The organism is Caldimonas taiwanensis NBRC 104434, from assembly GCF_001592165.1.
Taxonomy (GTDB): Bacteria; Pseudomonadota; Gammaproteobacteria; order Burkholderiales; family Burkholderiaceae_C; genus Caldimonas; species Caldimonas manganoxidans.
On record NZ_BCWK01000010.1, the window covers coordinates 1 to 54,880 of the forward strand.

52 protein-coding genes and 1 tRNA gene (1 of these 53 cut by a window edge) are annotated in these 54,880 nt (G+C 66.2%); 31 read left to right on the plus strand and 22 right to left on the minus strand.

The features are described 5' to 3' along the window. Positions 1-240 precede the first annotated feature (240 nt). The 10 genes from CTA01S_RS09950 to CTA01S_RS09990 all read left to right on the plus strand — a co-directional run bounded on the left by CTA01S_RS09950 (position 241) and on the right by CTA01S_RS09990 (position 11,376). The gene (locus tag CTA01S_RS09950; protein WP_062195106.1) at positions 241-1,515 is read left to right on the plus strand and encodes a DUF3422 family protein; all 1,275 of its coding nucleotides are present in this window, start codon (positions 241-243) and stop codon (positions 1,513-1,515) included. 64 nt (positions 1,516-1,579) lie between these two features. Continuing rightward, positions 1,580-3,196: a gamma-glutamyltransferase family protein gene (locus CTA01S_RS09955; protein ID WP_062195110.1), complete on the plus strand. Its 1,617-nt coding sequence runs from the start codon at positions 1,580-1,582 to the stop codon at positions 3,194-3,196. A gap of 35 nt (positions 3,197-3,231) precedes the next feature. After that, positions 3,232-4,101, plus strand: a complete 870-nt coding sequence (locus CTA01S_RS09960; RefSeq protein ID WP_019561870.1) for a DMT family transporter — start codon at positions 3,232-3,234, stop codon at positions 4,099-4,101. Positions 4,102-4,106: 5 nt separating this feature from the next. Continuing rightward, the gene (locus CTA01S_RS09965; protein ID WP_062195365.1) at positions 4,107-4,889 is read left to right on the plus strand and encodes an SDR family oxidoreductase; all 783 of its coding nucleotides are present in this window, start codon (positions 4,107-4,109) and stop codon (positions 4,887-4,889) included. Positions 4,890-5,124: 235 nt separating this feature from the next. Continuing rightward, entirely contained in the window at positions 5,125-5,328 is a 204-nt protein-coding gene (locus CTA01S_RS16450; RefSeq protein ID WP_019561872.1) for a hypothetical protein, read from the plus strand. A gap of 78 nt (positions 5,329-5,406) precedes the next feature. Further along, the gene (locus CTA01S_RS09970) at positions 5,407-8,373 is read left to right on the plus strand and encodes a formate dehydrogenase subunit alpha (RefSeq protein WP_062195113.1); all 2,967 of its coding nucleotides are present in this window, start codon (positions 5,407-5,409) and stop codon (positions 8,371-8,373) included. Between the two features lie 27 nt (positions 8,374-8,400). Further along, on the plus strand, positions 8,401-9,033 hold the full coding sequence (gene fdh3B, locus CTA01S_RS09975; RefSeq protein WP_026330339.1) for a formate dehydrogenase FDH3 subunit beta: 633 nt from the start codon (positions 8,401-8,403) through the stop codon (positions 9,031-9,033). Continuing rightward, positions 9,030-9,263, plus strand: a complete 234-nt coding sequence (locus CTA01S_RS09980; RefSeq protein ID WP_019561875.1) for a hypothetical protein — start codon at positions 9,030-9,032, stop codon at positions 9,261-9,263. Before fdh3B ends, CTA01S_RS09980 begins: the two co-directional genes overlap by 4 nt. 31 nt (positions 9,264-9,294) lie before the next feature. Beyond that, positions 9,295-10,422: a formate dehydrogenase subunit gamma gene (locus CTA01S_RS09985; RefSeq protein WP_062195116.1), complete on the plus strand. Its 1,128-nt coding sequence runs from the start codon at positions 9,295-9,297 to the stop codon at positions 10,420-10,422. 63 nt (positions 10,423-10,485) lie between these two features. Beyond that, positions 10,486-11,376, plus strand: coding sequence for a formate dehydrogenase accessory sulfurtransferase FdhD (locus CTA01S_RS09990; RefSeq protein ID WP_019561877.1), 891 nt, complete (start codon positions 10,486-10,488; stop codon positions 11,374-11,376). 14 nt (positions 11,377-11,390) lie between these two features. Here CTA01S_RS09990 and CTA01S_RS09995 read toward each other — a convergent pair whose 3' ends face one another. The 4 genes from CTA01S_RS09995 to CTA01S_RS10010 form a co-directional block, all read right to left on the minus strand. After that, complete coding sequence (locus CTA01S_RS09995) at positions 11,391-11,918, minus strand: Mpo1 family 2-hydroxy fatty acid dioxygenase (protein WP_062195118.1); 528 nt, start codon at positions 11,916-11,918, stop codon at positions 11,391-11,393. Between the two features lie 154 nt (positions 11,919-12,072). Beyond that, the gene (locus CTA01S_RS10000) at positions 12,073-13,038 is read right to left on the minus strand and encodes a Bug family tripartite tricarboxylate transporter substrate binding protein (RefSeq protein ID WP_019561879.1); all 966 of its coding nucleotides are present in this window, start codon (positions 13,036-13,038) and stop codon (positions 12,073-12,075) included. A 37-nt stretch (positions 13,039-13,075) separates the two neighbouring features. Beyond that, the gene (locus CTA01S_RS10005) at positions 13,076-13,450 is read right to left on the minus strand and encodes an AtuA-related protein (RefSeq protein WP_026330341.1); all 375 of its coding nucleotides are present in this window, start codon (positions 13,448-13,450) and stop codon (positions 13,076-13,078) included. Next, the gene (locus tag CTA01S_RS10010; RefSeq protein ID WP_026330342.1) at positions 13,447-14,817 is read right to left on the minus strand and encodes an acyclic terpene utilization AtuA family protein; all 1,371 of its coding nucleotides are present in this window, start codon (positions 14,815-14,817) and stop codon (positions 13,447-13,449) included. The genes CTA01S_RS10005 and CTA01S_RS10010 overlap by 4 nt, the downstream gene beginning before the upstream one ends. A 63-nt stretch (positions 14,818-14,880) precedes the next feature. On the opposite strand from CTA01S_RS10010, the gene CTA01S_RS10015 reads away from it, so the two are divergent. The 4 genes from CTA01S_RS10015 to CTA01S_RS16730 all read left to right on the plus strand — a co-directional run bounded on the left by CTA01S_RS10015 (position 14,881) and on the right by CTA01S_RS16730 (position 17,364). Continuing rightward, positions 14,881-15,780, plus strand: coding sequence for a LysR family transcriptional regulator (locus tag CTA01S_RS10015; protein WP_198150854.1), 900 nt, complete (start codon positions 14,881-14,883; stop codon positions 15,778-15,780). Positions 15,781-15,815: 35 nt separating this feature from the next. After that, entirely contained in the window at positions 15,816-16,385 is a 570-nt protein-coding gene (gene dcd, locus CTA01S_RS10020) for a dCTP deaminase (protein WP_019561883.1), read from the plus strand. Positions 16,386-16,498: 113 nt separating this feature from the next. Next, entirely contained in the window at positions 16,499-16,867 is a 369-nt protein-coding gene (locus CTA01S_RS10025) for a hypothetical protein (protein WP_019561884.1), read from the plus strand. A gap of 128 nt (positions 16,868-16,995) precedes the next feature. After that, positions 16,996-17,364 carry a DUF1801 domain-containing protein gene (locus CTA01S_RS16730; protein ID WP_062195121.1) on the plus strand — a complete coding sequence of 123 codons (369 nt, stop codon included), beginning with the start codon at positions 16,996-16,998 and terminating at the stop codon, positions 17,362-17,364. Positions 17,365-17,410: 46 nt separating this feature from the next. Here CTA01S_RS16730 and CTA01S_RS10035 read toward each other — a convergent pair whose 3' ends face one another. From CTA01S_RS10035 to CTA01S_RS16460, 7 genes are all read right to left on the minus strand, one after another. Continuing rightward, entirely contained in the window at positions 17,411-18,571 is a 1,161-nt protein-coding gene (locus CTA01S_RS10035) for an alpha-hydroxy acid oxidase (RefSeq protein ID WP_062195123.1), read from the minus strand. 65 nt (positions 18,572-18,636) lie between these two features. Continuing rightward, a complete protein-coding gene (locus tag CTA01S_RS10040) occupies positions 18,637-19,581 on the minus strand; it encodes a LysR family transcriptional regulator (RefSeq protein WP_062195126.1) in 945 nt (314 codons plus the stop codon). A gap of 31 nt (positions 19,582-19,612) precedes the next feature. Then, a complete protein-coding gene (locus CTA01S_RS10045) occupies positions 19,613-20,260 on the minus strand; it encodes a cupredoxin domain-containing protein (protein ID WP_062195130.1) in 648 nt (215 codons plus the stop codon). Continuing rightward, positions 20,257-20,712 carry a group I truncated hemoglobin gene (locus CTA01S_RS10050; RefSeq protein WP_062195134.1) on the minus strand — a complete coding sequence of 152 codons (456 nt, stop codon included), beginning with the start codon at positions 20,710-20,712 and terminating at the stop codon, positions 20,257-20,259. Before CTA01S_RS10050 ends, CTA01S_RS10045 begins: the two co-directional genes overlap by 4 nt. Before the next feature lie 30 nt (positions 20,713-20,742). Beyond that, a complete protein-coding gene (locus CTA01S_RS10055; RefSeq protein ID WP_062195137.1) occupies positions 20,743-21,642 on the minus strand; it encodes a DUF3034 family protein in 900 nt (299 codons plus the stop codon). Between the two features lie 96 nt (positions 21,643-21,738). Beyond that, the gene (gene dinB, locus CTA01S_RS10060) at positions 21,739-22,956 is read right to left on the minus strand and encodes a DNA polymerase IV (RefSeq protein ID WP_062195140.1); all 1,218 of its coding nucleotides are present in this window, start codon (positions 22,954-22,956) and stop codon (positions 21,739-21,741) included. Positions 22,957-23,363: 407 nt separating this feature from the next. Further along, on the minus strand, positions 23,364-23,768 hold the full coding sequence (locus CTA01S_RS16460) for a DUF3703 domain-containing protein (protein WP_084362390.1): 405 nt from the start codon (positions 23,766-23,768) through the stop codon (positions 23,364-23,366). Positions 23,769-24,068: 300 nt separating this feature from the next. Between CTA01S_RS16460 and ahpC the strand changes: the two genes are divergently transcribed. Together ahpC and ahpF are read left to right on the plus strand one after the other, a co-directional pair. Further along, positions 24,069-24,632 (plus strand): alkyl hydroperoxide reductase subunit C, encoded by a 564-nt coding sequence (gene ahpC / locus CTA01S_RS10070; protein ID WP_062195146.1) that lies wholly within the window; start codon positions 24,069-24,071, stop codon positions 24,630-24,632. 205 nt (positions 24,633-24,837) lie between these two features. Beyond that, on the plus strand, positions 24,838-26,412 hold the full coding sequence (ahpF, locus tag CTA01S_RS10075; RefSeq protein ID WP_062195150.1) for an alkyl hydroperoxide reductase subunit F: 1,575 nt from the start codon (positions 24,838-24,840) through the stop codon (positions 26,410-26,412). Positions 26,413-26,435: 23 nt separating this feature from the next. Here ahpF and CTA01S_RS10080 read toward each other — a convergent pair whose 3' ends face one another. Continuing rightward, complete coding sequence (locus CTA01S_RS10080; RefSeq protein ID WP_062195153.1) at positions 26,436-27,122, minus strand: hypothetical protein; 687 nt, start codon at positions 27,120-27,122, stop codon at positions 26,436-26,438. Positions 27,123-27,436: 314 nt separating this feature from the next. On the opposite strand from CTA01S_RS10080, the gene speE reads away from it, so the two are divergent. Beyond that, entirely contained in the window at positions 27,437-28,690 is a 1,254-nt protein-coding gene (gene speE, locus CTA01S_RS10085) for a polyamine aminopropyltransferase (RefSeq protein ID WP_026330384.1), read from the plus strand. 36 nt (positions 28,691-28,726) lie between these two features. On the opposite strand, the gene CTA01S_RS10090 is transcribed toward speE, so the two are convergent. The 4 genes from CTA01S_RS10090 to mtnP form a co-directional block, all read right to left on the minus strand. Beyond that, positions 28,727-29,926 carry a DUF5666 domain-containing protein gene (locus CTA01S_RS10090; RefSeq protein WP_062195156.1) on the minus strand — a complete coding sequence of 400 codons (1,200 nt, stop codon included), beginning with the start codon at positions 29,924-29,926 and terminating at the stop codon, positions 28,727-28,729. Further along, a complete protein-coding gene (locus tag CTA01S_RS10095) occupies positions 29,923-30,822 on the minus strand; it encodes a DUF6502 family protein (protein WP_062195159.1) in 900 nt (299 codons plus the stop codon). Before CTA01S_RS10095 ends, CTA01S_RS10090 begins: the two co-directional genes overlap by 4 nt. Positions 30,823-30,929: 107 nt before the next feature. After that, entirely contained in the window at positions 30,930-32,114 is a 1,185-nt protein-coding gene (locus CTA01S_RS10100; RefSeq protein ID WP_157451343.1) for a DUF5666 domain-containing protein, read from the minus strand. Between the two features lie 445 nt (positions 32,115-32,559). After that, entirely contained in the window at positions 32,560-33,426 is an 867-nt protein-coding gene (gene mtnP / locus CTA01S_RS10105) for an S-methyl-5'-thioadenosine phosphorylase (protein WP_062195167.1), read from the minus strand. Positions 33,427-33,661: 235 nt separating this feature from the next. On the opposite strand from mtnP, the gene CTA01S_RS10110 reads away from it, so the two are divergent. From CTA01S_RS10110 to CTA01S_RS10140, 7 genes are all read left to right on the plus strand, one after another. Then, positions 33,662-34,288 carry an RNA polymerase factor sigma-70 gene (locus CTA01S_RS10110; RefSeq protein ID WP_062195171.1) on the plus strand — a complete coding sequence of 209 codons (627 nt, stop codon included), beginning with the start codon at positions 33,662-33,664 and terminating at the stop codon, positions 34,286-34,288. Next, positions 34,276-34,509, plus strand: coding sequence for a zf-HC2 domain-containing protein (locus tag CTA01S_RS10115; protein ID WP_019562141.1), 234 nt, complete (start codon positions 34,276-34,278; stop codon positions 34,507-34,509). The genes CTA01S_RS10110 and CTA01S_RS10115 overlap by 13 nt, the downstream gene beginning before the upstream one ends. A gap of 245 nt (positions 34,510-34,754) precedes the next feature. Next, a complete protein-coding gene (gene arsS, locus CTA01S_RS10120; protein WP_232301041.1) occupies positions 34,755-35,759 on the plus strand; it encodes an arsenosugar biosynthesis radical SAM (seleno)protein ArsS in 1,005 nt (334 codons plus the stop codon). Further along, the gene (locus CTA01S_RS10125) at positions 35,759-37,921 is read left to right on the plus strand and encodes a dihydrolipoyl dehydrogenase family protein (protein WP_062195174.1); all 2,163 of its coding nucleotides are present in this window, start codon (positions 35,759-35,761) and stop codon (positions 37,919-37,921) included. The genes arsS and CTA01S_RS10125 overlap by 1 nt, the downstream gene beginning before the upstream one ends. Then, a complete protein-coding gene (locus CTA01S_RS10130; RefSeq protein ID WP_019562138.1) occupies positions 37,918-38,592 on the plus strand; it encodes a TIGR04283 family arsenosugar biosynthesis glycosyltransferase in 675 nt (224 codons plus the stop codon). Before CTA01S_RS10125 ends, CTA01S_RS10130 begins: the two co-directional genes overlap by 4 nt. Next, complete coding sequence (locus CTA01S_RS10135) at positions 38,589-39,215, plus strand: TIGR04282 family arsenosugar biosynthesis glycosyltransferase (RefSeq protein ID WP_062195178.1); 627 nt, start codon at positions 38,589-38,591, stop codon at positions 39,213-39,215. Before CTA01S_RS10130 ends, CTA01S_RS10135 begins: the two co-directional genes overlap by 4 nt. Before the next feature lie 144 nt (positions 39,216-39,359). Then, positions 39,360-40,397, plus strand: coding sequence for a methyltransferase domain-containing protein (locus CTA01S_RS10140; protein WP_062195181.1), 1,038 nt, complete (start codon positions 39,360-39,362; stop codon positions 40,395-40,397). A gap of 299 nt (positions 40,398-40,696) precedes the next feature. On the opposite strand, the gene CTA01S_RS10145 is transcribed toward CTA01S_RS10140, so the two are convergent. Both CTA01S_RS10145 and CTA01S_RS10150 read right to left on the minus strand, forming a co-directional pair. Continuing rightward, positions 40,697-40,772 (minus strand) — tRNA-Ala (locus tag CTA01S_RS10145). A gap of 23 nt (positions 40,773-40,795) precedes the next feature. Next, a complete protein-coding gene (locus CTA01S_RS10150; protein ID WP_019559509.1) occupies positions 40,796-41,665 on the minus strand; it encodes an NAD(P)-dependent oxidoreductase in 870 nt (289 codons plus the stop codon). A gap of 86 nt (positions 41,666-41,751) precedes the next feature. Between CTA01S_RS10150 and CTA01S_RS10155 the strand changes: the two genes are divergently transcribed. Further along, positions 41,752-42,606: an alpha/beta hydrolase gene (locus CTA01S_RS10155; protein ID WP_062195184.1), complete on the plus strand. Its 855-nt coding sequence runs from the start codon at positions 41,752-41,754 to the stop codon at positions 42,604-42,606. Here the strand turns inward: CTA01S_RS10155 and CTA01S_RS10160 are convergent. Further along, a complete protein-coding gene (locus CTA01S_RS10160) occupies positions 42,570-43,385 on the minus strand; it encodes a pseudouridine synthase (RefSeq protein ID WP_062195187.1) in 816 nt (271 codons plus the stop codon). The two genes, CTA01S_RS10155 and CTA01S_RS10160, sit on opposite strands and share 37 nt — an antisense overlap. Positions 43,386-43,579: 194 nt before the next feature. On the opposite strand from CTA01S_RS10160, the gene yaaA reads away from it, so the two are divergent. The 3 genes from yaaA to CTA01S_RS10175 all read left to right on the plus strand — a co-directional run bounded on the left by yaaA (position 43,580) and on the right by CTA01S_RS10175 (position 46,338). Then, positions 43,580-44,356, plus strand: a complete 777-nt coding sequence (gene yaaA, locus CTA01S_RS10165) for a peroxide stress protein YaaA (RefSeq protein WP_019559512.1) — start codon at positions 43,580-43,582, stop codon at positions 44,354-44,356. Between the two features lie 78 nt (positions 44,357-44,434). After that, positions 44,435-45,307: a 2OG-Fe(II) oxygenase gene (locus CTA01S_RS10170; protein WP_062195192.1), complete on the plus strand. Its 873-nt coding sequence runs from the start codon at positions 44,435-44,437 to the stop codon at positions 45,305-45,307. Further along, positions 45,304-46,338 carry a CaiB/BaiF CoA transferase family protein gene (locus CTA01S_RS10175; protein ID WP_062195197.1) on the plus strand — a complete coding sequence of 345 codons (1,035 nt, stop codon included), beginning with the start codon at positions 45,304-45,306 and terminating at the stop codon, positions 46,336-46,338. Before CTA01S_RS10170 ends, CTA01S_RS10175 begins: the two co-directional genes overlap by 4 nt. Here CTA01S_RS10175 and CTA01S_RS10180 read toward each other — a convergent pair. Continuing rightward, positions 46,332-47,882, minus strand: a complete 1,551-nt coding sequence (locus CTA01S_RS10180) for a DEAD/DEAH box helicase (protein WP_062195200.1) — start codon at positions 47,880-47,882, stop codon at positions 46,332-46,334. The two genes, CTA01S_RS10175 and CTA01S_RS10180, sit on opposite strands and share 7 nt — an antisense overlap. Before the next feature lie 368 nt (positions 47,883-48,250). On the opposite strand from CTA01S_RS10180, the gene CTA01S_RS10185 reads away from it, so the two are divergent. Continuing rightward, on the plus strand, positions 48,251-48,862 hold the full coding sequence (locus CTA01S_RS10185) for a LysE family translocator (RefSeq protein WP_062195203.1): 612 nt from the start codon (positions 48,251-48,253) through the stop codon (positions 48,860-48,862). A 28-nt stretch (positions 48,863-48,890) separates the two neighbouring features. Here the strand turns inward: CTA01S_RS10185 and CTA01S_RS10190 are convergent, their stop codons facing one another. Next, the gene (locus tag CTA01S_RS10190) at positions 48,891-50,258 is read right to left on the minus strand and encodes an MBL fold metallo-hydrolase RNA specificity domain-containing protein (RefSeq protein ID WP_019559517.1); all 1,368 of its coding nucleotides are present in this window, start codon (positions 50,256-50,258) and stop codon (positions 48,891-48,893) included. A gap of 79 nt (positions 50,259-50,337) precedes the next feature. Then, positions 50,338-51,792 (minus strand): DEAD/DEAH box helicase, encoded by a 1,455-nt coding sequence (locus CTA01S_RS10195; RefSeq protein ID WP_062195208.1) that lies wholly within the window; start codon positions 51,790-51,792, stop codon positions 50,338-50,340. Positions 51,793-52,113: 321 nt separating this feature from the next. Here CTA01S_RS10195 and ettA point away from each other — a divergent pair, with 321 nt between their 5' ends. Both ettA and CTA01S_RS10205 read left to right on the plus strand, forming a co-directional pair. Next, complete coding sequence (gene ettA, locus CTA01S_RS10200) at positions 52,114-53,781, plus strand: energy-dependent translational throttle protein EttA (protein WP_062195211.1); 1,668 nt, start codon at positions 52,114-52,116, stop codon at positions 53,779-53,781. 216 nt (positions 53,782-53,997) lie between these two features. Continuing rightward, on the plus strand, positions 53,998-54,880 hold the beginning of the coding sequence (locus CTA01S_RS10205) for an ATP-binding protein (RefSeq protein ID WP_198150856.1). It continues 1,583 nt past the right edge of the window; the window shows 883 of its 2,466 coding nt (coding positions 1-883); it begins with the start codon at positions 53,998-54,000; the stop codon falls past the right edge of the window.

Below are 54,880 nucleotides of genomic sequence, written 5' to 3' on the forward strand. Positions count from 1 at the left end.
GCTACCGTGTGGACACTGGTGGAACGTGTGGCTGACGAGGGTGGAGACAACCCCATGCCCGCCACGGGCGAGGCGGCGCTGCGACTCGAGTGCGAAGCCGGCCAACCCTGCCCGCGCATGGGCTGATGGTTTGCCACAGCAGCCAACCGGTACCGGACGGGGCCTGATCCACCGCAGGGGGGCGCCGGGCACGGCCATGGAGATTCACCTCGATAATTCTTTTCGAGGAGGAATTGTTCGATGTTCACGCCCCACCCCTTGCGGGAGGTTTTGCACAACGAGGTTCATGCGCGCCCTTACGAGCGCATGTGTGCGCCTTTGGCCTTGTCTCATTTGGCTTTGCTCACGCCGCCGGGGCAGACGGCCTCGCGCGAACATCTGCATGCGCTGTTGCGCGCGCGCCACTTGCCGCTGCCGGCCGAGGAGGCCAGCCACCTGAGTCTGGACATCGGCGGGGTGCATTTGCGTTGGGAGCAGCACACCGAGTTTCAGACGTACACCTTCTGGCGAGCCTTGTCGGAACGCCCCACCAGCTTCGATGAGCCGGCGGTCAGCCTGGTGCCGCAGGACTGGCTGCGTGGCATTCCGGGGCAATGGTTGGTGGGCATGCATGTGGTGGTCAGCCGTTCGCGCGACGAGGGCTTCGATCCGCTGATCCGCGGCGCCTTGTCCGAAGACAGCCTGGTGGGCTCTGTCGTGATGGACGGCCAAGCCGAGGTCTATACCGATTTCCGGCTGCATGCCGATGGCTTTGCACGCGTGGTCGTGGTGGCCGCCAGCATGCATCCGCGCCGCTTGGGGCGCACCGTGCAGCGGCTGTTGGAGGTGGAAACCTATCGCATGATGGCTCTGCTGGGTTTGCCTGCGGCGCGTCATGTGTCCTCGACTTTGGCCGATGCGGAGCGTGAGCTGGCGCACATTGCCGACCAGATTCGCAGTGCCGAGCGTTCGCATGAGCCGGAGCTGTTGCGGCAGTTGACCCGTTTGGCCGGTCGGGTAGAGAGTCTGTATGCCGCGACCCACGCACGCTTTTCGGCCAGCGCGGCCTACTTCGAGTTGGTGCAGCAGCGAATCGAGGAATTGGGAGAGCACCGGTTGGCTGGCTTGCAGACCATGGGGGAGTTCATGGATCGCCGTCTTGGGCCGGCCATGCAGACATGTGCTTGGGCGGCTCGGCGCCAGCAGCAGTTGTCCGAACGCATCTCGCGCACCAGCAATCTGCTGCGCACCCGTGTGGAGATCGAGCAGCAGCAAAGCAGTCAAGCCTTGCTGGATGCGATGAATCGCCGTCAGAAGGCTCAACTGATGTTGCAGTCCGCCGTGGAGGGCTTGTCGATTGCAGCGATCACTTATTACGGTGCCGGTCTGGTGGGCTATCTGGCCAAGGGGGCCAAGGCTGCAGGCTTGCCGCTGCTCGTCGATGTGGTCGTCGCTGCGGCCATTCCCGTGATCGCCGCTGCCGTGTGGGTCGGGTTGCGACGTCTGCATGCAGCAGCCCAGCGGGCGGCGCAATAGACCGGGCGCTGCAAAGCGGCGCCAGGCCGCGCATAATCATCCGATGATTCGGCCGGGGCTTGCGATGAAACCTTTTCTTTACGACGCACCTTATCCCTCTGTGCGGCTGCCTGTGTTTGCCCGCAACGTGGTGGCCACGTCTCACCCGGCGGCGGCCAGTGCTGGGCTGCGCATGCTGTGGAAAGGGGGCAATGCGGTGGATGCTGCCATTGCCGCGGCGGCGGCGATGACGATTCTCGAGCCGGTCAGCAACGGCTTGGGCAGCGATGCTTTCGCGATCGTGTGGGACGGTCGGCAGCTGCATGGCCTGAATGCAGCCGGCCACGCGCCGGCTGCCTGGACACGAGAGTACTTCATGGCCCGGTATGGCGCGCAGGCCACGCGCCCGCCCAAGCGGGGCTGGGATGCGGTGACCGTGCCAGGCATGGTGGCCGGCTGGGTTGCGCTGCATGAGCGTTTTGGCCGATTGCCTTTTGCCGATTTGTTGGAGCCGGCGATCGACTATGCCGAGCGCGGCTACTGCGTGCCACCGGTGGTGGCTGCCAAATGGGCTGCGGCCGTGCCGGAGCTGCAAAGCCAGCCAGGCTTCGCGCAGACCTTCATGCCCCATGGCCGTGCGCCGGAGGTGGGCGAGCACGTCACTTTCAAGGATGCTGCGCGCAGTCTGCGTTTGATCGCCAACAGTCGGGGCGAGGCGTTTTACCGGGGCGAGATCGCCGCAGCCATGGTTGCGCATGCGCGCCAGCACGGCGGCAGCATCACCCTGGAGGATTTGGCGGCGATGCGGCCGCAGTGGGTCACGCCGATCTCGCGGCATTACCGAGGATATACGCTGCATGAGATTCCGCCTTCGGGGCAGGGCATTGCCGCGCTGATTGCCTTGGGGATCCTTTCGCAGTTCGACGTGGCGGCGTTGCCGCGGGACTCGGTGGCTTCGCAGCACTTGCAGATCGAGGCGATGAAGCTGGCGTTTGCCGACACGTATCGCTACGTGGCCGAGCGTGAGCACATGGAAGTCTCGGTCGAGCAGATGCTCGATGAGGCCTACCTCGCCCGCCGCGCTCGGCTGATCGATCCGACGCGTGCGCAGGTCTTCGAGGCCGGCAATCCTCCCACGGGGGGCACGATTTACTTGACGGCCGCCGATGAGCAGGGATTGATGGTCAGCTGGATTCAAAGCAACTACATGGGCTTCGGCTCGGGGGTGGTGGTGCCCGGCTACGGCGTGTCGTTGCAAAACCGTGGCCATGGCTTTTCGTTGCAGGCGGGCAGCCCCAATGTGGTGGCTCCGGGCAAGCGGCCGTTTCACACCATCATCCCCGGCTTCCTCACCCGAGAAGGAGAACCGGTGATGAGCTTTGGCGTGATGGGGGCCAACATGCAGCCGCAAGGCCATGTGCAAACCTTGGTGCGCATGCTCGACTATGGACAGAACCCGCAGGCCGCCTGCGACGCGCCGCGCTGGCGCTACAACGAGGGCTTGTCGCTCAATGTCGAGTCCACGATGGATCCGGCCGTGGTGCAGGGGCTGCAGGACTTGGGCCATCGCATCGAGGTGCTGCAGGACCCCTATCAGGACTTCGGCGCGGGCCAGTTCATCTGGCGCTTGGGGGACCCGGCGGTCCAAGGCTATGTCGCTGCCAGCGATCCGCGGCGCGACGGACAAGCGGTCGGGTTTTGAGCGTGGCGGCTCGAGACACCGCGGCGCGGCCACCGATGGCCGGCGGGCTGCTGCTGGCTGCCGCCGGTGCGGTGGCCTTTTCGGGCAAAGCCATCATCGTCAAGCTGTCGTATCGCTATGGCGTCGATGCGGTGACGGTCATCATGTACCGCATGCTGTTCGCGTTGCCGCTGTTTGTGCTGCTGGCCTGGTGGTCTGGACGCGGCCGGCCGGCTTTGAGCCGTCGCGACTGGCTGGGCATTGCCGGCCTGGGGTTCAGCGGCTACTACTTGGCCAGCTTTCTCGACTTCTTGGGCCTTCAGTACATCAGTGCCAGCCTGGAGCGGCTCATCCTCTACCTCAACCCCACGTTGGTGTTGGCCTTGGGGGCCGTGCTGTTCGGCAAGCGTGTGCAGGCGCGTCAGATCGTGGCCATCGCGGTGAGCTATGCCGGCGTCTTGCTCGTGTTCGGCCAGGAAGTCAGTTTCGAAGGGCCCAATGTGCTGCTCGGGGCGCTGTTGGTGTTCGCCAGCGCGGTGTCGTATGCCGTCTATCTGGTCTACAGCGGCGAGATGGTGCAACGCCTGGGCTCGATGCGTCTGGTGGGCTGGGCCAGCACGGTGGCGTGTGTGCTGTGCATCGTCCAGTTCCTGCTGGTGCGGCCGCTGGCGGCGGCCGTGGTGCCGTCCGAGGTGCTTTGGCTGGCCGTGCTCAACGCCACGGCCTGCACGGTGGCGCCAGTGCTGATGGTGATGATGGCCATCGAGCGCATCGGCGCGGCCGCGGCGGCCCAGACCGGCATGATCGGCCCGCTGTCGACCTTGGCGCTGGGGGTGTTGGTGCTGGGTGAGCCCTTCACCCCGTGGATTGCCGCGGGCACGGTGCTCGTGCTGGCTGGTGTGTGGTTGTTGACGAAGTGGAGATGACGTCGATGGATTTGGGCATTGCAGGCAAGTGGGCTCTGGTGTGCGCTTCGAGCAAGGGGCTGGGCAAAGGCTGTGCTGCTGCTTTGGTGGCTGAAGGGGTCAATGTCGTGATGACCGCTCGCACCGCGGCCGACCTCGAGGCGGCCGCGGCGCAACTGCGTGCGCTCGGTCGAGGCCAGGTGCGCACCGTCTGCGGTGACATCACCACGCCCGAGGGCCGCGCTGCGGCGCTGGCCGCCTGCCCGCAGGTGGACATCCTCGTGAACAACGCGGGCGGCCCGCCACCCGGCGACTTCCGGGACTGGGGGCGCGAGGAGTGGCTTCAGGCCCTGGAGGCCAACATGCTCACCCCCATCGAGCTGATCAAGGCCACCGTCGATGGCATGGCTGCGCGTGGGTTTGGGCGCATCGTCAACATCACCTCCGGGGCGGTGAAGGCGCCCATCGATGTGTTGGGGCTGTCCAATGGCGCCCGCAGCGGGCTCACCGGCTTCGTGGCTGGACTGGCGCGCAGCGGCATCGCCGCTCGCAATGTGACGATCAACAACCTGCTGCCTGGGGCGTTCGACACCGACCGCTTGCGCAAGACCTTGGCCGCCGGCGCACAAAAAGCGGGCATCGATCTGGACCAGGCTGTGCAGCGCCGCCTGCAGGGCATTCCCGCACGGCGCTTTGGCACGGCCGAGGAGTTCGGTGCCGTGTGCGCCTTCTTGTGCAGCCAGCAGGCGGGCTATATCACCGGGCAGAACTGGCTGCTCGACGGCGGGGCCTATCCAGGCACGTTTTGAGCCCATCGTCCAAGGGCGCGGCGTTCAGCTTGTTGCAAGTGCTGCACTGCCGCAAGCTCGAAGAGCGCACAGGGGGGTGGTCTGTACCGCCGCATTGGTGCGAAATGCGGCCTCTATGCTCGCAAACCCGCATTACAGCCGGGGCCAGAGGAATAACATAGCTGAACTCTCACACCAAAGACCGCCGTGTCCCCGCCCCAGGGGAGCGCGCAGGTCGCCCCGATAGGAGACCACGATGAAAGCGTCTCAAACCCCCCTGAGCCGCCGGCGCCTGTTTGCCGGTGCGGGCTCGATCGCTGCGGCGGCAGCGGTGGCCAGCGTGGTGCCCATGCGTGAGGAACCGCCGGCAGCGGCCCCAAGCGAGCCGCAGCCGGACCGGCGAGCCGGCTACCGGCTGACGGAGCACGTTCAGCGCTACTACCAGACCGCTCGTGTCTGAGGAGGGCGCCGCAGGCTGGGGCGGCCGTGGCTGCTGCCCTGTCGTCCGTCTCATCGCTTTGCAGTCTCAGGAGCCGCCATGTTGCTCACTCGGAAATCTTCCAGCGTCACGCCGGTCGATCGGGGGTCGTCCTCGCTCGTGACCAGCCTTGCGCGCGGCGTGGCCCGCGCCGTGCCCACCATGGATCGCCGCGCGTTTTTGCGTCGCTCCGGCTTGGGGCTGGGCGTGGGGTTGGCCGCCTCGCAACTCAGCTTGGTGAAGAAGGCGCAGGCGGCTGACCCTGCTGCGGCTTCGGCGGCCGCGCCCAAGGTGGAGGTCAAACGCACGGTGTGCGGCCACTGTTCGGTCGGCTGTGCAATCGACGCCGTGGTGGAAAACGGGGTGTGGGTTCGCCAAGAACCCGTGTTCGACTCGCCGATCAATCTGGGCTCCCACTGCGCCAAAGGGGCGGCCGTGCGCGAACACGGCCACGGCGAGTACCGCTTGAAGTACCCGATGAAGCTGGTCAACGGCAAGTACCAGCGCATCAGCTGGGACCAAGCGCTCGATGAGATCGCGGCCAAACTATTGAAGTTGCGCGAAACCAGCACGCCCGATGCCTTGTTCGTCGTGGGTTCCAGCAAACACAACAACGAGCAAGCCTATCTCCTGCGCAAATGGATGAGCCTGTGGGGCAGCAACAACTGCGACCACCAGGCGCGCATCTGCCATTCCACCACGGTGGCCGGTGTGGCCAACACCTGGGGCTATGGCGCGATGACCAATTCCTACAACGACATGCAAAACGCCAAGGCGGCGCTGTACATCGGCTCCAACGCTGCCGAGGCGCATCCGGTGTCGATGTTGCACATGCTGCATGCCAAGGAAAACGGCTGCAAGATGATCGTCGTCGACCCGCGCTTCACCCGCACGGCCGCCAAGGCCGATCAGTACGTGCGCATCCGCTCCGGCACCGACATCGCCTTTCTGTTTGGCGTGCTCTACCACGTCTTCAAGAATGGCTGGGAAGACAAGAAGTACATCGCCGACCGCGTCTATGGCATGGACAAGGTGCGCGAAGAGGTGATGACCAAGTGGACGCCCGACAAGGTCGAGGAAGTCTGCGGTGTGCCCGAGGCCGAGGTCTTTCAAGTGGCCAAGACCATGGCCGAAAACCGGCCCTCGACCATCGTGTGGTGCATGGGGCAAACGCAGCACACGATCGGCAATGCGATGGTGCGCGCATCATGCATCTTGCAGCTGGCCCTGGGCAACATCGGTGTGTCCGGTGGGGGGGCGAACATCTTCCGCGGCCACGACAACGTGCAAGGCGCCACCGATGTGGGGCCCAACCCCGACTCGCTGCCGGGCTACTATGGCCTGGCCGAAGGTTCGTGGAAGCATTTCGCCAAGGTCTGGGGCCTGGACTATGAATGGCTGAAGTCGCGCTACGCACCCAACATGATGACCAAGTCCGGCATGACCGTGTCGCGGTGGATCGACGGCGTGCTGGAGAAACCCGAGCTGATCGAGCAAGGCAGCAATCTCAAAGCGCTGTTCTTCTGGGGCCACGCCCCCAACTCACAGTCTCGCGGGCTGGAAATGAAGCGGGCGATGGACAAGCTCGATCTGCTGGTCGTCATCGATCCCTTCCCATCGGCCACGGCCGCGATGGCGGCCATGCCTGGCAAGCCCGAAGACCTCAATCCGAACCGCGCCGTTTACCTGCTGCCAGCCACCACGCAGTTCGAGACCTCGGGCTCGTGCACCGCGTCCAACCGCTCCATCCAATGGCGCGAGAAAGTCATCGAGCCGCTGTGGGAATCGCGCACCGACCACATGATCATGTACCAGCTGGCCGAGAAGCTCGGCTTTGGCAAAGAGCTGGTCAAGAACTACAAGATGGTGCCTGGCAAGGGCGGCATGCTGGAGCCCGAACCCGAGTCCATCCTGCGTGAGATCAACCGGGGCGTGTGGACCATCGGCTACACCGGCCAAAGCCCCGAACGGCTGAAGGCGCACATGCGCAACATGCATGTCTTCGACGTCAAGACCCTGCGTGCCAAGGGCGGGGTGGACAAGGAGACCGGCTACGTGCTCGATGGCGATTACTTCGGCCTGCCCTGGCCTTGCTACGGTACCCCCGAGTTGAAGCACCCCGGCACGCCCAATCTCTACGACACCTCCAAGCATGTGATGGACGGCGGTGGCAACTTCCGCGCCAATTTCGGTGTCGAGCGTGATGGCGTGTCGCTGTTGGCCGCAGACGGGTCTCACTCTCTCGGAGCGGACATCACCACAGGCTATCCCGAATTCGACGACGTGCTGCTGAAGAAGCTGGGGTGGTGGGGCGAACTCACCCCCGAAGAGCAGCAAGCCGCCGAAGGCAAGAACTGGAAGACCGACTTGTCCGGCGGCATCATCCGTGTGGTGATGAAGAACCACGGCTGCCACCCCTTTGGCAATGCCCGGGCGCGGGCGGTCGTTTGGAACTTCCCGGATGCCATTCCGCAGCACCGCGAGCCCATCTATTCGACGCGGCCCGATCTGGTGGAGAAGTATCCGACCCATGCGGACAAGACCTTCTGGCGTCTGCCCACGCTGTTCAAGACCTTGCAGGACCAGAACAAGGACATTGGTCAGCGCTTCCCACTGATCATGACGTCGGGCCGTCTGGTCGAGTACGAAGGCGGTGGCGAGGAAACCCGCTCCAACCCCTGGTTGGCCGAGTTGCAGCAAGACATGTTCGTCGAGATCAACCCAGCCACTGCCAACGACCGTGGCATCCGTCCCGGGGACATGGTGTGGGTGAGCACCCCGACCGGCGCGCGCATCCGTGTCAAGGCACTGGTCACCGAGCGGGTCGATCGCCACACGGTCTTCCTGCCCTTCCATTTCTCGGGCCACTGGCAGGGCCAGGACTTGCTGCGCTACTACCCCGAGGGGGCGGCTCCCGTGGTGCGTGGCGAGGCCGTCAACACCGCGACCACCTACGGCTACGACGCCGTGACGATGATGCAGGAGACCAAGACCACGGTCTGCCAGATCGAACGGGCGAGCGCCTGAGCGACGGCCGGCTGACAGGAGAACCCCATGGCTCGAATGAAATTCATCTGCGATGCCGAGCGCTGCATCGAATGCAATGGCTGCGTCACTGCCTGCAAGGCCGAGCATGACGTGCCCTGGGGCGTCAACCGCCGCCGCGTGGTCACGATGAACGATGGCCAGCCCGGTGAGCGCAGCATCTCGGTGGCTTGCATGCACTGCAGCGATGCGCCTTGCATGGCGGTGTGCCCGGTGGATTGCTTCTACCGCACCGAAGAAGGCGTGGTGTTGCATGACAAAGACATCTGCATCGGCTGTGGGTATTGCTCCTATGCCTGTCCGTTCGGGGCGCCGCAGTTCCCGGCCAATGGAACTTTCGGTCTGCGCGGCAAGATGGACAAATGCACCTTCTGCGCCGGCGGCCCCGAAAAGAGCGGCTCGCAAGCCGAGTTCGAAAAGTACGGGCGCAATCGCCTGGCCGAAGGCAAGCTGCCGGCCTGTGCCGAGATGTGCTCGACCAAAGCCTTGCTGGGCGGTGACGGCGACGTGGTGGCCGACATCTTCCGCACCCGCGTGCTGCACCGCGGCAAGGGCAGCGAGGTTTGGGGTTGGGGCACGGCCTATGGCCGACCGACCCAAAGCAGTGGCCAGACGCCCGTCAAGGAAGGAGCCAAGTCATGAGCCGCCGACCTCTGGTTGCGTTGGGACTGGGGCTGGTCGTGGGCTTGGCCGCCTGCGGGCAGACCGAGCAAACCGCCAAGGCACCCCTCAAGGGCAGCGACAGCCCGGCTTGGCAGGGGGCGGCCAATCCGTTCGTCGCCCCGGGCTGGAAGCCCGGGGACCCGGCCGCTTGGCAAGAACAGATGCGCCGTCGCGTGGCCGGGCAGAACGAGTACTCGCGCATCAACTAGCGGGCTGCGTGCACGCGACGGAGGACACGCCATGTTTCGCTTACTCCAGGGTCTGACGATCGCTGCGATGCTGTCGCTGTCCGTGAGCGTCGGCGCCCAAAGCGCTGCGCCGGCGGCCACCCGTGGCGCTCCCGAGGGCTATGTGGCCCCGGCCGACCCGAAGCCGGAGGACACCAATGCCCAGCGAGCGGTCTCGCAACCTGGCAACAATGCGCCGTTTTGGCGTGCCGTGCGCGAGTCGGGCCAGCAAAGTGGCTACACCAGCCTGCCCGGGGTGGAAAAAGGCGTGCTGATCCAATCGCTGGTGCAATACCCCGGCTCCAAGCACACCACCGCGGGTGAGGCCTGGCGGCAGGTGCGCAACCAGTGGATCTTGCCTTATGGAGGGGCGCTGCTGCTCATCGTGCTGCTGGCCCTGGCCTTGTTCTATTTCACCAAGGGCCCCATCAAGCTGAGTCAGCCCGAGACGGGGCGGCGGATCGAGCGTTTCACCTATTTCGAGCGTGCAGCGCACTGGACCAATGCGATCGCTTTCGTGGCACTGGCCATCTCGGGCATCGTGATGGCTTTTGGCAAATTCTTCCTGTTGCCCATCCTCGGTGGCACCTTGTTCGGCTGGCTGGCCTATGCGATGAAAACCATCCACAACTTCGCCGGGCCCTTGTTCGCCGTCTCGCTGGTGGTGGTCATCCTCACCTTCGTCAAAGACAACTGGCCGAGCACACATGACCTCGTTTGGCTGGCCAAGGGGGGTGGCTTGTTCACTGGCGCCCATGTGCCCTCACACCGTTTCAATGCCGGCGAGAAGCTGCTGTTTTGGGGCGGGGTGTTCTTGCTGGGCTTGATCGTGGTGGCCTCGGGCCTGGTGCTCGACAAGCTCGTGCCCGGGCTGCTGTACACGCGCGGCGAGATGCAAATCGCCCACATGATCCATGCCAGTGCCGCGGTGCTGATGATGGCCGCGTTCCTGGGCCACATCTACATGGGCACTCTGGGCACTCAGGGGGCGTACCAGGCCATGAAGACAGGCTATGTCGATGAGACCTGGGCCAAGGAGCATCACGAGCTGTGGTACCGTGATATCCAGGCGGGCAAGATCCCGGCGCAACGCTCCACGTCCCACCAGGCCGCCGCGGGCAAGCCGGCCGCCCAGGCGTGAAGCGTCCTTGCGGCGGGCTGCTGCGGCAGCCTGCGGCCTGGCCTTGCCGATATGCTTTCATCCATGACTGCTCGTCCCGACCTGCGCCCTGAGCTCAGCCAGGCCTCCACCCGTTTCACGCACCGCGTCACGGTCGTCGATGAATATGGTCAGCCGCGTGAGGTGGAGATGCCCGCCGAGCGTGATCTCACGCTGTACCTGGATCGGCGTGAACTGGTCACCTTGATGACCATGGGCGCGCATCCCGAGCTGTTGGCGCTGGGCTACCTGAAGAACCAGCGCCTGGTGCCTGGCATCGAGCACATCGCCAGCGTGCAAGTGGACTGGGAGGTGAACGCTTGCGCGATCACCACCCGCGGGGGTGTGCCCGACCTGGAGGCGCGCACGGCGCGGCGCATCGTCACCACCGGCTGCGGTCAGGGCACGGTGTTCGGCGGTCTGATGGACGAGATCGACCAGATCCGACTCGGCGACACGCGGATTTCGCAGAGCACGTTGTACGACTTGCTCGATGCCATGCGCCGGCATGACACCATTTATAAAAGCGCCGGTTCGGTGCACGGTTGCGCCTTGTTCGCAGGCAGCGAGCTGTTGCTGTTCACCGAAGATGTGGGGCGCCACAATGCACTGGACGCGATTGCCGGCTGGATGTGGCTGCATGCCGTCGAAGGACGGGGCAAGATTCTCTACACCACCGGTCGCCTGACGAGTGAGATGGTCATCAAGGCCGCTCAGATGGGCGTGGCCATCGTGGTTTCACGCTCGGGCATCACCGAGATGGGCCACCGTTTGGCAGTGCAACTGGGCATGGCGCTGTTTGCGCGCTGCACGCAGCGGCACTTTCTGCTCTACTGTGGGCAGGAACGCTTCATCGCCGAGCCGGACTTGGTTCCGCCGGCGCCGCAGCCCTGGACACCGCAGGAGCGCCGTTCGGCGCCGGGCCGCCAGGGCTGAAGAGGCGTTGGCTTTCAGGGGCGGGCGTTGGCCAGATCGCGCACGATCGTGGGCCCGGCTTTTTGCTCGATGCGTGCGAGCATCTCCCGGTTCCAACCCGCGGCAAACATGGCCTCGGCCACCACGAACATCGGCCCGACCAACAGGCCGATGAGATCGTCCACGAACGCGGGCTTGCGACCTTCGTAGTAGTGGCCGATGAACTGGATGATCCAGCCCACCACGAAGGTGCCGATGCCGGTGGCCAACCAAATGCTGGTGCTGCTGGCGGCCACCAGATGGCCCAGTCCGATCAAGACCCCCACGGCCACACTGGTGGTCAGGCCCAGCACCCAGTGACGGCTGAGATACCACAGCGCCGTCAGCGCAAACAGCACCCAAGCCGGCGTCAGCGGCCAACCGGCCACATCGAATTGGGGGCGAGCCAACAAGGTGCCCACGGCAAACACGATCAACGGGACGCCCACGAAATGGGTGGCAATGTTGCGGCGATCGCGGTGATAAGCGGCGTACTGGGTCAACAAATCGAGGGCGCTGCGCATGGCGGTCTCCCCAAGAACAGGAACGGCAGGCAAATGATGGGTGCTCAGGCCTCAATCTTTCGACAAGACCGACCTGATAGGTTCAGGGTTTTCCCGGGTATGTGCGCGGTGTCGTGCGCTGTCTCTTGGGGGGCAGCAGGCCGTCGCAGCAGGTTCACTCCGGCTCGATCCCGGCGGCACGGATGATTTGGCCCCATTTGCGGGTTTCTGCGGCCTGGAACTGGGCCAAACCTTCGGGCGTGGTGGTGAAGGGCTCCGAACCGCTGGCCTCGAAGAAGGCTTTGGCCGCTGGGCTGGTCGTCCCGCGAATGAGCAGCTCGTTGAGCTTTTGCACCACGGCAGCCGGGGTGCCAGCCGGGACATACGCGGCAAACCAATAGCCCATTTCATACCCGGGCACGCCGCTTTCGGCGATGGTGGGCACCTGCGGCAGCAGCGCGGAGCGCTTGGCCGCCGTGACACCCAACGCACGCAGTTTGCCGGCTTGGATCTGTGGCACGCCGGTGGACATGTCGGCAAACATCAGCTGGATTTGTCCGCCGATCAGGTCGGTGATGGCTTGCGGATTGCTCTTGTAGGGCACGTGCAGCAGCCGGACTTTGGCCATTTGCTGGAACAGTTCGCCTGCCACCCGGCTGGAGGAGCTGCCGCTGCCAAAGCTGAGCTGGCCCGGGTTGTGACGGGCATGCTCGACCAGCTCGGCCACGGTCTTGAAGGGCTGGGACGGATGGACCACCAGCACTTGCCCGCCGCGGCCCAGCGCTGTGACTGGGGCGAAGTCCTTCACCGGGTCGTACCCCAGTTTTTTGTACAAGTGCACATTGGCCGCATGGGTGGTGTTGGTGGTGATCAGCACGGTGTGGCCGTCGGCCGGTGCACGAGCGGCCGCCTGGGCGGCGAGCATGCCGCTGGCGCCGGCGCGGTTTTCGATGACCACGGGTTGTTGCGTGTCGGCGCTGAAGGACTGGCCCAGCGCGCGGGCCAGCTGGTCGGTGGCGCTGCCGGCGGCAAACGGCACGATGAAGGTCACCGGGCGCTCTGGAAAAGCCCAGGCCGGGGATGCCCCCAGCAAGAGCAAGGCGGCTGCGGCAAGGCATCGGCGACGGTTCATGGCGGTCATGGGGAAGTCTCCTCGGGTGGTGGGGCGAATGGGCAGGTCAGAGGTCCGGGCCCGGCGGGCCGGCCAGGTAAGGGCGCAGGCAGGACGGCAGGCTCACCGGCAAGTCCAGCAGCCAGAACACCAAGGCCTTGCCGTGAGCGTCCAGGTTGAGTGATTCGTTGACGCCGCCGTCCAGGACGTGATCGAGCACGAAGTTCATGGCGTGCAGCTGTGGCAACAAGTAGCGCTTGACCCCGCTGGGTCGGCGGTGAGCGAAGCGTTCGGCCACGACCGCCTCGGTGACTTGATCCACCAGCACCGGCCACAAGGCGGGGTGCCAGGCGATGAGGCTGATGTTGGAGCGGTCCCCTTTGTCTCCGGTGCGGCCATGCGCCAGCCGGTACAGGGGCACTCGCATGGAGGCGCAACTCATGTCGGATCTCCCTCATCGAGCATCACGAAGCCACAGGGCACGGCCTCGCGGGGGATCAGGCACGAGACCGTGCCTAGCCGTGGCCGCAGCCAGGTGCGCACCCCGCCGCCGCCGGCAGGCCCGCAGGTGTACAGCGCGGTCACCTCGCGGGTCAGGGTTTCGGCCGCGCGGCGCTGGGCATGCTGCAAGGCCACGCGCAAACGCACGTCTTTGGCCTCTCCCGGTGAGTGAGCGGCCAGCCAGCGTCCGTCGTCATCGGCCATGAGGCTGGCCACTCCGATCAAATCGATGCGCAGTCGGCCCAGGCCCTGCAGACGCTGGCGCAGGATGTCGGCGGCCAGCCGGGCGCGTGCCTCGGCCCGCGCCCCGGCATAGGAGATTTCGCCTTCGGCCAGCCAGCCGTTTTCGTAGCACACCGTGGCCTTCAAGTGCGTGGGGCGGGCATGCCCGCGCACGCCGCTGAGCCGCACACGATCGGGCGCGACCGTGTCCACCCGGGCTTGCGTCAGATCGGCCACCACGTCGGGGGTGAGGTAGGCGGCCGGGTCGTGCACTTCATACAGCAGCTGCTCTTTGACCGTGCGTTCGGTCACGCAACCGCCAGTACCCGGGGGTTTGGTGAGGATGCACTGACCGTCGGCGTCGATCTCGGCGATCGGATAGCCCAGATGGGCCAAGTCGGGGACGTCCTTGTACCCCGGGTCGGCAAAGTAGCCGCCGGTGACCTGCGCGCCGCATTCCAGCAAATGGCCGGCCATGGTGGCGCCGGCCAGGCGGTCCCAATCGTCCCAGGCCCAGCCGAAATGCGCCACGGCGGGGCCCAAGGTGAGGGAGGGATCGGCCACGCGCCCGGCCACCACGATGTCGGCGCCGGCTTGCAAAGCCGCCGCGATCGCTTCGGCCCCCAAGTAGGCGTTGGCGCTGATCCACGGGCCCGAGGGCAGGGCATCGCCCAGGGCCTCTTGCAGCAGGTGGCGTTGTGTGGGGCTGTCGAGGGCGTCGCCTTCGATGACGGCGATGCGCGGCACGCGCAGGCCGTCCTGACGGGCCCATGCCTGGATGCACCGCGCCGCGCCGTGCGGATGGGCGGCGCCGAAATTGCTCACGATGCGGATGCCGGCCTCCAGGCATGGCCCCAGCACCGGGCGCAGCATGGGCTCCAGCAGCGGCTCGAAGCCGGCTTGCGGGTCGTCTCGACGCGCCAATTGGGCCAGTGCCAGCGTGCGCTCGGCCAAGGTCTCGAAGATCAGCACCGCCGGTGAGCCACTGGCCGCCAGCGCTTGGACCACTGGCAGGGCCGCATCGATGCGGTCGCCGGAGAAGCCGGCGGCGCAGCCCACGCGCAAGGAAGGAGGACAGCAGACCATGGCGCCACTGTAGGAGGCGGAATTTGATTTGTGAAATCGAAATTTGAGATAGATTGATTGCTCATGGAAATCAATTTGTCGATGCGGCAGCTGCGCGCGTTCCTGGCGCTGGCCGAAGAGCGGCACTTCACCCGAGCCGCGGCGCGCGTGCATTTGTCGCAGCCGGCCTTCAGCGCCTTGATCCGGGATCTGGAGGACGGCGTCGGCGCTCGGCTGTTCGACCGCACCACCCGCAGCGTGGAGCTCACCGCCGAAGGACGCGCGTTCGAGGTGTCGGCACGCCGGGTGCTGCACGAGGCGCAGGAGGCGTTGTCCGATTTGCGCGAGCGCGTGGCCAAACGCCGGGGGCGGGTGGCCCTGGCGGTGCTGCCGGCCCTGGCGGCGGGGTGGTTGCCCGAAGTGCTGGCGCACTTCCGCGCGCAGCATCCGGGCATCGAGCTGGAAGTGGCCGATGTGTTGTCGCAAGCGTGCATCGAGCGCTTGCGTGTGGGGCATGCCGATCTGGCGCTGGCGGCCAGCCGCCTGGACACACCCGAGCTGCGCGCCGAGCCGTTTTGCAGCGATGGTTTCCATCTGGTGTGTCGTTGCGATCATCCGCTGGCCGGCAAGCCGGCGCTGCGCCTGGCCGATCTGGCGCCTTATCCGGTGATCCAATTGGCGCGCAGCAGTAGCGTGCGCCAGCATGTGGAGGCGGCCGTCTATCCCCGTCGGCTCCACACGGTGATGGAGTTGGAGCAGCTCAGCACCGTGGCCGGCATGGTGCGCGCTGGGCTGGGCGTGACCCTGGTGCCGGCGCTGACTTTGTTCCACTTCGCGCATCCCCAACTCGTCACGCGGCCGATCCAGGCCAAGGGCCTGAGGCGACACATTTTTCTCTTGCGCCGCCGCGACCGCGCGCTGTCGGTGGCGGCCCAGGCCATGTACGAGCATTTGATGGCCATGCGGCCTCAGCTTGGGGCGTAGCTGCCTACAATGCGCGCACTTCTTCGGGAGTCGAGATGAGCATCAAGAGCGACAAGTGGATCCGCCGCATGGCCGAACAGTACGGCATGATCGAGCCTTTCGAGCCGGCCCAAGTGCGCCAGGCCGAAGATGGTCGGCGCATCGTCAGCTACGGCACCAGCAGCTATGGGTACGACATCCGCTGTGCGCCCGAATTCAAGATCTTCACCAACGTGCACAGCACCGTGGTCGATCCGAAGAACTTCGACGAGAAAAGCTTCGTGGACTTCCACGGCGATGTGTGCATCATCCCGCCCAACAGCTTTGCGTTGGCGCGCACGGTGGAGTACTTCCGCATTCCGCGCAACGTGCTGACCATCTGCCTGGGCAAGAGCACCTATGCGCGCTGCGGCATCATCGTCAATGTCACGCCTTTCGAGCCCGAGTGGGAAGGCTACGTCACGCTGGAGTTTTCCAACACCACGCCACTGCCGGCCAAGATCTACGCTGGCGAGGGGTGTGCGCAGGTGCTGTTCTTCGAAAGCGACGAGGTGTGCGAAACCAGCTACAAAGACCGCGGCGGCAAGTATCAAGGGCAAACGGGCGTCACACTGCCCAAGACATGAAGCCGCCACTTTGGATGCCTTTTCGAGCCTTTGTCCCAGCCCCGGCGGCACTACAGTGCGGGCATGTCCCATCCATGCGGCGCTTTGCGTGCCCGCCGAGGGAGGCTCGAACCATGCATCTGCCATTGCCCGAGGTGGTCGAACACTATGAGGAACTGCCCACCGAGTTCCGCACCACGGCCTTCGAGGTCATCAAGACCTTCGATGGCTCACCCGATGAACTGCGCGAGGCCCTGGTTCGCCCGCTGACGCCCCAGGCCCAAAGCGGCGTGGGCCCCCATGACCTGCTGGATCTGGCCCGCTTCAAGGCCCTCATGAGCGAGGCCGGGTACACGGTGTCCACGGCGCGCATGCTCTTCGATCGGCGTTATGCTGCGCAATGCCTGGCCCGCGGGCTGCGCTCGGGCCATCCCGAACTGCGCGCCAAGGCCGATGCCTTGTTCGCGCGTTACGCCTTCGATCTGCCAGCGACCCCGCACTGAGGGGGACGAATGCCTTGGCGTCTGCTGGGGTGCAGCGTTACCATGGGTCGGTCGAGGAGTCATGCACGGAGAATGATGCCCACGGGGGAACGCAGCATGCTCACGCCTTGCGTGTCAGGATCGGTGCGATGAGAGGCACAGTGCGTCCCAATGCCCTGGTGGCGGCCTATTTCGACACGCTGACCCCAGAGCAGCGTGAAACGGCTCAGGCCTTGCAGCGGGCGGTGCTCGAGGCGGCCCCAGCGCTGTTGCAGTCGGTGAAATGGGGCAATCTGGTCTTCATGACCGGGCGCGACAATCTGATGGCCATCGTGGCGCACAAGAGCCACGTCAACCTCCAGTTCTTCAACGGGGCGGCCTTGGCCGCCCAGTTCCCGAAGCTCGAAGGCACGGGCAAAAGCCTGCGGCACCTGAAGTGCCGTCTGCGCCAGCCGGTGGACACGGCGCTGGTGCAGGCGCTGGTGCGCGCGGCGCTCGAGGCGTCGAAGTCCGGCTGAGGGGGCCTGGCCTCGCCCGTGAGCGAGCGCACCGCCCCACCTCGGGTCAGCGTGCCGTCGGATACGTCCCCGGCCACAGGATGCTGCGGTCCACGGTGCGGATGTCGGTGCGTCCGCAAAACGCCATGGTCAGGTCCAGCTCCTTGGCGATGATCTCCAAGCAGCGCGTGACCCCGGCCTCGCCCATCGCGCCCAGGCCATAGAGGAAGGCGCGCCCGATCAACGTGCCTTTGGCCCCCAGCGCGATGGCCTTGAGCACGTCTTGGCCGCTGCGGATGCCACCGTCCAACCACACCTCGATGCGATCACCCACGGCATCGACAATGGCCGGCAGCGCTTCGATGGACGAGGGCGCCCCGTCGAGCTGGCGCCCTCCGTGATTGGAGACGACCAGCGCATCGGCGCCGCTGTCGGCCGCCAGCCGGGCGTCTTCCACGTCGAGAATGCCTTTGAGGATGAGCTTGCCGCCCCAGCGCTTCTTGATCCACTCCACGTCGGCCCAGTTGAGCTTGGGGTCGAACTGCTCGGCCGTCCAGGAGGACAGCGAAGACAGATCGCCCACTCCCTTGGCGTGACCCACGATGTTGCCGAAGGTGCGGCGCTTCGTGCCCAGCATGCCGAGGCACCAACGTGGCTTGGTGGCGAGGTTCAGGAGGTTGCGGATCGTGGGTTTGGGCGGCGCCGACAGGCCGTTCTTGATGTCCTTGTGGCGCTGACCCAGGATTTGCAAGTCCAGCGTGAGCATCAGCGCCGAGCAGTTCGCGGCTTTGGCGCGGTCGATCAGCCGCTCGATGAACTCGCGGTCCCGCATCACATAGAGCTGGAACCAGAACGGATGGTGCCCGGTGGCTTGGGCCACGTCTTCGATCGAGCAGATGCTCATCGTGGACAAGGTGAAAGGCACTCCAAACGCCTTGGCGGCCCGTGCAGCCAGGATCTCGCCGTCGGCATGCTGCATCCCGGTCAGCCCCGTGGGCGCCAGGGCCACCGGCATGGCCACCTCTTGGCCGATCATCTGCGTGCGGATGCTGCGGCCTTCCATGTTCACCGCCACGCGCTGGCGCAGCTTGATTTTCTGGAAATCGGCCTCGTTGGCGCGGTAGGTGCTTTCGGTCCACGACCCGGAGTCGGCATAGTCGTAGAACATGCGCGGTACACGCTTTTGGGCCAGCACGCGCAGGTCTTCGATGTGAGTGATGGTGGGCATGCGGTCTCCTTGTTCTGGGCGACCGATGCTAAGCCGCAGCGGGCATTTCTGTCGCGGAAAATCCTTCAGGGCTTGCCCGAAGAAACGTCGGCGGCCGGCAGCAGCGCTGCTGCTTCCTGCACGACCCGTGCGCACACCGAGTGCAGCCACTGTGCAAACTCGGCTGCCGCACCGTTGTGGGCATGAGGCATCAGATAGTAGTGATGCGAAGGCCGGGCCGTCAGCGCAAACAGCGGCACCAGCGCGCCCGAGGCCAGCCAATGGCGCGCCAGCGTCGGCCGCGCAAGCGCAATGCCTTGCCCGCTGACGGCAGCCTCCAGCAGCAGGCCCAGGTCCACGAGCTTGGGGCCTTGCGTCGGTTCTGGAGCCCGCAGCCCGGCAGCAGCCCACCATGGCGCCCAAGGTTCCAGCGGGGTGCGCAACAGCGGCGCGCCCAGCAGGTCGGCCGGCGTGCGCAGCGGTGGCAGGCGGCCCAGCAGCGCCGGGGAAGCCATCGGCGTCACCACGTCGTCCATCAGCAGCGTGCCGCCGGCCGCCGTGGCGTCGCCGTGGCGCACCTGTACATCGGCCTGCATCGTGCCGGGGTCGAGATACGGGATGGACAACACCACCTCCAAATCCACGTCGGGGTGCGCCTCGGTGTAGTCCTGAAGATGCGGCACGAGAATCTGCCGCGCAAAAGTGGGCGGCGCGCACACCCGCAACCGGGTTCGCGCGGCGGGGCCGCGTCGGTGCAATGGCACGGCCGCCAGCAGCTCCAAGGCCGCGCGCACCTGTTCCAAGTACTCCTTGCCGGCGGCCGTCAAGCTCAGACTTCTGCCAGAGCGCACCAGCAGCGCGGTGTCCAAATGCTCTTCCAGTGCGGCCACGCGCTTGCTCACTGCGCTGGCGGTGATGTGCAGCTCCTCGCTGGCGCGCTCGAAACTGCCCAGCCGAGCCACCGCCTCGAAGGCGCGCAGACCTTCGATGGACGGAAAACGCAGGGACCTCGGCGCGTGCATGGGCCGCATGCTACCGTGCCGAAGCCATCCGCATGCGTGCCTAGCGCGTGCGGCGCTTGCGTGGTGTGAAATTGAGTCGGGCCGCGTGCGTGAGCGTGGTGGCCTCGGCCGGGACTTCAGCGGCGGTGTCGGTCTGGTCGAGGAACTGCTCCGGGTGCCACAGCTTCACCCGATAGGGCCCGGCCGGCAGCGCCGTGATCTCGACCCGTCCTTGCTCATCGGTCACGCCGAACCAAGGCGATTCGCTCACATACAGCCCGCCACGCATCGTCGAGTGCAAATGGCATGACAGGCTCAGCGGCCCGGGGTGGGTGAGCGTGACCTCCGGCACGGGCTCGCCCGGTGCCGCTCGTGCATTGACACGCAGCTCGAAACTGTGGGCTGGCCCCAGCCCTCGCACATGGTGATCGAAGCTGTCGCGGTTGGTGAAGCGCACCGTGCTGCCTGGGCGCACCATCGTCACCATCGGCACGAATTGCATTCGTTCCTGCGTCACCACCGTCGTGATGGGGGACGCCGCCGGGTGTGCCACCGGGCGGTCTGGCAGCACCACCACCGCGACATTGGCCGCCGGCTCGCCCTGGCGGTCGGTCACCGTCACGCGCAGCGTTGCAGCACCGGCTGCGCCGCCCACGCCCAAGGCCAGCGCCAATGCGGTAGGCCAGGAAAGCAAGGCCGATCGGCTCATCGCACGTTCACCACGTCACGATGCATCGGCGCCAGGCGTGCCAGCAGTCGGTTCTGCACCCGAAAGCCGATGTCCTGGGCATCCATCGCACGCTGCAGCACCTCCACCAGCGCGTTGAAGTCCGCGCGTGTCACGTCGATGCCACTGTGGGCGGTCTTCATGTCGGCACCACGGTAGACACACGGCCCGCCCGAGACCTCACACAACTGTTCGGCCAGGCGCTGCTTGAATGGAACGGGGTTGACGTTGGCAAAAAACGGCGCCATGCGGGCATCAGCCTTCAACTCATCCCAAAAGCGATCCACCAAACGCGCCAGACCGGCCTGGCCGCCCAGCGCGTGGTACAGGCTGGCGTCGGCCGTTGCGGCGGCAGAGCTGGCCGTTTGCGCCATGGTCGTGGGGGAGACAGTCACCGCGGCCACCCAGGCCGCGCAGCACAACAGGAACTTCATCGAGCATCCTTTCCAACGGCATTCGTGGAATCAGTAAGCCAATTGCAGCGAGGCATACGCTCCGCGCTGGTTGTTCTGGCCCACCACATGGCCCAGTTCCACATAGGCCAAGGTGAACGAAGCGTGCTTGCTTGGCGCCCAGACCATGAACACATCGCGCCAGGCGTCTTCCCGGAAGGCGCTGCCGGCGAAGGCCAGGTTGTTCGGCTTGGCGCGGTACTCGGCGCCCACCGCCAGGTCACGGCGCAGCAGCCAGGCCACCGACACTTCCGGGCGGAATCGATAGTGGTGATGCTCGGCGCTGCCGAAACCCAGCAGGCCATTCTGGTTGGCCCGCGTGGCGCGCAGCGTGCCATTGACCAGCACGCCTTGGGCCAGAAACAGCTTGGTGGCACTCACATACGCATCGACCCCATGGCGCTTGGCCCCTACCGCATCGAGCACCCCGCCCACGGCCGCCCCGGGCTCCAGGTGCTTGTATTCCAGGCCCACGGCCACCTGCGGCATCCACGTATCGGCATCCAGGATGGCCTCGCCGGCCACGCGCAATTTCAGCCCGGCAATGTCCAGTTTGAGCGTCGTGCCAGGCACCACCACGCCAGCGTCGAAGTTCTGGCGCGCCAGCGAGACTTCCCAACGGTCATCCCACCCCAGCGCCGCGCCGTAAGTGGTCAGTCCATAGTCCTGCGTCTTCAGGCGTGAGAGATGGGCCGTGACGCCCCATTGGCCTTGCGTGCCTGGCCCAGCGATCACGGCCCAAGGCGTGAGGCCACCGCCGGCCGCGCCGTCGATGCTGCTCACCCCGCCGGTCAGCAGCAGCTTGCCTTGCCGGCCAGCGACGGTGGGGGAATCGGCGGGGGCTTGCGCCCAGGCCAGCGCCGGCGCCAGCACGGCGGCGGCCGCCCAACAACGACAAACGAGTTTCTTCATCCGGGTCTCCTGCTGGAAGTGCCGCCCCGTGCGGCACTGGTGCTGCGCTGATACGCATCCGCCTGCAAACCGGATGCACGCCCCCGTGGCGCAGCTTCAAACCCCGTCGTCGGGGTCGCCGAACAGCGGCAGGGTAGAGGCCGGTCTGAGCGCTTGCACCTGGGGGGCGGTGATCGGGGGTAGGGGGCCCGCCTTGCGCAGCGAGCCCACCCGCACTCCCAACAAGCGCAGACGGCGTTGCAGATCCACCCGCTTCAGGCACTGCCCGGCCGCGTGGCGGATGACCTGGGCGTCGGCGGTGTACTGCTCCAGCGTGTGGTCGCGCGTGACGGTCTTGAAGTCATCGAAGCGCAACTTGATGCCGATCGTGCGGCCCACATAGCCCTTGCGGGCCAAGTCGTCGGCCACCTGCTGGCACAGTCGCGTGAAGATGCGGCCCAGCAGCTCACGGTCGTGCCGCGCATGCAGGTCGCGCTCGAACGTGGTCTCCCGGCTCATGCTCACGGGCTCGCTGTGCGTCACCACCGGCCGCTCGTCGCGCCCGTGTGCGGCCTCATGCAGCCAGGCGCCATGGCGCGGACCGAAGTGCTGCGCCAGCCAGGCCGGATCGGCCGCGGCCAGCTCACCAATGGTGCGGATGCCCAGCGCCAGCAGCTTCTCGCTCGTCTTCGGCCCGATGCCATGGATGCGCTTGGCCGGCAGTGGCCACAGCCGCGTGGTCAGCTCCTCGGCTCGCAGCAAAGTCAGCCCATCGGGCTTGTCCAAGTCTGAACACAGCTTCGCCAGCAGCTTGTTGGGTGCCACCCCGATCGAACAACTCAGCCCCGTGGCTTGCTTGACGTTGTTCTTGATGGCCAGTGCCACTGCGCGCACGCCGCCCATCGGGTCATGGCCCACGACCTCCTGGGCGCCGGGCACATCGGTGAGATCGATATAAATCTCGTCGATGCCGCGATCCTCGATCACTGGCGCTATCTCGGCCACCGCGGCCTTGAACAGGCGCGAGTAATGACGGTAGGCGTCGAAGTCGGTAGGCAGCAGCACGGCATCCGGCGCCAGCGCGGCGGCCTTCATCAGCCCCATGCCCGAATGCACGCCCAACGCCCGCGCCTCGTAGGTGGCCGTGGTGATCACCCCGCGCCCCACATAGTCGCGCAACAGGGCAAACCGCCGCGTGCCGTCGGCCCCCACCTTGGGCTGGTGCCGCCGCCCGCCACCAATCACCACCGGACGCCCACGCAGCTCGGGGTAGCGCAGCAGCTCCACCGACGCATAGAACGCGTCCATGTCCAGGTGAGCGATGTAGCGTGGCATGGGGAGGGCGGATACGGCAGGCCAAGCGTAGCCGAGGCAGGAGGCTTGCCGGTGCCGTAGAGCACCTGGGCCCACCAGCGGTGCTTGCCTGCCATCCATGCCCAGGCTGTCATGCAGGGCGCGGAGGTGCTGCCACCATTGATATAGCTGCCGCGTCGATTTTAAGGGTGGGTAGGGCCTCACCGCGTCGATATTGCTGTGGCGTATCCCTTGCCGAACGGACAGACTCAATTGCTGGTGGCGGCGGTTAATCGTTCCAGAATGTATGGAACGGCCGCATTCGGTTCGCGTTAAGAACGCAGCAGCAAAGTGATGGGCGGACGGTCCGCATATCCAGAGGCTGCGTCTGGGGAGCGGACCGATCCGACGGGCGGCTGGGTCGCAGTGGACGACTGTGGCTCGAAGGTTCACCTCGGCCGCGACGGCTGTGTTCGGTGTCCCAGTTGGCGCGCGACGGCCACAATGGTGTCGTGCAAGTCCTGGCGGACGGGAAGGGCCCGGAAGGCGCTGACGTTGGCGCGGCCGGGGTTGCCTCGTGGCAGGCGTTTGAGCACGTGGCCCGGGGTGACCAGGGCCAACCGCAAGAGCTGGCCGGCCAGTTCTGGCCAATCGCGTGTCTGCCACGCCAGACTCAGCATGCGGGCGTGGGTCTTGAGGTGTGGCACATAGCGGCTTTGACCATACACATGGGCCGCCTCCAGGTATTGCCACTGCCGTTCGGGGGTTCGTGCGTGGGCCTGGGACGAGAGTTGGAGCAGCCGTTGGAATACATCGGGGTGGAAAGGGGGGAGTGCGACGGGCGGTGCAGACATGGTCGTGCTCGCTGTGAACCGATCTCTCCCGATTGAAAAGTCTGCAGCCGCTCCAGGGTCAAGGGGTAGGGGCTGTTGTGTGGGCGCGCGGCGTCTTCAGCGGCGCGCTGTCTGCCCTCGGGCGCCGCGAGGTGCCGGATGCAGGTGCGCTGGCAGGGGCCGATAATTGCGCTCAATTGATAGCATTGATGAATTGCATCGAAGCAATGCTGCGGTGCAACTAAGATAAGGGTTATCCCTGGTCTGGCCGGGTTCTTCTGGGCCCGGCGTTTTCTTTCATCACTCTCAAGGAGCACATACATGGCCCTGATCAATACGCAAGTGCCGCCGTTCAAGGCGCAAGCTTTCCACAACGGCAAGTTCATCGAGGTGACCGAGCAGTCGCTGAAGGGCAAGTGGTCTGTGCTGATCTTCATGCCGGCGGCCTTCACTTTCAACTGCCCGACGGAGGTGGAGGATGCGGCCGAGCACTATGACACCTTCAAGTCGCTGGGTGCCGAGGTGTATGTCATCACGACCGACACGCACTTCTCGCACAAGGTGTGGCACGAGACCAGCCCGGCCGTGGGCAAGGCCAAGTTCCCGCTGGTGGGCGACCCGACCCACACGCTGACCCGCGCTTTCGGGGTGCACATCGAAGAAGAAGGCTTGGCGCTGCGTGGCACCTTCATCGTCAACCCTGAGGGTGTGATCAAGACGGCCGAGATCCACGACAACGCGATCGCGCGTGATGTGAAGGAGACGCTGCGCAAGCTGCAGGCGGCTCAGTATGTGGCGGCCAACCCCGGCCAAGTGTGCCCGGCCAAGTGGCAAGCCGGCGCCAAGACGCTGACCCCGTCGCTGGACCTGGTCGGCAAGATCTAAGCCTTTCGTTCATGCCGTGAGGCCAGGCCGGCGGCATGCCGGTCTGGTGTTTGCATCGGGTGGGCCGCAGGCCCGCCCCGGGCTCGTCTTTGCCTGAAAAGCCAGATGTCGCCGAGAGCGCCGCGATCGCGTGTGCGGCGCTGTCGGCGGGGTCGCAGGCATCGTGTCCGTCCCCGAATGGACATCGTCCTAGAAGGAATTCACCATGCTCGACGCCAATCTTCAAACCCAGCTCAAATCCTATCTGGAGCGCTTGCAGCATCCGATCGAGTTGATCGCATCGCTGGACGATCGCCCGGAGTCGGGTGAGATGCGCGAGTTGCTGGAAGAGGTGGCGGCTTTGTCGGACAAGATCCGGCTGCGCCTGGATGGGCAGGACGCGCGCCGACCGTCTTTCCAGATCACGCGCGAGGGGCAGGACATGGGCGTGCGTTTTGCCGCCGTGCCCATGGGTCATGAATTCACCTCCCTGGTGCTGGCCTTGCTGCAAGCCGGTGGGCATCCGCCCAAGGTGGAGGCCGAGCTGATCGAGCAGATTCGGGCGTTGCAGCCTGACACGGAGCTGGTGTTCGAGACTTGGATGAGCCTGACCTGCCACAACTGTCCTGACGTGGTGCAGGCGCTGAATCTGATGGCGGTGCTCAATCCGCGCATCCGTCACGTGGCCATCGATGGCGGCTTGTTCCAGCAGGAAGTGCAGGACCGCCAGATCATGGCCGTGCCGATGGTGTTTCTCAATGGCGAGAAGTTTGCCTCGGGCCGCATGGAGCTGGCGGAGATCTTGGCCAAGATCGACCAAGGGGCCGCCTCGCGTCAGGCGGCCAAGCTGGCCGACAAGGCGCCTTTCGATGTGTTGATCGTCGGCGGCGGCCCAGCCGGCGCGGCCGCGGCGGTGTATGCGGCGCGCAAGGGGATTCGCACGGGTCTGGTGGCCGAGCGTCTGGGGGGGCAGACGATGGATACCCTGGGCATCGAAAACTTCATCTCGGTGCCCTACACCGAGGGGCCGAAGTTTGCCGCCGCGCTGGAGCAGCACATGCGCGCTTATGACGTGGATGTGATGAGCTTGCAAACGGTCCAGGCCGTGGAGCCGGCGGCAACGCCAGGGGGATGGGCCACGGTGCGTTTGGCCAATGGCGTCGAGTTGAAGAGCCGAACGGTGATTCTGGCGCCAGGGGCGCGTTGGCGGCAGGTGAACGTGCCAGGCGAGGAGGAGTACAAGACGCGTGGCGTGGCCTATTGCCCGCACTGCGACGGCCCCTTGTTCAAGGGCAAGAAGGTGGCCGTCATCGGTGGGGGCAACTCGGGCGTGGAGGCCGCCATCGATTTGGCCGGCGTGGTGCAGCATGTCACGCTCATCGAGTTTGCCGATCAACTGAAGGCCGATGCGGTGCTGGTCAACAAACTCAAAAGCCTGCCCAATGTGACGATCTACACCAATGCGCAGACCACCGAGATCACGGGCGATGGTCAAAAGGTCACGGGCTTGACTTTCAAGGACCGCCTCAGCGGTGCGGAGCATCGCTTGGAGTTGGCGGGCGTGTTCGTGCAGATCGGTCTGGTGCCCAACACCGAGTTTCTGCGGGGCTCGGGCATCGAGTTGTCGCGCTATGGCGAGATCATCATCGACGAGCGCTGCCACACCAGCGCCGAAGGGATTTTTGCTGCCGGCGATGCGACCACGGTGCCTTACAAGCAGATCATCATCGCCAGCGGTGAAGGGGCCAAGGCGGCCCTCAGTGCCTTCGATCATCTGATCCGCACCTCGGCGCCGGCCTGAAGGCAGGGCGGGCTGAGCGCGGCTCAACGCACGTGGAGCACGCGCATGCCCAGCAATTGGCCGCTGCTGCGGTCGGTGATGCGCACCGTGGCCTGGCGGGCGGCGAAGCCTTCGGGCAGGTTGACCTGGCCGCGCAAGCTGTCGACGCGATTCAGGGTCACGGGCAGGGGCTCCAGGCTGTGTCGGCTTTCGCTGCCTCGCGCATCCGCACCGGCCACGATGAATTGCAGCGTGGCTTGGAGCGGGCGCGGGCTGCTCTGGCGCGTGAGCACGAGATCGTAGGTCAGGCGCCCCGGTGAGGCGCGCAAGCGCGCTGCGCGCACGGCCACGGTGGAGCCGCGCGGATCGGGCGGCAGCGTGTCTGCCAGGGCCTGCAGGTCGTCGCGCTGCCGAGCCAGGGTGTCGCGTGCCGCGGCCAGCTCCAGCGCGAGCTTTTGCCGCTCGGCTTCGGCCGTCTGCAGGCGCAGCGTGGTTTCTTCCAATGCGCGGCTCAGGCGCTGGCGTTCGGCTTGGGCCGCGTCATGGGCCGCGCGCAAGGCCTGTGATTCACTCGCGCTCAAGCGCGCAGGCAGATGTTCGGCCTGCACATACAGCACGCCGGCGACGCCCAGCGCTGCGCCGCTGAGCAGCCAACCGAGCCAGGCGGGAAAGCGCCGTGAGCGGCGCCGGCCATAGGGGTCGAAGACCACGGGTTTGATGCGTCCCGTCATGGGTCAGGGTCGAGGTGGAGTCATCGGTGGAACAGCAAACCCTGCACAGTAGCGCCCCGAGCCGCTGTGATTGCAACACGATGTGCCGATGGCAAGCAGATGCGACAGACGCTGTGCGGAGGCGGGTCGAGCGGCCTGTGTGGCCGGCTACAGCGACGATGGATGGGAACGGCGGCTCGGAGTTGCTAAAATCTGACGTTTTTTGGTGCCGCGAGCGCACCACCACCTTTCCAGGATTCCGTGCCGTCGCGTGAAGACCAGTGCGGCGGTGCGGGGCGATGAAGCCAAGAAAGCCGAGGACTAGGGGGTCTCGTATGCAGGGATTGCACCTCACCGCTGATTTGTATGGATGCCGGTGTGAGACGGCGTTGATGACCGATGCCGTGGCTTTGGCCGACATGTGTCGTCGTGCCGTGCAAGCGAGTGGGTTGACACTCGTCGATGAGAAATATCACACCTTTCCGGAATGGCAGGGACAGCCCGGCGGGGTGACCGGCGCGGTCTTGCTGGCCGAGTCGCACTTGGCCTTGCACACTTGGCCCGAGCGCGCGGGCGTGACCTTGGATGTGTATGTGTGCAATTTCTCGACGGACAATTCCGCCAAGGCCGAGCGTTTGCTGAACGATTTGATGGCGACCTTCGCGCCGCAGCAATGCATCACCAATCGCATTTTGCGTGGCTCGCGAGATCCGCAAAGCCAGTCAGATGAGCTGCTGCTGGAGTGGCTCAACGATCACAGCGCCTTTGGTTTCAAAGCGACGCGTCGTTTGGAGACGATGCGCACTCGTTATCAGCAGCTCGAAGTCTTCGAGACGCCGCAATGGGGGCGCCTGCTGCGCCTGGATGGGCGCTACATGACCTCCGAGCGCGACGAGTTCTTCTATCACGAGCCGATGGTGCACGTGGCGGCCATTGCGCATGAGCAGCCGCGCACGGTGCTGGTGGTCGGAGGCGGTGACGGTGGCTCGGCCGAGGAGATGTTCAAGCATCCCAGCGTGCAGCGGCTGGTGCTGGCCGAGCTGGATGGCGATGTGGTGGACATGGCGCGCAAGTATCTGCCTTCCATCCACCATGGATCGCTGGACGATCCCCGCCTGGAGTTGCGCATTGGTGATGGCGCGGCCTATGTGGCCGAGCAGGCTTCGCGCAGCGATGGTGATCGTTTCGATGTGGTGGTGTTGGATTTGACCGACCCGGACACGCCGGCTCAGCAGCTTTACACGCGGGAGTTCTTTGCCCAGGTTCGGCAGCTGTTGCGTCCGGGCGGGGCCATCACTTTGCACATCAGCTCGCCGATTTTCACGCCCGAGCGTGTGCGTCAGCTCATGGCGGCGCTGCGCAGTGTGTTTGGCATCGTGCGGCCGTTTGGGCTGTATGTGCCCTTGTATGGCACGTATTGGGGCATGGCCTGCGCTTCCGATACGCTGGATCCGGCCGCGTTGGAACCCGCCGAGGTCGAGCGCCGCCTGGCCGAACGGGGCATTGCCGGGTTGCGTTACTACAACGGCGAGGTGCATCGCGCATTGTTTGCGCTGCCCAACTACTATCGCGAACTGGTGCAGGGCTGAGCCCCGCACCGGCCGCCGCCCCGGGCCCGGGGGCCTTCAGTCGTCGAACTCGATCTCCCGGGCCAACAGGACGCCGTCGCGCAGTTCTCCCTTGACTTCGACTTGCGCGCCGTCGATCAGGTTGTCGGCGCTGCCGCCCTCGAACACGGTGAGGTCGTTGTAGCTGACGGACACGCTCTGGCCACCGGTGGTGGTCAGCGTGAAGCGACGCTGTGTCCTGTCGACCTCCAAGGCCCGGCCTTCCCACTCGCTGGGGCGTTCTTCAAGCTGGTCTTCTGTTTTCAGCTCGATCTGGGCTGCGCGCAGGGCACCGGCCTGCCAGGTGCCTTCGACCTCGACATAGCGGCCCTCGGCCACACCGGCGACCGCCTGCTCGGCCACGACCGGGATGCCGTCGACACGGAAGTGGCGCTCATCGACCAGCGTCGTGACCAGGCCCTCGATCTTGAGCCGGTGGCCGTCGATGAAGTCCGAGCGGTCGATGCGCGTCCAGGACTGCACGGTCCATGCTGGGGGGCTGTTGCCGGGCTGCACGCGCAGCCCCACGAAGTCGCCCTCGGCAGGGCGGCCGCTGACGGCGGAGAAGTCGAACCACTGATCGCCAAGCCGCACGAGTGCGCCGCGCACCTCGCGCACGAAGCCGCGGGCCTTGTATGTGGAGGCCCCGTGTGCTGCGGCCACGTAGGTGGCAACGAACTGCGGCACGCTGCCGGAGCGGTCGACATGGCCCCAGACCTCCACGACTTGGTGCAGGATCTGGCCTGATTCGCGGATCTGCTCGCGCAGTTGATCGTCGAACATGGTGGCCGCATTGAAGCGCACCGGCAAGCCCAGCACGCGCAGTCGTCTGGCGGGCCATTCCACATCGGTCACCGGACCGCGCAAAGACCCCGCCAGGGTGATGCGTCGTGCCATGGCGCGCCGCACGCCGGCGGCATCGGTGCGAATCTCGCCGGCCTCGATGGCCACCACCATGCCCGGCCGCAGTGCCCTCAGCGGCACGGCGGCGGGTTCATCTTCTACGGCCACCGCGGCGATGCGGCTGTCGTCGAAGCGGATTCCGCCCACGTGCACCGAACCGAAGCCGGAAATCGGCCCCGAGGCGAAGGAGCCGGTGCCGCCTTCACCGACGCCGCCGCCACCGCAGGAGACCAACAGCATCGACAGGCCGAGGAAGGCCCATGTGGCCAAGCACCAGCGTGAGATGCCGGTGGTGGGGGAAATGAGGGCGGTCATGGGTTCTCCATGCTCTTGCGCGGACGGCCGCGCGGTCGTTTGGGTTTCTCAGGGACGGGTGGAGGCGCCAGCGGCTGCACCGCGTCGTAGCTGTACAGGCCGATGCGCACGCGGTGGGTGCCGCTGCGGCCAGCGCTTTGGTCGGCATCGAGCAGGGCCTGCAGCGCGGGCACCAGGGCTTGGCGCAGGCTGTGCCATTGGGTTTGCACCAGCTCACGAAATGCGTGCATCGAGGCGTCTGACAGTCCCTCGGCGAACAAGGCTTGGTCGAAATGCCGTGAGCCGTTGCCTTGTACGTTGGCCACCGCGCCGCTGAGATGGTCGCCCACGTTGTCTCCCAGGAAATGCAGCATCCGTGCGAGGTCGCCGCGGGGCACGAAAGCTTCGCGATGCAGGCGCACGGTGTCCGTGGGCTCGTCCAGCACGGCCAGGCCCAAGCGCACCAGTTCTTCCAGCAGACTGCGCGGATGCACATCTCGGGTGACCGACTGGGCCAGTGATTCGAAGCTGGGCGCTTGGCCCTGGCGAGGCAATGTCAGCGGGTGGCCCGAAGCGTCTCGGTACTGCGGGTCGCTCATCCAGCGCGCGAACACCTCGCTGGCATGCGAGCGGGGCGCAGGCGGTCGTTCCGGGGTTTGCACGATGCGGGTGATTTCCCGACGTGACAGGCCGGTGCTGGTGCTGATGCGACTGACGCGTCGATGTTCCGGCAGGTCCGGGTGGGCGGCATGCGCGGCTCGCACGAAGGCCGATTTGGCCAGTTCCTCGAAGGCGGCATAGGGCAGTCCCCGGCCCACCGCGAGCCGGGCCAGGGGCTCCAGCACGGCCGATAGCGCCTGCAGCAAGGCTTGTTGCTCGGGCGTTGGGGGCGTCGGGGCGGAGGGATCGGAGGTCATGTGAGCTCGCGCGCAGCCGAAATTCTGCGGCAAATGGGCGGGGGGCCTTGGAGCCCCCCCGCCCTGCGTGCGTGGCCGGACGCTGCGACCGGTGCGTCAGTCTTGGCTCAGTTTTCGAATTCCACGCGCGCGGCTTGCAGCGTGCCGCCGAGCATCAGGCGGCCACGCACCTCGACTTTGGCGCCAGGGACCAGATCGGCCAGCGTACCGCCGTCGAAGCGCAAGAGGTGGTCGAAAGAGACCGTGATGTCGCCATGCACCTCGTGGCGCAGCACGAAGGTTTCGGCCTCGGTGTTCACCGAGACGACCGTGCCGTGCAGTTCATGGCGCATGGCATCGTCATGGTCTTCCTTCTTGACCACCGCAGCCTGCATCACGCCGTCTTGGACCCGGCCTTTGACTTCCACCTCGTCGCCGCAGGTGACCCAGCCATCGCGGAAGACGGCCGTGCTGGCATCGACGGAGATGCCGTTGACGCTGAAGGACGTGCTCGAAGCGCAGGTGTCCACCACCCCTTCGATTTCGGACTCCACCCGATCCAGCGAAGGGCGGCGCACTCCATGCTTGATGCTGACAGCCACCCATTGGTCGGCCGCATTCTTCGTGGTGCGCAGCTTCACGCGCACCCGCAGGCCGTTGGCCAGCTGGGTGGGCAGGTCCGAGACGTTGCTGTAGTCGATGACCTCGCTGCCCAGCCGGAAGGTGCGGGCCGTGGTGTCCAGGTCACTGACGATGCCGCGCAGCTTGTACAGCGGGGCGTCGTCTTCGGCTTCGATGCGGGTGGCCACGTAACGGCCGGTGGCGGCATTGAAGTAGCCATGCACCTCTACGACATCGCCTGCGCTGAGGCTGCCCAGCCCTTGCGGCAGGTCTTCGAACTGGGTTTGAGGCCGCACTTCGATGGTCTGGCCAAACAGCACGAACGTGCTCGAAGCCAGGTCCACCGAGCTCACCGGGCCGACGAATTCATTGGCCCAGCGCACCCGCAGGGCCCGGCCCGTTCCCCGGTCGCGGTCGACATCGTCGCCTTCGATTTCCACCCACATGCCGATCTTCAGGTCGGCACGGCGCCCCACGTGGTCATCGTCGTCCAGCACGATGGCGCTGCGGTCGTCGAAGCGCACGCCGTTGACGACGATGGAGCCGTAGCCGGTGATCTGGCCTTGGGTGTAGGACGTGGCCGCCGCCTCCGTGCCCGTGCCGCCGCCTCCACAGGCCGTCAGTAGGGCCGAGGCAGCCACCAGGGCGCTGCCCAAGGGGGGCAGCCAGCGTTTGGACCGAGCCATGGACATGGAAGTCTCCTTCAACTGGGCATCAAAGAACCGGGCACACCCCGGGGAAAGGTCATGGAAAGGAGCATAAATGTGCATTGTGCACATTTCAAGAGGTTTTTTGTGAACAAACCTTGCACCGCGGGGTCAGCGCAGCCGTGCAGGGGGGCGTCCCGTGGGCTGGGCCGGGGAAGGGCGGGGGCTATGGATCGATGTGTTCAGCCGAGGCGGCGCTCACGCCGTCGGGCCCTCTGCAGGCGCGGGCCCTGAGCGGTGCGGTGCGGTGGGGGTCTTGGATGGTGCGGGCGGTGCGCTGCGTCACCCGGCCACGGGGCTGGCCAGCCCGGTCAGTGTTCGTTGCGGCGGCCAACCCGCCGGGCGATGGCGGACCGTCTGGGCCGACGACAGCCCACAGGGAGCCCCGGGCGGGCCGAGACAGGTGATGCAGACCCGATGAATGCCCGGCTCATCGAAGCACGGCGGCCAAGCGTTCGCGCACGTCGGGGGCCATGGCCTCGACGGGGGTGACCAGCGCCTGGGCCAGCGCATGGTGCGCCGGAGAATCCGGCTGACTGCGGCCCAGCAGGCCGATGGCGGCCATGGCGATGCGCTGGGCTCGTTCGGCGTTCTTCATCAGGTTGGCCATGGCCATGTCGGCAGTGACATGGGCTTCGCGCGGGTGCCAGCAATCATAGTCAGTGACCATGGCCAGCGTGGCGTAGGCGATCTGCGCCTCGCGCGCGAGTTTGGCCTCGGGCATGTTGGTCATCCCGATCACACTGCCGCCCATGCTGCGGTACCAATGGGATTCGGCCAGACTGGAAAACTGCGGTCCCTCGATGCAGACGTAGGTGCCACCCCGGTGCAGCCGTGGCGTTCCATCGTTCTGGACTTGGGCCACTGCCTGTGCCAGGACATCGGCCACGACGGGACATACCGGCTGTGCCATCGAGACATGGGCCACCGCGCCTTGCCCGAAGAAACTGCTGGGGCGCTGCTTGGTCAGGTCGATGAACTGGTCGGGCAGCACCAGGTCCAGCGGCGCAATGTCTTCCTTGAGTGAGCCCACCGCCGAGAACGACAGCACGTAGCGCACGCCCAATTGCTTGAGGGCATAAATGTGGGCGCGGTAAGGCACTTCGCTGGGCAGCAGTCGATGGCCACGACCATGGCGGGCCAGAAAGGCCACGCCGATGCCCTGGACCGAGGCGGTGACGATGGCATCGGACGGTGAGCCAAACGGCGTGTCGAGGTGGATCTCCCGCGGGTTTTCCAGCCCCTGCATGTGGTACAAGCCGCTGCCGCCGATGATGCCGATGAGTGCTGTGTGCATGGGGGGTCTCCGATGAGGGTGCAACAGGTATCGCTGCGTTGGTCGCGCAGCGTGGTGCCAGGATTACACGTTTGTGGCTGCCAGCGTCGGTGAGGTGGAGTCCGGCGGGTTGCCGAGGGGGCCAGCGCCTGCGCCGCCGGGCCCATGAGGCGGTGTGGGGCGCCGGACGACCTGGTACCCTAGGGTGTGGGCCGCGACGGTGTGGGCGGGCAAGAACAATGAAGGGAAGCAGACCATGAGCGATGAGGCGCGCTCCGGTGCAGTCGAACAAGCCAATGGGCCCAGTGCCGCGCTGTTCGACGGCCGGTTTCTGGAGGAGCTGCGCTGCCAGATGCTGCACTTTGCCGCGCTGCAACTGTCCGATGCGCATGCCGCGGAGGATGCCGTGCAAGAGGCTTTGATCGGTGCGATGAAGAACGTCCATGCCTTTGCCGGCCGTGCTGCGTTCAAGACCTGGGTGTTTGCGATTCTGAAGAACAAGATTGCCGATGAGCTGCGCCGCCGGCAGCGCAGCGTGAACGCAAGCGCTTTGGTCGCCGAGGACGATGATGTCGACGCCTTGTTCGATCGGCGTGGCTTCTGGCAGGCCGACGAGCGCCCGCAGCGCTGGGCCGACCCGGAAGGCGCGGTGCACGATGCGCAGTTCTGGCGCGTGTTCGAGGCTTGTCTGACCCATTTGCCGGCCAAGCAGGCGCGGGTGTTCATGATGCGTGAATTTCTGGAACTGGAGTCGGCCGAGATTTGCGCTGCCGTCGGGATCACGGTCACTTACCTGAACGTGATGTTGCACCGCGCCCGCCTGCGGCTGCGTGATTGCCTGGAACATCGTTGGTTCGTGGAGCGCAAGCCATGCACCTGTTGACTTGTGTGCAGGCCACGCGCCTGATGTCCGAAGCGCAAGAGCGTGAGCTGGCCTTCACCGAGAGGCTGCCACTGAAAGTGCACGTGATGATGTGCAGCGGCTGCCGCCATTTTCAGACGCAGATGGGGGTGCTGCGTCGGCTTGCTCGCGCTTATGCACAAGGGCAGGACGAGCGGGCTGCGTCGCCCGACGATGGTGGGCGGCCTCCCACCTCGGCTTGACGATCGCCGTCGTTGCCAGCGGCTTCGGTGCGGACCGACGGCGGTCATGGCCGTGTGGCCGACGCTGGCCGGAGGCTGCGGGCCGCCGGGGGACGTGTGGCGTCAAAGAGGCCGTCGCCTTCGCCCCGCGCAGTGGCCGGCTCGCGTGAGGGGGGCACCGACGGCCAGACGTGTCCAGGCGCGAGGATGGGGGTGTAAGAAATCCGGCCGCCTTGGCGACAGAGGGGTTGGATCGATCCTGCCGCATGTTGCGGCGGACTTTCATCGAGGAGTGTTTGATGCACGCCACCTTGCCTTTGCTTGCGGCCACCGACTTTCCTGCCCTGACCCGCAGCGCGCTGACCACTTTGCAAGTCAATCTCGGTTATCGCTGCAATCAGTCCTGCGTGCACTGTCATGTCAATGCCGGGCCGACCCGCAAGGAGATGATGGGCGACGAGACGCTGGCGCTGGTCCTCGAGGTGCTGGAGAAGCGGCGCATCGAGGTGCTGGATCTGACCGGTGGCGCGCCCGAGCTGCACCCGGGCTTTCGGCATTTGGTGGCCGCGGCGCGGGCGCTGGGCGTGCGCGTGATCGACCGCTGTAACCTGACCATTCTGTTCGAGCCAGGGCAGGAGGGCTTGGCCGAGTTCCTGGCCGATCACCAGGTGGAGGTGGTGGCCTCACTGCCGTGTTACAGCGCCGACAATGTGGACCGACAGCGCGGCCAAGGCGTGTTCGACAAGAGCATCGCGGCATTGCAAGCGCTCAATGCCATGGGCTATGGGCACCCGCACAGCGGTTTGGTGCTCAACCTGGTCTACAACCCCCAAGGCCCGAGCCTGCCTCCTGAGCAGGCCCAGCTCGAAGCGGCCTACAAGCGCGAGCTGGCCGAGCACTTTGGCATCGTCTTCAATCGGCTGTATGCGCTGGCGAACATGCCGATCAACCGCTTTGGGTCGTGGTTGATCTCCAAAGGCCAGTTCTCGCCGTACATGCAGCTGCTCAAGGCCCACCACCGCCCAGAAAACCTCGACGCCGTCATGTGCCGCACCTTGGTGAGCGTGGATTGGCAGGGCCAGCTGTACGACTGCGACTTCAACCAACAATTGCGCCTGCCGCTGAGGGGCGGCCGGCGGACACACGCGCATCTGCGCGATCTGCTGCGCGAGGACCTCGCCGGCCAGCCGATCACGGTGGCCGATCACTGCTTCGGCTGCACCGCCGGGCAAGGCAGCAGCTGCGGCGGAGCGCTTGGAGAGGGGGCGTGATGAGCCGGGGACGACGAGCGGTCCTCGCGCTGCTGCTATTTGCCGTGGCTGGGTTCTTGGCCTTCGATGGCCCGCAACACCTCAGCCTGGCCGCACTGCAAGCACGACTGGCCGACTGGGTGCAGTGGCGCCAAGAGCATCCCTGGCTGGCGGCCGCGGGCTTCTTCGCGCTGTACGTGGGGGTTGCGGCCTTGTCCTTGCCTGGTGCGGCCGTGTTGACGCTGGCTGCCGGCGCTCTGTTCGGGCTGATCCAGGGTAGCCTGATCGTCTCGTTCGCCTCCAGTCTAGGCGCGCTGCTGGCCTTTTGGGTATCGCGCTATGTGCTGCGCGATGTGGTGCAACGCCGCTATGGCGCGCGTCTTGCGGCCATCGATGCGGGGATCCAGCGCGACGGCGCGCTGTTCCTCTTCACGTTGCGGCTGGTGCCCGTGGTTCCGTTTTTTCTCATCAACTTGTTGATGGGTTTGACCGCGATGCCCGCGCGCACGTTCTATTGGGTCAGCCAGCTTGGCATGCTGGCCGGCACGGTGGTCTATGTCAACGCGGGCACCCAACTGGCGCAGTTGGACAGCCTCTCGAGCATTGTGTCGCCCGCCGTGCTGGGGTCTTTTGCCTTGCTGGGGATCTTCCCGTGGGTGGCGCGCGGCGTGGTCCACATCGTCAAGCGGCGGCGGCTGTATGCACGCTGGAGCCGTCCGGCGTGCTTCGATCGCAACCTCGTCGTGATCGGGGCCGGGGCGGCGGGTCTGGTCAGTGCCTACATCGCTGCGGCACTCAGGGCCAAGGTGACGCTGATCGAAGCCCACAAGATGGGCGGGGACTGCCTGAACTACGGGTGCGTGCCCAGCAAGGCATTGATCGCTTCGGCCAAGCTGGCGCACCGGATGCGGCAGGCCCATCGTGATGGACTGACGGCCAGCGAGCCGCATGTCCATTTTGGGGCCGTCATGCAACGGGTGCATGAGGTGATTGGCCGCATTGCGCCGCACGACAGCATCGAGCGCTATACCTCGCTCGGGGTGGATGTGCGCCAGGGCCATGCGCGACTGGTCGATCCCTGGACGGTGGAGATCACCACGCCGCAAGGTCGGCAAGAACGCCTGACGACGCGCGCCATCGTGCTGGCCACCGGAGCGCATCCCTTCGTGCCGCCACTGCCTGGGCTCGAGGAGGTGGGCTATGTCACCTCCGACACGCTATGGGCACGCTTTGCACAGCGCCAAGCGCCGCCACAGCGCTTGGTGGTGCTGGGTGGTGGGCCGATTGGCTGCGAACTGGCGCAGGCCTTTGCACGGCTGGGCGCTGGCGTGGTGCAAGTGGAGATGGCCCCGCGCCTGCTGGTGCGTGAGGACGAGGATGTCGGTGCCTTCGTGCGCGAGCGGCTGCAAGCCGAGGGGGTGGAAGTGCTCACCGGCCACCAGGCCCTGCGTTGCGAGCGTCGCGACGGGCAGAAGTGTTTGATCGTGCAAGGCCCGTGTGGGGAACGGGTGCTGCCGTTCGACGAGCTCCTCGTCGCCGTAGGACGCCAGCCGCGTCTTCAGGGCTACGGCTTGGAAGCGTTGGGCATTGAAACGCGCCGCACCATCGTGACCAACGCGTATCTGGAGACGCTGTATCCGAACATCTATGCGGCCGGCGATGTGGTCGGCCCTCACCAGTTCACTCACGCCGCGGCCCATCAGGCCTGGTACGCGACGGTCAACGCGTTGTTGGGCCGCTTCAAGAAATTCTCAGTGGACGCCTCATTGATTCCGCAGGTCACGTTCGTCGATCCCGAGGTGGCGCGCGTCGGGTGCAACGAACGAGAAGCCCGCGAGCGCGGCATGGCCTATGAGCTCACCCGCTACGGATTGGACGACCTGGACCGAGCCATCGCCGAGGGTTGTGCCGAGGGGTTCATCAAGGTGCTGACGGTTCCCGGCAAGGACCGGATCCTGGGGGTGACGATCGTCGGGGCGCATGCCGGCGAGCTGCTGGCCGAGTTCGTGCTGGCCATGAAGCATGGCTTGGGATTGAACGACATCCTGTCCACGATCCATCCCTATCCCACCTGGGCCGAGGCCAACAAGTATGCTGCTGGCGTTTGGAAGCGCGCGCATGCGCCGCAGCGGCTGCTGACCTGGGTGGCGCGCTATCACGACTGGATGCGGGGGGCCGCATGAGGCTGTCGGTCATCGTCCCGATGCTCAACGAGGCAGAGCAGTTGCCCGCCTTGCTCGAACAGCTGCAGGGGTTGTTGCGGCAAGGGCACGAGGTGATCTTGGTCGATGGTGGCAGCCACGATGGCTCGGCCGCCTTGGCACGAGCCGCCGGCTTGGTCGTGCTGGAGGCCGCACGTGGGCGCGCCATGCAGATGAACGCAGGCGCGGCGCAAGCCCGCGGCGAAGTGCTCTTGTTTCTGCACGCAGACACCCGTCTGCCTGCCCGGGCGACCACCGCCATCGAGCAGGCCTTGTCGTCAGGGCGCTGCGTCTGGGGGCGTTTCGACGTGCGCATCGAAGGCCACAGCCGCTGGTTGCCAGTGGTGGCCTGGTGCATGAACCTGCGTTCACGCCTGAGCGGCATCGCCACCGGCGATCAAGCCATTTTCGTCACCCGTACGGCCTTCGAACGGGTTGGCGGCTATCCGCAGCAGGCCTTGATGGAGGACATCGAACTGTCGCGCCGGCTCAAAGCGCTGTCGGCCCCGGCGTGTGTGCGAGCCAAAGCCACCACCTCCGGCCGACGCTGGGAACAGCGTGGCGTGTGGCGCACCATCGTGCTGATGTGGTGGCTGCGCGCGCGCTACTTCTTTGGCGCCAGCCCCGAAGCGCTGGCCCGGGCTTACCGATGAGCAGGCTGCGTGTGACCGTGTTTGCCAAGGCCCCGCAGCCAGGCCGGGTCAAGACACGGCTGATGCCGGCGCTGGGTGCCGTTGGCGCGGCGCGCTTGGCGCAACGCATGCTCGTGCACGCGCTCGAGCAAGCCCTGGCTGCCGACATTGGCGAGGTCGAGTTGTGTGCCAGCCCCAGCCCGCAAGACCCTGCCTGGTGCGGTGTGCTGCCCTGCGCGCTGGCGCGGCAGGTGACGTGGCAAGACCAAGGCGACGGGGATTTGGGGGTGCGTCTGGCCCGCGCGGCGCAGCGCGTCGCGGCATCCGGACAGCCCCTGCTGCTCATGGGCACCGACTGCCCAGCGCTCGATGCCGTGGCCCTGCGTGAAGCCGCGCAAGCCCTGGCCAGCCACGAGGCCGTGCTCGTGCCCAGCACCGATGGCGGTTATGTGGCCTTGGGCCTGAGGCGTCCTCATCCTTCGCTGTTCTGCGACATGCCATGGAGCACGCCCGTGGTGGCGGCCTACACGCGCGAGCGTATGGCGGCGCTGGGGTGGCGCTGGGCGGAGCGGCCGGCGCTGACCGATATCGATGAACCCGAACAACTGGACGCGTTGCCCGTGGCGTGGTGGCAGGGGGCATGATGAAGCGTCGTGGCATGTACCGTCGGCACGGTCCGGCCGCGTGCACGAACGCACGGTGCCGCGCACGCCGCTGTAAGAAAGTGCCGGGCCGGCGCGACCGAATGCACCCACGGGCCAACCACTTCAAGCCGGAGCACCTACGCCATGCATGAACTCGTCCAAGACTATTACGGCAAGCAACTTCAGCATTCGGGTGACCTGAAGACCAGCGCCTGCTGTGACGCGAGCCAAGTGCCATCGTGGCTCAAGCCTTTGCTTTCCAACGTCCATCCCGAGGTGCAGGCGCGCTATTGCGGCTGCGGGCTGGTCTGTCCGCCGCTGTTGGACGGCTGTCGCGTGCTGGATCTGGGCTGCGGCGCTGGGCGCGATGTCTATCTGCTGGCGCAACTGGTCGGCCCAGACGGCGAGGTCATCGGCGTTGACATGACCGATGAGCAGCTCGTGGTGGCCGAGCAGCACCGTACCTGGCATGCCGAGCGCTTCGGTCATGCCAATGTGCGCTTCGTCAAGGGCTACATCGAACGGCTCGATGCGCTCGATTTGCAGCCCGGCAGTTTCGACGTCATCGTCTCCAATTGCGTGGTGAATCTCTCACCGGACAAACCGGCCGTGCTGGCCGGTGTCCAACACTTGCTCAAGCCGGGAGGCGAGTTTTATTTCTCAGATGTCTATGCCGACCGGCGCGTCCCTGCGGCGGTGCAGAGCGACCCCGTGCTCTATGGCGAATGCCTGGGCGGGGCGCTGTACTGGAACGACTTTTTGACGCTGGCCAAGGACGCGGGCTTCGCCGACCCGCGTCTCGTCAGCGACCGGCCGCTGACGATCACCGACCCCGCGCTGGCTGGCAGGATCGGCTCCGTGCGCTTCTTCTCGGCCACCTATCGCCTCTTCAAGCTCGATGGTCTGGACAGTGCCTGCGAGGACTATGGCCAGGCCGTGATCTATCGTGGCAGCATCCCGCATTGCCCCGACCGCTTCACGCTCGACAAGCATCACGACATCGAGACCGGGCGCGTATTCCCGGTCTGTGGCAACACCTGGCGGATGCTGCACGACACCCGCTTCGCGCCGCATTTCAGCTTCATTGGAGATTTTTCGCGCCATTACGGGTTGTTCCCCGGCTGCGGCGGCGGGCTGCCGTTCGATCAGGCCACCGGCGGTGCTGGGGCTGCATGCTGCTGAACACGGGGAAGATAGGCTGCCGCGGCTGAAGCCGTGCGCGGCGCGGAGCCGACTTTTGCCATGCGGGGGCGGCAGCGAAGGTGCCTTGGGCCGAAACAGACAAAGACAATTGGCGGGCACGGAGACCGAGAAACCGGCCGACGCGGGGCGACTCGGGAGAGTTCACCAAGAGACGCACGCGCATGTCATGCCCACGAAAGACAGCCTGCGCGTGTGACGTGCTCCTGCGAAGCCGTTGCGTGGTGTGGCGCAACCCGCGAATGAAAACGCCCAACCGAGGGCGGTTGGGCGTGGAATCGTGGTGGACCGAAGGAGGATCGAACTCCCGACCTCTGCATTGCGAACGCAGCGCTCTCCCAGCTGAGCTATCGGCCCGATGAGCCCAAGATTCTAGCAGATCATTTCATGCCGTTGCGACGGGCGAGTTCGACGAACAGGGCGGAGTGGTCATATTCGGACAGACCATGGTCCACGCCGTCGGCGTACAGCCTTGCAAAGAGTTCGGTGATGGGCGCTTGAAAGTCCAGCGCGCTGGCGGTGTCCAGGGCATTGCGCAGGTCTTTGAGCTGCACGCTCATGGCCGCACGCTTGGCGAAGTCTCGTTCGATCATGCGCTGGCCGTGCACCTCGAGGATACGGCTCTCGGCGAAGCCGCCACGGATGGCCTCGCGCACTTTGGCCATGTCGGCGCCGCCACGGGCGGCCAGCAGCAGGGCCTCGCTGACCGCACCGATGGTGATGCCCACGATCATTTGATTGGCCAGCTTGGCCAGTTGCCCGGCGCCATGGGGGCCGACGTGGGTGGCGCGTCCCAGTGGGGTAAAGACGGGTTGAGCCCGTTGGAAGTCGGCTTCATGACCGCCGACCATGATGGCCAGGGTGCCTGCCTGTGCGCCGACCGTGCCGCCGGAGACGGGCGCATCGAGGTAGGCGCAGCCGCGCTCGGTGATCCGGCGGGCGTGGTCGCGCGCCTGGGCCGGCTTGATGGAGCTCATGTCGATGACCAAGGTGCCGGGCTTGAGCACCTGGGCCACGCCCTGACCGAAGAGCACCGCCTCGACCGCGTCGCCGTTTTCGAGCATGGTGATGACGATGTCGGCCTCGCGCACGGCCTGCGCCGCGGTGTGGGCCACCCGGGCGCCGTGGGCGGCCAGGCGCATGGCTTTTTCCAGGGTACGGTTCCAGGCCGTGACGGCCAAGCCCGCCTCACGCAGGCGCTGAGCCATGGGCAGGCCCATGAGGCCGATGCCCAGCACGGTGATGTTCATGGCGGCAGGTCCTCTGGTGCAAGGAAGCCAATCAGTATAGAAAGTGGGCCAGTTCTCCACCAGGTCCCTGTCACAGGAGCAAGTGCATGCGTTTTCCGCCGGATCCACAGTGGCTCGAGGGGCAGTACAACAACCGGGCGCGGATTCCGGAGCATGCGCAGATCTTCGCCCGGTGGGCGCAGGATTCCGCGTCGGCGCGCGAGCGCTACGCGCCGGTGTTGGACCTGGCCTATGGCGCCTCGGCGGCCGAGACCCTGGATGTTTTCATGCCTCGGCGCCACGGCGCGCCGGTGCTGGTGTTCATCCATGGCGGCTGGTGGCGGGCCTTGGACAAGGCCGATCATTCCTTCGTCGCCCCGGCGTTCGTGGAGGCCGGAGCATGCGTGGTGGTGCCGAACTATGGGTTGTGCCCGGCGGTGACGATCGAGACCATCACGTGGCAGATGGTGCGTGCGCTGGTGTGGACTTGGCGCCACATTGCAGCCTACGGAGGCGACCCGCATCGCATCGTGGTGGCCGGTCACTCGGCTGGCGGCCATCTGACGGCGATGATGCTGTCGTGCCGTTGGCCGCAGGTGGCCGTCGACCTGCCGGCCGACTTGGTGAAGGCCGGTCTGTCGATCTCGGGGGTGTTCGACCTGGAGCCGATTCGCCTGACGCCGTTTCTGCAGGCCGACTTGCGCCTGCGGCCGCAGGACGTGGCACGCCTGAGCCCGGCGTACTTTCCGCCGCCGGGGAGCCCATTGTGGGCCACCGTGGGGGCTTTGGAGAGCGAGGAGTTCCTGCGCCAGAATCGCCTGATCCGCCAGCGTTGGGGCCGGCGTGCGGTGCCGGTGTGCGAGACCATCGCCGCAGCCCATCACTTGAACATACTGGACTCGCTGGCCCGGCCGGGCCAGCGCCTTCATGCGCTGGCACTGGAGATGCTGGGTCGGGCGTGAGCCGCCAGGGCGCCGCCAAGCAACTCGTGCAGCGCATCGGGGTGTTCGATCTGCCAGCCGGGCTCGGCCAGCAGGGTGGCCCACGCGGGGCCAGCGGGGGCCTGCAAGGTCAAGGGTGTCCCGCTGACGGGGTGGTGCAGCCTCAAGCGGGCCGCGTGCAGCCACAGCCGACTCACGCCCAGGCGGGCGGCCCACCAGCGGTTGTGGTCGCCTTTGCCGTAGGTGGCATCGCCGATGAGCGGGTGGCTGATGTGCTTGAAGTGGCGGCGGATCTGATGCTGGCGACCCGTCTGCGGCTCCACGGCCATCAGGGCATAGCGGGCCGTCGGATGCGGGGGGAGGGGGCTGGCGCATTCCAGCCGCGCCAGGCGCTGGTAGCGGGTGAGGGCCGGTTGCGCATCGGTGGATCGACCGCGGTCTGTGCGGGGCGCAGCCTCATCGAGGCGTCGCAGCGGGTGATCGACCTCGCCGCAGGTCGCAGGCCAGCCGCGCACCAGCGCGAGATAAGTTTTGCGCACCTGCTGCGCTTCGAATTGCCGGGCCAGGGCGCGGGCGGTGTCGGGATCCAGGGCCATGAGCAGCACCCCTGAGGTGCCGCGATCGAGCCGGTGCACGGGGTAGACCATTCGCTTCAGGTGATGGCGCAGCCACTGCAAGGCGAATTGCGATGCCTCGGCGGCCAGCGCCGAGCGGTGCACCAGCAGTCCGGGCGGCTTGTTCATGGCCACCAGGTACTCGTCGTGATACAGCAGGGTGGGGGTGTCGCACGGGGTGGACATGCGGGCGATTGTGCCGCGGCATCGGCGGCACCAGCGGCTGCAGGGCGTGCCGCACCGGCCCCGTGCGCCGGGGGTTCAGCTCAGGTCGCCGTCCACGCAGTACCAGCGCCCTTGCTCGCACACGGATCGGCGCGGCTCGTGCAGGCTGGTAATCTTGCTGCGTTCATCGTTCACAAGTCTTTCTCGCTCGCCCGATGCTGTTCCTGTTGTCGCCTGCCAAGACGCTCGACTATGAGACTCCCGCGCATGTGACTGCGCACACCCGCCCGATCTTCGTGGACGAAGCCGCCGAGCTGATCGAGGTCTTGCGCCGCAAGACGCCGGCCGAGATCGCCGAGTTGATGTCGCTCAGCGATGCGCTGGCCACGCTCAATGTGGGCCGCTATGCGGCCTGGTCCAAGCGCTTCACGCAGGCCAATGCCAAGCAGGCCGTGCTGGCTTTCGACGGGGACGTGTACGAGGGCTTGCAGGCCCGCAGCTTGAGTGCGCAGGCGCTGGATTGGGCGCAGCAGCACCTGATCATTCTCAGTGGTCTGTATGGCGTGCTGCGTCCGCTGGACCTCATGCAGCCGTACCGCCTGGAAATGGGCACTCGCTTGGCCACCTCACGCGGCAAGGATTTGTATGCCTTTTGGGGCCCGCGCATTGCCGAATACCTCAATGAGCGGCTGAAGGCCGATGCCTCGCCGGTGGTGGTCAACTTGGCCTCCGAGGAGTATTTCAAGGCGGTGGATCTCAACGTGCTCAAGGCCCGCGTGGTGCATTGCGTGTTCCAAGACTGGAAGGGCGGCGCCTGGAAGATCATCAGTTTCCATGCCAAGCGTGCCCGTGGTCTGATGGCGCGCTACGCCATCGAAACCCGCGCGCGCCTGCCCGAGCAGTTGCAAGGCTTCGACCTCGAAGGCTATGCCTATGACGCAGCGGCCTCCGATCGTGATCGCTTGGTCTTCCGGCGGCGCGTGGCCTCGTAGCACAATCGGGCCCAGGGACCACGCGTAAGCGAGTACGCACCCGGGCCGCAGATTCGGGCACGGGTGTCAGGGGACACCATGAGTCAAACCATCACAGCCGAACTTCGCCAGTGGATCACGCAGCAGGTGGCTGCCGGCCATGGGCCCGAGGCGGTGCTTCAGTCGATGATGGCCAGTGGCTGGCAGGAGGACGTGGCCTTGCAGGCGCTGGAGCAAACGCTGGAAACTTTTCTGCGCGAGCGGGGTATCGATCCGCAAGCCGTCTACGAGCGCGGCACCGCGGCGCTGTATGACAAGCCGGTGCCCGAGCCATCGCTGCAAGGCGATCCTACCGTGATCGACCTTGGCGACGCCCAGGTTCAGGTGGTCATGCGCATGGAGTCGCCGAGGGTGGTCGTGTTTGCCAACTTGCTCAGCGCGCAAGAGTGTGACGAGCTCATTGCCCTGGCGACGCCCCGCTTGGAGCGTTCGCTGACGGTGAAAACCGACACCGGCACCAGTGAAGTCAACCCGGCGCGCACCAGCGATGGCATGTTCTTTCAGCGCGGCGAGTTCCCCTTGTGCGATCGCATCGAGCAGCGCATCGCACGGCTGCTGAATTGGCCGGTCGAAAATGGTGAAGGGCTGCAGGTGTTGCGCTATCGGCCCGGAGCCGAGTACAAGCCCCACTATGACTATTTCGACCCAGCCCAACCCGGCACGCCCACCATCCTCAAGCGTGGCGGCCAGCGCGTGGGCACGCTGGTGATGTACCTCAACACCCCTTTGGGCGGCGGCGCCACGACGTTTCCCGACGTGAAGCTTTCGGTGAACCCGGTCAAGGGGAGCGCGGTGTTCTTCAGCTACGCGCTGCCGCATCCGTCCACCCAAACCCTGCATGGCGGCGCGCCGGTGCTGGCTGGCGAAAAATGGGTGGCCACCAAGTGGTTGCGTGAGGGGCGTTTCGAGTGAGCGCCAGTGACGACGACCTGCCCTTGGCCGGCGTCCGGGTGATCGATCTGACCCGCTTGCTGCCCGGGCCGTTCGCCACCTTGCACCTGCGCCGCCTGGGGGCCGACGTCCTCAAGATCGAGGCCCCTGGGACGGGCGACGAGGCCCGTTGGATGTTGCGCTCGGTCGAGGACGTGGCCCAGGGGCGGCCCAGCCTCTTCTTCCGTTGGCTCCATGAAGGCAAGCGCCTGCATCGCATCGACCTGACCCAGCCGGCGGGCCGCTCCGAGCTGCTGGACCTGGTGCGCCAGGCCGATGTGCTGGTGGAAGGATTTCGTCCGGGCGTGATGGACAAGCTCGGCGTGGGCTGGTCGGTGCTGCGGGACGTCAACCCGCGCTTGGTGATGGCCTCTATCAGCGGGTATGGCCAAACAGGCCCGTTTGCGCGCAAGGCGGGGCACGACCTCAACTACATCGGCTATGCCGGGGTGCTGGATCAGATCGCCACGAGTGAGGGCCAGTTGGCCATTCCGAATTTTCAGATCGGCGATCTCCTGGGCGGCACGCAGGCGGCGGTGTCGGGCATCCTGGCCGCGCTGCTGGCGGCTCAACGCAATGGCCGAGGCCGTCATGTGGACGTCTCGATGACCCATGCCGTGTTCGAACACAACCTGTTGGCGCGCTTGGCGGTGAGTGCCACGGGCCGCACGCCCTTGCCCGGGCGCGACCTGCTCACCGGCGGCGTGCCGTGCTACAACGTCTATCGCACCAGCGACGACCGCTGGATGGCCGTGGGGGCTTTGGAGCTGAAGTTCTGGCGCAAGACCTGCGAGGTGCTCGGGCATCCGGAGTGGGGGGATCGCCACTGGTCGCTGGGCCAAGAGATCGGCGGTGAGGACGCGATGGCCCTGCGCGAAGCCGTGGCGGCCGTGTTTGCCACGCGCAGCCAAGCGCAGTGGACGGCCGCCTTCGAGGCCGCCGACTGCTGCGTGAGCCCGGTGCTGCGCATGGACGAGGCCATGCGTCATCCCTTGTTCATGCAGTCTCAGTAATCGCGGCGCTTGCCGAAGGGTTTGCCCGCCCGTGGCTTGATCCCGAAGGGCTTGCCACCGGAGGCGGGCCGGCCGGCCCAGGCCTTTTTCTGGCCCCAGGGCTGCTCGTCACCCGAACCACGGGCTGGCCCCCGCGGCTTGCGGTCGCCCAAGGAGGCGGTGTTGGCCATGCTGCCACGACCTGGGCTGTGGCTGCGCGGTTCGACCAGGTGACTTGGGCGGCCATCGTCGCGACCGGGGCGGGCCGTGGAGGCGCCAGGCTCGCGCTGCGGCGCCTCCCACGGGGCATCCTCACGGCGGCGGTGAGCTCGTGGCTTGAAGCCGGCCTTGCCCATGCCGGGCCTCCAGCCTTCGGGCTTTTTGCGCTCCACGGGCGGCGCGGCTTGAGGTTCCAGTCCGGCGATGGTGGCTGCCTCGATGCGCTGAGTGGTGAAGCGCTCGATGCGGCGGATCATGCCGGCGTCGCGGCGCTCGGCCAGGGTGATGGCCAGGCCGTTGCGGCCGGCACGGCCCGTGCGGCCGATGCGATGCACGTAGTCTTCGGCCTTCATCGGCAAGCCGTAGTTGATCACGTGGGTGATGGTGGGCACGTCGATGCCGCGCGCGGCCACGTCGGTGGCCACCAGCACACGCAGCCGACGCTGACGCAAGCCTTGCAGCACGCGATTGCGGCGGCCCTGCGGCATGCCCCCGTGCAGCGCGGCCACGGCATGGCCCATCTCGCCCAGGCGGTCGGCCAGCAGATCGGCATCGCGCTGCGTGCTGGTGAACACCACGGCCTGGTCCAGTTCGCGCGTGGCCAGAATGTGGTCGAGCAGGGCGTTTTTGTGGCTGAGGCTGTCGGCCCAGTGCAGGCGTTGCTCGATGTGCGCGTGCGTGTCGGTGTGCGAGGCCACATCGATGCGCCGCGGCTCGCGTGTGAGCTGCTGCGCCAGGCCGCCCACATGGCCGGCGAAGGTGGCGCTGAACATCAGGGTCTGGCGCTGGACGGGCAAGGTGTGGGCGATGGCGCGAATGTCGTCGATGAAGCCCATGTCCAGCATGCGGTCGGCTTCGTCCAGCACCAGCATTTGCACATGGTCGAGCACGGCCGCGCCGCTGCCCAGGTGGTCGAGCAAGCGGCCCGGGGTGGCGATCAGCACGTCCAGCGGGCCGCGCAAGGCCTTGAGCTGAGCGGCATAGGGCACGCCGCCCACGACGGTGGCCACACGCAGACCCTGCACATGGCGGCCGTAGCTCGTGCAGGCCTTGGCGACTTGCAGGGCCAGCTCGCGGGTGGGGGCCAGCACGACCACGCGCGGGCCGCGAGCCTTGCCCTGGTCACGCCGTGTCGTGTGGTGGCCGCGCGCGGCCAGGATGCCTTCCAGCGCGGGCAGCACGAAAGCGGCGGTCTTGCCGCTGCCCGTCGAGGACGACACCAGCAAGTCGTGGCCTTCGAGCGCGGCCGGAATGGCGCGGCTTTGCACGTCGGTGGGCTGGGCATAGCCAGCGTCGTCGAGCGCTCGTTGCAGGGCGGGGCTCAGGCCCAGGGAGGAGAAAGTCATGACGGTTCTTTTCAAGGCACAGCCTGCCGCCATGGCGCCAAGCCACGGCCAGACAGGCAAGACGCTGGCACCGACGCCAAGCGTCAAGGAGACATGTCGCAGGTCAGGGGCGGCACCTGCATGGCATACGCAGGTCACGGGCCTCGAGTCGGTGGATTGCGACGGCATCGCCGCCAACCGGGACTCAAGACACCGGGCATGCCGCCCGGGGCGCTGCGCAGGCGCCCTGCCTGAAAAGGTCAGAGGGGATGAACGACGCGCTGCATTGCTGCAACGCACAAGACCCATTATGCCCGAAGTGGCGCCCCAGCGCTCGCGGGCCCCGCAAGCTGTCGTATCCTGCAGTTTGAACGACGCAAGGCACGGTCATGGATTTCCACGTCTGGCTCCTCTATACCCTGGCAGCGCTGGGGCTGTCATTGTCACCGGGCCCCAACGGGCTGCTGGCCCTCACCCATGGGGCGCTGTACGGCCGGCGCCGCACGCTGTACACCGTCGCCGGTGGGTCGCTCGGTTTCGTGGTGATCATTGCGCTGTCGCTGTTTGGCATCGGCGCGCTGCTGCAAACCTCGGTCGTGTGGCTGACCGTGCTCAAGTGGGTGGGGGGCGCTTATTTGGTGTGGTTGGGTGTGCAAGTCTGGCGTGCGCCGCCGATCGGCCTGTCAACGCCGGTGCGTGCCGAGCAGCGCAGCAATGCCTCGCTGTTTCGGCAAGGAGCCCTGTCGGCCCTGACCAATCCCAAGGGCATTCTGTTTTTTGCGGCTTTCCTGCCGCAATTCATCGACCCGCAGCGCAGCTTGTTGATGCAGTTCGTGGTGATGGCGGGTACTTTTGCGGCCATCGAGTTCGTCACCGAGGTGTTCATCGCCAGCGTGGCCCAACGTATCAGCCGTTGGCTGGCGCGTGTGGGGCGGGCCTTCAATCAGGCCTGCGGCGGCCTGTTCATGGCCATCGGCGCGGCTTTGCCCTTGCGGTCCTGAGCACCACGGCCCCACCGGCGCGACGCGGTCAGCTTCCACCCCAGGCGACGCAAGCCTGGTGGTCGGGCACGCTCACACGCCAACCAAGATCGTCCTGGATGCGGGTGCGCAAGGCATCGGCGGCCTCGGGCTCGCCGTGCACGACATACGTGTGCGCCGGCGGTGTGCGCAACTGGCGCAGCCAGTGCATCAGTCCTTGCGCATCGGCATGCCCTGAAAAGCCTTCGATGTGGCGCACCTCGGCCTTGATGGGCACGTATGCACCGTGGATCTTGACTTCGGTGGCGCCAGCGATCATCTTCGCGCCGCGGCTGCCACCGACCTGGAAGCCAGGGAAGACGATGAGGTGCTGCGGGTGCGGCGCCATCACTTTGAGATGGTGCAACACGCGCCCGCCGGTGGCCATGCCGCTGGCCGACAGCACGATGCGCGGATAGTGCAACTGCGTGAGGGCTTCGGAATCCTGGGGGCTGGTCACCAGCGTCACGCCTTCGCACATGTGTGCGATGTCCTCCGGCGGCACGCGCAGCAAGGCTTTGTGGCGTTCGTACAGCTGCGTGGCTTCGGCGGCCATGGGGCTGTCGAGGAAGACGGGCACTTGCGCCGGGATTCGTCCGGCACGCTTGAGGCGGTGCAAGGCCAGCAGCAGCGCCTGCGCGCGCCCCACGGCGAAGGTGGGCATCAAGACCGATCCGCCGCGCCGCAAGGCGCCGCGGATCGCTTCGCCCAAGACTTCGAGGACATCCCCTGCAGGATGCAGCCGGTTGCCGTAAGTGGATTCGATCAGCAGCACGTCGGCTTCGTGCACGGGCTGCGGCGGGGGCATCAGCAGGTCATCGTCGCGTCCCAAGTCACCAGAGTAGACCAGGCTGCGGCCCCGACACCGCAGCGTGACGGCTGCAGCCCCCAACAAGTGGCCGGCGGGGGTGAATTGCACCGTCACCCCCGGATGCAGCTCGACCTCTTGCCCGAAGGGCAGGGGATGAAGCCGGCTGACGGCGCGGCGCGCGTCGTCCACGGTGTACAGGGGCTGGGCCGGGCGGTGTTTCGAGTCGCCGTGGAGATTGGCGCGACGTGCGTCTTCTTCTTGCAAATGGGCGCTGTCCAGCAGCAGCACCTCGGCCAGATCGCAGGTGGCCGGCGTGGCGAACACGCGGCCACGAAAACCCTGCTTGACCAGGGCCGGCAAATAGCCGCTGTGGTCCAAATGCGCATGGCTGAGCACCACCGTGTCGATGTGGCTTGCCGGCACTGGCAGCGGCGACCAGTTGCGCTCACGCAGGTTCTTGTAGCCCTGGAACAGGCCGCAATCCAGCAAGATGCGGTGTGAGCCGGTATCGACGAGGTGCTTGGAGCCGGTGACCGTGTCGGCGGCGCCGAGGAAGTGGATGTGCATGCAGACCCCCTTGGTGAGGGCATGCTAGCGGCTCTCGGCACACTTCGGGCTTGACCTGCGTCAAGCCTGGGCTCGGCCCTCAGCGGCGCGGCTTGCCACTCAGGAGGGCTGCTGACTGAGTCGGGCGGCGGCCTTGACCGGCGGCGGCTTGGGGCGAGCCCGATGGCAGCGCTGCGGCTGGTTTCACGGCGGCAGCCCCATGGGGGCTTGGGCGCGCCGCCTGGGCCCGCAGCGGGCCGCTGGCCGGTCGGGCTCGCGCCTCATGGTGCGGGGGGCGGGTCGCGTCCGATCGGGCCGGGCCTTCGCTGCGGCTACGGTCTCGACGGCCGGCGCCCAGACCCCCGTGCAAAGTCATGCGGCCGAGTTTGATCGGCTGGGGCCGGGCGTTGGGGTCGGGTTCGAAGCCCGGCACCAGCTCGCGCGGGATGGGGCGCTTGATGAGCCTTTCGATGTCACGCAGAAAGCCTTCCTCGTCGACACACACCAGGGAGATCGCCTCGCCCTGCGCGCCGGCACGGCCGGTACGCCCGATGCGGTGTACGTAGTCTTCAGGGACGTTGGGCAACTCGTAGTTCACCACATGGGGCAGCTGGTCGATGTCGATGCCGCGTGCGGCGATGTCGGTGGCCACCAGCACTCGCAGCTCGCCGCGCTTGAACTCGGTCAGCGCCTTGGTGCGCGCGCCCTGGCTCTTGTTGCCGTGGATGGCCATGGCGGTGATGCCTTCCTTCACCAGAAACTCGACCAGCCGGTTGGCCCCGTGCTTCATGCGGGTGAAGACCAGCACCTGATGCCAATCGTTCTGCTGCATGAGGTGGGCCAGCAGCTCCTTTTTCTTGTCGCGATCGACCGGATGGACCTTCTGTGCGATGGTCTCGGCCGTGGTGTTGCGCCGCGCCACTTCGATCACCTGGGGCTGGTTGAGCAGCCGCTCGGCCAGGGCCTTGATCTCGTCGGAAAAGGTGGCCGAGAAGAGCAGACTCTGCTTGTGCTTCGGCACGATGGCCAGCACCTTCTTGATGTCGTGGATGAAGCCCATGTCGAGCATGCGGTCGGCTTCGTCCAGCACGAAATACTCGACCCGGCTCAGATCGAGCGTGCCTTGTTGGTGGTGGTCGAGCAGGCGGCCCGGGGTGGCCACGAGGATGTCCACGCCGCGCTTGAGCGCATCGATTTGCGGTTGCATGCCCACGCCGCCGAACATCACCATGCTCTTGACGCTGAGGTACTTGCCATAGGTGCGCACGCTTTCTTCCACCTGGGCTGCCAGTTCGCGGGTGGGCGTGAGGATGAGTGCACGGATGGCCCGGCGGCCCTTGTCGTCAAGCGGGGCAGGGCCTTGAGAGAGTTTGTGCAGCAGCGGCAATGTGAAGCCGGCGGTTTTGCCGGTGCCGGTTTGGGCGCCGGCCAGCAAGTCGCCGCCGGCCAGGATGGCAGGAATGGCTTGTTGCTGGATCGGCGTGGGGTGAACATAGCCCTGCTCGCGCACGGCACGCACAAGAGGCTCGGCCAGGCCGAGATCGTCGAATCGCATGTGAAGTGAGGCTCCCTCGGGGGAGCGGGGATCGGCCTGTCACCACTCTGGAGGAGGGCGCCAGTCGGCAAGGCAGATGGAAAGAAAACGTCGGAAGCGACCGCAACGCCTGGACTGGAATCGACGTTGCAGCGCCGCATTGTAGCGGCAAGCGTCCCGCACGGGCGCCTGGGGGCGCGGGTCGAGGCGCCGCCCATGACCTCGGGTCGATGGGCTTCTCACCGGTGCTGCCGCCGGCCGCACCAGTTGCGGCGACAATAGCGCAGTTGCGCGGCTGCTCCGCGCTTTGCTTTTTTCGCATCCACAGCCTCAGGACAGACCATGGCCCAATACGTCTTTACGATGAACCGCGTCGGGAAAATCGTGCCTCCGAAGCGGCAGATCCTGAAGGACATTTCCCTGTCCTTTTTTCCGGGCGCCAAGATCGGTGTGCTTGGCCTGAATGGTTCGGGCAAGTCCACGTTGCTGAAGATCATGGCCGGCCTGGACAAGGACATCGAAGGTGAAGCCGTGCCCATGCCGGGCATCAAGATCGGCTACTTGCCTCAAGAGCCCGAGCTCAACCCGCAGCACACCGTGCGGCAGGCGGTCGAGGAAGGCATCGGCGGCGTGCTGGCGGCCAAGAAGCGGCTGGAGGAGGTCTATGCCGCCTATGCCGAGCCGGATGCCGATTTCGACAAGCTCGCGGCCGAGCAGGCCGAACTCGAAGCCATCATCGCCGCAGCCGGCGCAGAAAACACCGATCTGCAGCTCGAGCTGGCGGCCGATGCGCTGCGCCTGCCGCCCTGGGATGCCCAAATCAGCACCTTGTCCGGCGGCGAGAAGCGCCGCGTGGCGCTGTGCCGCTTGCTGCTGAGCCAGCCCGACATGCTGCTGCTGGACGAGCCCACCAACCACCTCGATGCCGAATCGGTGGAATGGCTGGAGCAGTTCCTCCAGCGCTTTCCTGGCACCGTGGTGGCCATCACCCACGACCGCTACTTCCTCGACAACGCGGCCGAGTGGATCCTCGAACTCGACCGAGGCATGGGGATTCCCTACAAAGGCAACTACTCCGAGTGGTTGGAACAAAAAGAACGTCGCCTGGAGATCGAACAGAAACAGGAAGACGCTCGCATCAAAGCGATGAAAGAGGAGCTCAAGTGGGTGCGCTCCAATGCCAAGGGCCGGCAGGCCAAGAGCAAGGCGCGTCTGGCCCGCTTCGAGGAGCTCAGCGACGTCGAATACCAAAAGCGCAACGAGACCAACGAGATCTTCATCCCGGTGGCCGAGCGCCTGGGCAATGAGGTGATCGAGTTCAAGAATGTCTCCAAGAGCTTCGGCGACCGACTGCTGATCGACAACCTCAGCTTCAAGGTGCCGCCGGGGGCCATCGTGGGCATCATCGGCCCCAACGGCGCGGGCAAGTCCACGCTGTTTCGCATGATCCAAGGCACGGAGAAGCCCGACTCCGGCGAGGTGCTCATCGGTCAGACCGTCAAGATGGCCTACGTGGACCAAAGCCGTGAGACCCTGGACGGCGACAAGACCGTCTGGGAGGACGTCTCCGGCGGGCTGGACAACATCGTGGTGGGCAAGTTCGTGATGCCCTCGCGCGCCTACCTCGGCCGCTTCAACTTCAAGGGCAACGACCAGCAAAAGCTGGTGAAGAACCTCTCCGGCGGTGAACGCGGCCGCTTGCACTTGGCCAAGACGCTGGCCAAAGGCGGCAACGTGTTGCTGCTGGACGAGCCCTCCAACGACCTGGATGTCGAAACCCTGCGCGCGCTCGAAGAGGCCCTGTTGGAGTTCGCCGGCTCGGCGCTCGTGATCAGCCACGACCGCTGGTTCCTCGATCGCATTTGCACCCACATCCTGGCGGCCGAAGGCGACTCCCAGTGGTACTTCTACACCGGCAACTACCGGGAATACGAGGAAGACAAGAAACGGCGTCTGGGGGAGGAAGGGGCTCGCCCGCACCGCCTGCGCTACAAGCCCATCACCCGCTGAGCCGCCGCGCGGTGGCAGCGGCTGCGGGCTGGCGTGGTCGCCTGGCCGCCTGAACACTGCGTGGCGCGATCTTCGCTTCGCACCGATGGCTCGGCGACCCCGTTCGGGGTGTCGCGCAACTCAAACGCGGGGCGCCACGCAGCGCCAGACGGTGCTACAAGCATGTTTGGACATGAGCATTTCCCGTGCGGGCCCGTGCCCGCATGTCCCAAAGCCGTGACAGAGTTTCGCCAGCCGTCTGAGCCCCAGCGGCCGTCTCCAGCAGCGGTCGCAGGACTGCCGCCGCAGCTGCTGGTGGCCGCTTTGCAGCGCAGCCGCTGCCTGGCCTTGGTGGCCGACGCCAGCGGCCAGGTGGTGTGGTTCAACGACGCCTGGGCGGCGTCGCCGGCGATCGAGCAGCTGCGTGGGCGCCCTTGGGCTGAGTGGCTCACCTCGCATGGCCATGCCGAGCCCTCGCCGCAAGTGCAGTCGGCGCTGGCCGCCCATGAAGCCTTCACGGCCGAGGTCGAATGGCGTTTGCCCGACGGGCGGGCGTGGTGGCAGCGGGTGGAGGCCACGCCCTTGGACGAGGGCGGGCGCTTCCTGGGCTACCTCGCCGTGGCCTCGGACATCACCGATTTGAAGTTGGCCGAGCACGATCAGCGCGCCATCGCCGCGCGCTATCGCCGGGTGATGGAGAGCACCCAAGACGGCATCTGGGAGCGCGATCTGCGCACCAACCAGAGTTGGTACTCCCCGCGCTACAAAGAGATCATGGGCTTTGCCGATCACGAGCTGCCCAATGACCGCAACGTGATGAACGCGCGCATCCATCCCGACGACATGGAGGCCTTCACCGTGCCTTACGAGCGCGCGTTGCGCGAAGGCGGGCAATGGCACTACAGCGTGCGGGTGCTGCATCGCAACGGCAGTTGGCGCTGGCTGCGTTGCCGAGCCCGGGCCTGGCCTGACGAGACCGGCAAGCCCGCGATCCTGGCCGGTGCCGTGACCGACGTGACCGACGAAATGGAGGCCGTGGAAGCCTTGCGCCGGCACCGCGGCCAGCTCGAGGCCGTGGTGCGCGAAAGGACGGCTCGACTGGAAGCCGCACGCGCGGAAG

What these genes read in the sequence shown, in the direction of transcription:
- CTA01S_RS10050 (WP_062195134.1), bottom strand. Translation starts at nt 20,712, where the DNA reads ATGAAGTTCCTGTTGTGCTGCGCGGCCTGGGTGGCCGCGGTGACTGTC.
- CTA01S_RS09950 (WP_062195106.1), top strand. Translation starts at nt 241, where the DNA reads ATGTTCACGCCCCACCCCTTGCGGGAGGTTTTGCACAACGAGGTTCAT.
- CTA01S_RS16450 (WP_019561872.1), top strand. Translation starts at nt 5,125, where the DNA reads ATGAAAGCGTCTCAAACCCCCCTGAGCCGCCGGCGCCTGTTTGCCGGT.
- CTA01S_RS10040 (WP_062195126.1), bottom strand. Translation starts at nt 19,581, where the DNA reads ATGCGGCCCATGCACGCGCCGAGGTCCCTGCGTTTTCCGTCCATCGAA.
- CTA01S_RS10000 (WP_019561879.1), bottom strand. Translation starts at nt 13,038, where the DNA reads ATGACCGCCATGAACCGTCGCCGATGCCTTGCCGCAGCCGCCTTGCTC.
- CTA01S_RS10035 (WP_062195123.1), bottom strand. Translation starts at nt 18,571, where the DNA reads ATGCCCACCATCACTCACATCGAAGACCTGCGCGTGCTGGCCCAAAAG.
- CTA01S_RS10130 (WP_019562138.1), top strand. Translation starts at nt 37,918, where the DNA reads ATGAGGCTGTCGGTCATCGTCCCGATGCTCAACGAGGCAGAGCAGTTG.
- CTA01S_RS10195 (WP_062195208.1), bottom strand. Translation starts at nt 51,792, where the DNA reads ATGCGATTCGACGATCTCGGCCTGGCCGAGCCTCTTGTGCGTGCCGTG.
- CTA01S_RS10010 (WP_026330342.1), bottom strand. Translation starts at nt 14,817, where the DNA reads ATGGTCTGCTGTCCTCCTTCCTTGCGCGTGGGCTGCGCCGCCGGCTTC.
- CTA01S_RS09965 (WP_062195365.1), top strand. Translation starts at nt 4,107, where the DNA reads ATGGATTTGGGCATTGCAGGCAAGTGGGCTCTGGTGTGCGCTTCGAGC.
- fdh3B (WP_026330339.1), top strand. Translation starts at nt 8,401, where the DNA reads ATGGCTCGAATGAAATTCATCTGCGATGCCGAGCGCTGCATCGAATGC.
- CTA01S_RS10180 (WP_062195200.1), bottom strand. Translation starts at nt 47,882, where the DNA reads ATGACTTTCTCCTCCCTGGGCCTGAGCCCCGCCCTGCAACGAGCGCTC.
- ahpF (WP_062195150.1), top strand. Translation starts at nt 24,838, where the DNA reads ATGCTCGACGCCAATCTTCAAACCCAGCTCAAATCCTATCTGGAGCGC.
- ettA (WP_062195211.1), top strand. Translation starts at nt 52,114, where the DNA reads ATGGCCCAATACGTCTTTACGATGAACCGCGTCGGGAAAATCGTGCCT.
- CTA01S_RS09960 (WP_019561870.1), top strand. Translation starts at nt 3,232, where the DNA reads ATGGCCGGCGGGCTGCTGCTGGCTGCCGCCGGTGCGGTGGCCTTTTCG.
- CTA01S_RS10005 (WP_026330341.1), bottom strand. Translation starts at nt 13,450, where the DNA reads ATGAGTTGCGCCTCCATGCGAGTGCCCCTGTACCGGCTGGCGCATGGC.
- CTA01S_RS10045 (WP_062195130.1), bottom strand. Translation starts at nt 20,260, where the DNA reads ATGAGCCGATCGGCCTTGCTTTCCTGGCCTACCGCATTGGCGCTGGCC.
- ahpC (WP_062195146.1), top strand. Translation starts at nt 24,069, where the DNA reads ATGGCCCTGATCAATACGCAAGTGCCGCCGTTCAAGGCGCAAGCTTTC.
- CTA01S_RS10095 (WP_062195159.1), bottom strand. Translation starts at nt 30,822, where the DNA reads ATGACCTCCGATCCCTCCGCCCCGACGCCCCCAACGCCCGAGCAACAA.
- yaaA (WP_019559512.1), top strand. Translation starts at nt 43,580, where the DNA reads ATGCTGTTCCTGTTGTCGCCTGCCAAGACGCTCGACTATGAGACTCCC.
- CTA01S_RS10015 (WP_198150854.1), top strand. Translation starts at nt 14,881, where the DNA reads ATGGAAATCAATTTGTCGATGCGGCAGCTGCGCGCGTTCCTGGCGCTG.
- CTA01S_RS10100 (WP_157451343.1), bottom strand. Translation starts at nt 32,114, where the DNA reads ATGTCCATGGCTCGGTCCAAACGCTGGCTGCCCCCCTTGGGCAGCGCC.
- speE (WP_026330384.1), top strand. Translation starts at nt 27,437, where the DNA reads ATGCAGGGATTGCACCTCACCGCTGATTTGTATGGATGCCGGTGTGAG.
- dinB (WP_062195140.1), bottom strand. Translation starts at nt 22,956, where the DNA reads ATGCCACGCTACATCGCTCACCTGGACATGGACGCGTTCTATGCGTCG.
- CTA01S_RS09990 (WP_019561877.1), top strand. Translation starts at nt 10,486, where the DNA reads ATGACTGCTCGTCCCGACCTGCGCCCTGAGCTCAGCCAGGCCTCCACC.
- CTA01S_RS09985 (WP_062195116.1), top strand. Translation starts at nt 9,295, where the DNA reads ATGTTTCGCTTACTCCAGGGTCTGACGATCGCTGCGATGCTGTCGCTG.
- CTA01S_RS10080 (WP_062195153.1), bottom strand. Translation starts at nt 27,122, where the DNA reads ATGACGGGACGCATCAAACCCGTGGTCTTCGACCCCTATGGCCGGCGC.
- CTA01S_RS10055 (WP_062195137.1), bottom strand. Translation starts at nt 21,642, where the DNA reads ATGAAGAAACTCGTTTGTCGTTGTTGGGCGGCCGCCGCCGTGCTGGCG.
- CTA01S_RS10150 (WP_019559509.1), bottom strand. Translation starts at nt 41,665, where the DNA reads ATGAACATCACCGTGCTGGGCATCGGCCTCATGGGCCTGCCCATGGCT.
- CTA01S_RS10140 (WP_062195181.1), top strand. Translation starts at nt 39,360, where the DNA reads ATGCATGAACTCGTCCAAGACTATTACGGCAAGCAACTTCAGCATTCG.
- CTA01S_RS10135 (WP_062195178.1), top strand. Translation starts at nt 38,589, where the DNA reads ATGAGCAGGCTGCGTGTGACCGTGTTTGCCAAGGCCCCGCAGCCAGGC.
- CTA01S_RS16460 (WP_084362390.1), bottom strand. Translation starts at nt 23,768, where the DNA reads ATGTCTGCACCGCCCGTCGCACTCCCCCCTTTCCACCCCGATGTATTC.
- CTA01S_RS10160 (WP_062195187.1), bottom strand. Translation starts at nt 43,385, where the DNA reads ATGTCCACCCCGTGCGACACCCCCACCCTGCTGTATCACGACGAGTAC.
- CTA01S_RS09970 (WP_062195113.1), top strand. Translation starts at nt 5,407, where the DNA reads ATGTTGCTCACTCGGAAATCTTCCAGCGTCACGCCGGTCGATCGGGGG.
- CTA01S_RS10110 (WP_062195171.1), top strand. Translation starts at nt 33,662, where the DNA reads ATGAGCGATGAGGCGCGCTCCGGTGCAGTCGAACAAGCCAATGGGCCC.
- CTA01S_RS09980 (WP_019561875.1), top strand. Translation starts at nt 9,030, where the DNA reads ATGAGCCGCCGACCTCTGGTTGCGTTGGGACTGGGGCTGGTCGTGGGC.
- CTA01S_RS16730 (WP_062195121.1), top strand. Translation starts at nt 16,996, where the DNA reads ATGAGAGGCACAGTGCGTCCCAATGCCCTGGTGGCGGCCTATTTCGAC.
- CTA01S_RS10185 (WP_062195203.1), top strand. Translation starts at nt 48,251, where the DNA reads ATGGATTTCCACGTCTGGCTCCTCTATACCCTGGCAGCGCTGGGGCTG.
- CTA01S_RS09955 (WP_062195110.1), top strand. Translation starts at nt 1,580, where the DNA reads ATGAAACCTTTTCTTTACGACGCACCTTATCCCTCTGTGCGGCTGCCT.
- CTA01S_RS10090 (WP_062195156.1), bottom strand. Translation starts at nt 29,926, where the DNA reads ATGACCGCCCTCATTTCCCCCACCACCGGCATCTCACGCTGGTGCTTG.
- CTA01S_RS10115 (WP_019562141.1), top strand. Translation starts at nt 34,276, where the DNA reads ATGCACCTGTTGACTTGTGTGCAGGCCACGCGCCTGATGTCCGAAGCG.
- CTA01S_RS10155 (WP_062195184.1), top strand. Translation starts at nt 41,752, where the DNA reads ATGCGTTTTCCGCCGGATCCACAGTGGCTCGAGGGGCAGTACAACAAC.
- CTA01S_RS10125 (WP_062195174.1), top strand. Translation starts at nt 35,759, where the DNA reads ATGAGCCGGGGACGACGAGCGGTCCTCGCGCTGCTGCTATTTGCCGTG.
- mtnP (WP_062195167.1), bottom strand. Translation starts at nt 33,426, where the DNA reads ATGCACACAGCACTCATCGGCATCATCGGCGGCAGCGGCTTGTACCAC.
- CTA01S_RS10025 (WP_019561884.1), top strand. Translation starts at nt 16,499, where the DNA reads ATGCATCTGCCATTGCCCGAGGTGGTCGAACACTATGAGGAACTGCCC.
- CTA01S_RS09995 (WP_062195118.1), bottom strand. Translation starts at nt 11,918, where the DNA reads ATGCGCAGCGCCCTCGATTTGTTGACCCAGTACGCCGCTTATCACCGC.
- CTA01S_RS10190 (WP_019559517.1), bottom strand. Translation starts at nt 50,258, where the DNA reads ATGCACATCCACTTCCTCGGCGCCGCCGACACGGTCACCGGCTCCAAG.
- dcd (WP_019561883.1), top strand. Translation starts at nt 15,816, where the DNA reads ATGAGCATCAAGAGCGACAAGTGGATCCGCCGCATGGCCGAACAGTAC.
- CTA01S_RS10170 (WP_062195192.1), top strand. Translation starts at nt 44,435, where the DNA reads ATGAGTCAAACCATCACAGCCGAACTTCGCCAGTGGATCACGCAGCAG.
- arsS (WP_232301041.1), top strand. Translation starts at nt 34,755, where the DNA reads ATGTTGCGGCGGACTTTCATCGAGGAGTGTTTGATGCACGCCACCTTG.